General features: G+C 44.3%; 47 protein-coding genes and 2 tRNA genes (2 of these 49 only partly in view). 22 read left to right on the top strand and 27 right to left on the bottom strand.

All coding sequences use genetic code 11. The features are described 5' to 3' along the window. Positions 1–833: the 5' portion of a serine hydroxymethyltransferase gene (glyA, locus tag FN124_RS06975; protein WP_142684015.1), read on the bottom strand. Its footprint begins 445 nt before the window's first position; only the first 833 of its 1,278 coding nucleotides appear in the window; the start codon lies at positions 831–833; its stop codon lies off the left edge, out of view. 138 nt (positions 834–971) lie between these two features. On the opposite strand from glyA, the gene FN124_RS06970 reads away from it, so the two are divergent. Together FN124_RS06970 and FN124_RS06965 are read left to right on the top strand one after the other, a co-directional pair. After that, positions 972–1,964 (top strand): sugar phosphate nucleotidyltransferase, encoded by a 993-nt coding sequence (locus FN124_RS06970; RefSeq protein WP_142684014.1) that lies wholly within the window; start codon positions 972–974, stop codon positions 1,962–1,964. Between the two features lie 32 nt (positions 1,965–1,996). After that, positions 1,997–2,944, top strand: coding sequence for an NAD(P)H-dependent flavin oxidoreductase (locus FN124_RS06965; RefSeq protein ID WP_142684013.1), 948 nt, complete (start codon positions 1,997–1,999; stop codon positions 2,942–2,944). A gap of 42 nt (positions 2,945–2,986) precedes the next feature. Here the strand turns inward: FN124_RS06965 and FN124_RS06960 are convergent, their stop codons facing one another. The 4 genes from FN124_RS06960 to FN124_RS06945 all read right to left on the bottom strand — a co-directional run bounded on the left by FN124_RS06960 (position 2,987) and on the right by FN124_RS06945 (position 7,370). Next, positions 2,987–4,282, bottom strand: a complete 1,296-nt coding sequence (locus FN124_RS06960) for an ABC transporter permease (protein ID WP_142684012.1) — start codon at positions 4,280–4,282, stop codon at positions 2,987–2,989. 14 nt (positions 4,283–4,296) lie between these two features. After that, entirely contained in the window at positions 4,297–5,241 is a 945-nt protein-coding gene (locus FN124_RS06955; protein WP_142684011.1) for an ABC transporter ATP-binding protein, read from the bottom strand. Between the two features lie 45 nt (positions 5,242–5,286). Continuing rightward, positions 5,287–6,846, bottom strand: a complete 1,560-nt coding sequence (locus FN124_RS06950; protein ID WP_142684010.1) for an NAD(P)/FAD-dependent oxidoreductase — start codon at positions 6,844–6,846, stop codon at positions 5,287–5,289. Positions 6,847–6,983: 137 nt separating this feature from the next. Next, complete coding sequence (locus tag FN124_RS06945) at positions 6,984–7,370, bottom strand: DUF3127 domain-containing protein (protein ID WP_142684009.1); 387 nt, start codon at positions 7,368–7,370, stop codon at positions 6,984–6,986. 552 nt (positions 7,371–7,922) lie between these two features. On the opposite strand from FN124_RS06945, the gene dnaA reads away from it, so the two are divergent. From dnaA to FN124_RS06920, 5 genes are all read left to right on the top strand, one after another. Beyond that, positions 7,923–9,356, top strand: coding sequence for a chromosomal replication initiator protein DnaA (gene dnaA / locus FN124_RS06940; protein ID WP_079469646.1), 1,434 nt, complete (start codon positions 7,923–7,925; stop codon positions 9,354–9,356). A 194-nt stretch (positions 9,357–9,550) separates the two neighbouring features. Beyond that, positions 9,551–9,639: transfer RNA gene (locus FN124_RS06935), tRNA-Ser, on the top strand. Between the two features lie 365 nt (positions 9,640–10,004). Beyond that, entirely contained in the window at positions 10,005–10,838 is an 834-nt protein-coding gene (locus tag FN124_RS06930; RefSeq protein ID WP_142684008.1) for a helix-turn-helix domain-containing protein, read from the top strand. 80 nt (positions 10,839–10,918) lie between these two features. Beyond that, positions 10,919–12,133: an MFS transporter gene (locus FN124_RS06925; RefSeq protein ID WP_221887744.1), complete on the top strand. Its 1,215-nt coding sequence runs from the start codon at positions 10,919–10,921 to the stop codon at positions 12,131–12,133. 246 nt (positions 12,134–12,379) lie between these two features. Continuing rightward, complete coding sequence (locus FN124_RS06920) at positions 12,380–12,670, top strand: hypothetical protein (RefSeq protein ID WP_142684007.1); 291 nt, start codon at positions 12,380–12,382, stop codon at positions 12,668–12,670. Positions 12,671–12,727: 57 nt separating this feature from the next. Here FN124_RS06920 and FN124_RS06915 read toward each other — a convergent pair whose 3' ends face one another. After that, positions 12,728–13,648: an NAD(P)/FAD-dependent oxidoreductase gene (locus FN124_RS06915; RefSeq protein ID WP_221887743.1), complete on the bottom strand. Its 921-nt coding sequence runs from the start codon at positions 13,646–13,648 to the stop codon at positions 12,728–12,730. Positions 13,649–13,823: 175 nt separating this feature from the next. Between FN124_RS06915 and FN124_RS06910 the strand changes: the two genes are divergently transcribed. Continuing rightward, the gene (locus FN124_RS06910) at positions 13,824–14,207 is read left to right on the top strand and encodes a Fur family transcriptional regulator (RefSeq protein WP_142684005.1); all 384 of its coding nucleotides are present in this window, start codon (positions 13,824–13,826) and stop codon (positions 14,205–14,207) included. A gap of 454 nt (positions 14,208–14,661) precedes the next feature. Here FN124_RS06910 and chrA read toward each other — a convergent pair whose 3' ends face one another. From chrA to FN124_RS06895, 3 genes are all read right to left on the bottom strand, one after another. Then, on the bottom strand, positions 14,662–15,990 hold the full coding sequence (gene chrA, locus FN124_RS06905; protein WP_142684004.1) for a chromate efflux transporter: 1,329 nt from the start codon (positions 15,988–15,990) through the stop codon (positions 14,662–14,664). 393 nt (positions 15,991–16,383) lie between these two features. Then, positions 16,384–17,559: an RNA polymerase sigma factor gene (locus tag FN124_RS06900; protein ID WP_376765837.1), complete on the bottom strand. Its 1,176-nt coding sequence runs from the start codon at positions 17,557–17,559 to the stop codon at positions 16,384–16,386. Between the two features lie 77 nt (positions 17,560–17,636). Next, a complete protein-coding gene (locus FN124_RS06895) occupies positions 17,637–17,978 on the bottom strand; it encodes a YciI family protein (protein ID WP_142684002.1) in 342 nt (113 codons plus the stop codon). Between the two features lie 282 nt (positions 17,979–18,260). Between FN124_RS06895 and FN124_RS06890 the strand changes: the two genes are divergently transcribed. Both FN124_RS06890 and FN124_RS06885 read left to right on the top strand, forming a co-directional pair. After that, positions 18,261–20,657, top strand: a complete 2,397-nt coding sequence (locus FN124_RS06890; protein ID WP_142684001.1) for an ABC transporter permease — start codon at positions 18,261–18,263, stop codon at positions 20,655–20,657. Between the two features lie 248 nt (positions 20,658–20,905). After that, positions 20,906–20,979: transfer RNA gene (locus FN124_RS06885), tRNA-Pro, on the top strand. A 131-nt stretch (positions 20,980–21,110) separates the two neighbouring features. Here FN124_RS06885 and FN124_RS06880 read toward each other — a convergent pair. After that, on the bottom strand, positions 21,111–22,079 hold the full coding sequence (locus FN124_RS06880; RefSeq protein ID WP_142684000.1) for an ISAon1 family transposase: 969 nt from the start codon (positions 22,077–22,079) through the stop codon (positions 21,111–21,113). A gap of 7 nt (positions 22,080–22,086) precedes the next feature. Beyond that, complete coding sequence (locus tag FN124_RS06875) at positions 22,087–22,440, bottom strand: ISAon1 family transposase N-terminal region protein (protein ID WP_260607324.1); 354 nt, start codon at positions 22,438–22,440, stop codon at positions 22,087–22,089. A gap of 364 nt (positions 22,441–22,804) precedes the next feature. Between FN124_RS06875 and FN124_RS06870 the strand changes: the two genes are divergently transcribed. Then, positions 22,805–24,007 (top strand): site-specific integrase, encoded by a 1,203-nt coding sequence (locus FN124_RS06870; protein ID WP_376765844.1) that lies wholly within the window; start codon positions 22,805–22,807, stop codon positions 24,005–24,007. A 212-nt stretch (positions 24,008–24,219) separates the two neighbouring features. On the opposite strand, the gene FN124_RS06865 is transcribed toward FN124_RS06870, so the two are convergent. Together FN124_RS06865 and FN124_RS06860 are read right to left on the bottom strand one after the other, a co-directional pair. Beyond that, the gene (locus FN124_RS06865; protein ID WP_142683998.1) at positions 24,220–24,855 is read right to left on the bottom strand and encodes a hypothetical protein; all 636 of its coding nucleotides are present in this window, start codon (positions 24,853–24,855) and stop codon (positions 24,220–24,222) included. Next, positions 24,836–25,864: a hypothetical protein gene (locus FN124_RS06860; RefSeq protein WP_221887742.1), complete on the bottom strand. Its 1,029-nt coding sequence runs from the start codon at positions 25,862–25,864 to the stop codon at positions 24,836–24,838. Before FN124_RS06860 ends, FN124_RS06865 begins: the two co-directional genes overlap by 20 nt. Positions 25,865–26,588: 724 nt before the next feature. Here FN124_RS06860 and FN124_RS06855 point away from each other — a divergent pair. The 4 genes from FN124_RS06855 to FN124_RS06840 all read left to right on the top strand — a co-directional run bounded on the left by FN124_RS06855 (position 26,589) and on the right by FN124_RS06840 (position 29,578). After that, positions 26,589–27,056, top strand: coding sequence for a hypothetical protein (locus FN124_RS06855; protein WP_142683996.1), 468 nt, complete (start codon positions 26,589–26,591; stop codon positions 27,054–27,056). After that, complete coding sequence (locus tag FN124_RS06850) at positions 27,056–27,310, top strand: ester cyclase (protein WP_142683995.1); 255 nt, start codon at positions 27,056–27,058, stop codon at positions 27,308–27,310. Before FN124_RS06855 ends, FN124_RS06850 begins: the two co-directional genes overlap by 1 nt. A 625-nt stretch (positions 27,311–27,935) precedes the next feature. Beyond that, positions 27,936–28,646 (top strand): SDR family NAD(P)-dependent oxidoreductase, encoded by a 711-nt coding sequence (locus FN124_RS06845; protein WP_142683994.1) that lies wholly within the window; start codon positions 27,936–27,938, stop codon positions 28,644–28,646. Between the two features lie 17 nt (positions 28,647–28,663). After that, positions 28,664–29,578, top strand: coding sequence for a helix-turn-helix domain-containing protein (locus tag FN124_RS06840; protein ID WP_142683993.1), 915 nt, complete (start codon positions 28,664–28,666; stop codon positions 29,576–29,578). A gap of 158 nt (positions 29,579–29,736) precedes the next feature. Here FN124_RS06840 and FN124_RS06835 read toward each other — a convergent pair whose 3' ends face one another. From FN124_RS06835 to FN124_RS06825, 3 genes are all read right to left on the bottom strand, one after another. Further along, entirely contained in the window at positions 29,737–32,100 is a 2,364-nt protein-coding gene (locus FN124_RS06835) for an ABC transporter permease (protein WP_142683992.1), read from the bottom strand. Between the two features lie 451 nt (positions 32,101–32,551). Beyond that, positions 32,552–32,932, bottom strand: coding sequence for a nuclear transport factor 2 family protein (locus FN124_RS06830; RefSeq protein ID WP_142683991.1), 381 nt, complete (start codon positions 32,930–32,932; stop codon positions 32,552–32,554). A 101-nt stretch (positions 32,933–33,033) separates the two neighbouring features. Then, positions 33,034–33,606 carry a Crp/Fnr family transcriptional regulator gene (locus FN124_RS06825; RefSeq protein ID WP_142683990.1) on the bottom strand — a complete coding sequence of 191 codons (573 nt, stop codon included), beginning with the start codon at positions 33,604–33,606 and terminating at the stop codon, positions 33,034–33,036. A gap of 554 nt (positions 33,607–34,160) precedes the next feature. Here FN124_RS06825 and FN124_RS06820 point away from each other — a divergent pair. From FN124_RS06820 to FN124_RS06800, 5 genes are all read left to right on the top strand, one after another. Beyond that, on the top strand, positions 34,161–34,730 hold the full coding sequence (locus FN124_RS06820) for an RNA polymerase sigma factor (protein WP_142683989.1): 570 nt from the start codon (positions 34,161–34,163) through the stop codon (positions 34,728–34,730). A 66-nt stretch (positions 34,731–34,796) separates the two neighbouring features. Next, complete coding sequence (locus tag FN124_RS06815) at positions 34,797–35,804, top strand: FecR family protein (protein WP_142683988.1); 1,008 nt, start codon at positions 34,797–34,799, stop codon at positions 35,802–35,804. Between the two features lie 483 nt (positions 35,805–36,287). Then, positions 36,288–39,572: a SusC/RagA family TonB-linked outer membrane protein gene (locus tag FN124_RS06810; protein ID WP_260607352.1), complete on the top strand. Its 3,285-nt coding sequence runs from the start codon at positions 36,288–36,290 to the stop codon at positions 39,570–39,572. Between the two features lie 11 nt (positions 39,573–39,583). Continuing rightward, entirely contained in the window at positions 39,584–41,038 is a 1,455-nt protein-coding gene (locus FN124_RS06805; protein WP_142683986.1) for a SusD/RagB family nutrient-binding outer membrane lipoprotein, read from the top strand. 86 nt (positions 41,039–41,124) lie between these two features. Then, on the top strand, positions 41,125–42,375 hold the full coding sequence (locus tag FN124_RS06800; protein WP_142683985.1) for an alkaline phosphatase family protein: 1,251 nt from the start codon (positions 41,125–41,127) through the stop codon (positions 42,373–42,375). A 142-nt stretch (positions 42,376–42,517) separates the two neighbouring features. On the opposite strand, the gene FN124_RS06795 is transcribed toward FN124_RS06800, so the two are convergent. From FN124_RS06795 to FN124_RS06770, 6 genes are all read right to left on the bottom strand, one after another. Next, positions 42,518–44,086, bottom strand: coding sequence for an FAD-dependent monooxygenase (locus tag FN124_RS06795; protein ID WP_142683984.1), 1,569 nt, complete (start codon positions 44,084–44,086; stop codon positions 42,518–42,520). Between the two features lie 40 nt (positions 44,087–44,126). Beyond that, entirely contained in the window at positions 44,127–44,960 is an 834-nt protein-coding gene (locus tag FN124_RS06790) for an AraC family transcriptional regulator (protein WP_260607351.1), read from the bottom strand. A 271-nt stretch (positions 44,961–45,231) separates the two neighbouring features. After that, complete coding sequence (locus FN124_RS06785) at positions 45,232–45,642, bottom strand: VOC family protein (RefSeq protein WP_142683983.1); 411 nt, start codon at positions 45,640–45,642, stop codon at positions 45,232–45,234. A gap of 89 nt (positions 45,643–45,731) precedes the next feature. Next, a complete protein-coding gene (locus tag FN124_RS06780) occupies positions 45,732–46,229 on the bottom strand; it encodes a hypothetical protein (RefSeq protein ID WP_221887741.1) in 498 nt (165 codons plus the stop codon). 192 nt (positions 46,230–46,421) lie between these two features. Further along, positions 46,422–46,775: a hypothetical protein gene (locus FN124_RS06775; protein WP_142683982.1), complete on the bottom strand. Its 354-nt coding sequence runs from the start codon at positions 46,773–46,775 to the stop codon at positions 46,422–46,424. Beyond that, a complete protein-coding gene (locus FN124_RS06770; protein ID WP_142683981.1) occupies positions 46,772–47,359 on the bottom strand; it encodes an RNA polymerase sigma factor in 588 nt (195 codons plus the stop codon). Before FN124_RS06770 ends, FN124_RS06775 begins: the two co-directional genes overlap by 4 nt. Before the next feature lie 106 nt (positions 47,360–47,465). Here FN124_RS06770 and FN124_RS06765 point away from each other — a divergent pair, with 106 nt between their 5' ends. Together FN124_RS06765 and FN124_RS06760 are read left to right on the top strand one after the other, a co-directional pair. Continuing rightward, entirely contained in the window at positions 47,466–47,807 is a 342-nt protein-coding gene (locus FN124_RS06765) for a DUF6249 domain-containing protein (RefSeq protein WP_142683980.1), read from the top strand. 106 nt (positions 47,808–47,913) lie between these two features. Further along, complete coding sequence (locus tag FN124_RS06760; protein ID WP_142683979.1) at positions 47,914–49,542, top strand: serine hydrolase; 1,629 nt, start codon at positions 47,914–47,916, stop codon at positions 49,540–49,542. Positions 49,543–49,677: 135 nt separating this feature from the next. Here FN124_RS06760 and FN124_RS06755 read toward each other — a convergent pair whose 3' ends face one another. The 5 genes from FN124_RS06755 to FN124_RS06735 form a co-directional block, all read right to left on the bottom strand. Then, positions 49,678–50,334, bottom strand: a complete 657-nt coding sequence (locus FN124_RS06755) for a GIY-YIG nuclease family protein (RefSeq protein WP_142683978.1) — start codon at positions 50,332–50,334, stop codon at positions 49,678–49,680. Between the two features lie 888 nt (positions 50,335–51,222). Then, positions 51,223–52,893, bottom strand: a complete 1,671-nt coding sequence (locus tag FN124_RS06750) for an amidohydrolase family protein (RefSeq protein ID WP_142683977.1) — start codon at positions 52,891–52,893, stop codon at positions 51,223–51,225. Between the two features lie 9 nt (positions 52,894–52,902). After that, the gene (locus FN124_RS06745; protein ID WP_142683976.1) at positions 52,903–55,731 is read right to left on the bottom strand and encodes a S8 family serine peptidase; all 2,829 of its coding nucleotides are present in this window, start codon (positions 55,729–55,731) and stop codon (positions 52,903–52,905) included. Positions 55,732–55,878: 147 nt separating this feature from the next. Beyond that, entirely contained in the window at positions 55,879–56,631 is a 753-nt protein-coding gene (locus FN124_RS06740; protein ID WP_142683975.1) for a CHAP domain-containing protein, read from the bottom strand. 170 nt (positions 56,632–56,801) lie between these two features. Continuing rightward, positions 56,802–57,671 carry the 3' portion of a phosphatidylinositol-specific phospholipase C gene (locus FN124_RS06735; RefSeq protein ID WP_185937119.1) on the bottom strand. The gene runs 96 nt beyond the window's last position, so the window shows 870 of its 966 coding nt (coding positions 97–966); its start codon lies off the right edge, out of view — the gene reads right to left on this strand; the stop codon is at positions 56,802–56,804.

Here is a 57,671-nt window from a genome sequence, read left to right as displayed (position 1 = left end):
TTCGCAGCAATCACGTGCTCCAGCGGGCCGCCCTGGATGCCGGGGAATACAGCAGTGTCGATGAGAGAGCTCATCAGGCGGGTTTCGCCTTTTGGCGTTTTCAGACCGAATGGGTTCTCGAAATCAGCGCCCATCATGATCATACCGCCACGTGGGCCACGGAGTGTTTTGTGTGTGGTAGTGGTTACAAAATGGCAGTGAGCAAACGGAGAGTTCAGCAGTCCTTTGGCGATCAAACCTGCAGGGTGTGCTATATCAGCCAGTACAAAGGCGCCTACCTGGTCGGCTATCTCGCGGATACGTTTATAGTCCCAGTCGCGGCTGTAAGCGGATGCGCCGCAAACAATCAGTTTTGGTTTTTCGCGATTGGCTATTTCTTCCATTTTATCATATTCCACCAGGCCTGTTTCTTTGTTAACGCCATAGAAATGAGGTTGGTAGAGCTTTCCGGAATAGTTTACAGAAGAACCGTGGGTAAGGTGACCGCCCATGCTCAGATCCAGTCCGAGGATTTTATCGCCCGGCTGCAGGATAGCCAGCATAACAGCTGCATTGGCCTGTGCGCCGGAGTGAGGTTGTACGTTCACATAAGCGGCGCCAAATATTTGTTTTGCCCTGTCGATAGCCAGTTGTTCGCTCTGGTCCACAATTTCACAGCCTGCATAATATCTTCTGCCAGGATACCCTTCGGCATATTTATTCGTCATCACATGTCCCATCGCCTGCATTACCTGTAAGCTGGTAAAGTTTTCAGATGCGATCAACTCGATGCCATGGCGCTGACGCTCCAATTCCTGGCCGATTAAATCAAATATTTGCTGGTCTCTTTGCATGTTGCCTTAAATTTGGTGCAAAAATAAATGAAAGCCAGATCAATTGCAAGCTTAAAGCCTTGCGCTTTATGCTTTCCGCTTTTTATGTTAATTTCGCCGCATTCGAGCAGCAATAGCTAATCCTAACTACAACACTAAATGAAGGCAATAATACCAGTGGCAGGGGCAGGCACCAAGCTTCGTCCACATACATATACACAGCCTAAAGCATTAATACCTTTAGCCGGCAGGACCATTCTCAGTATCATTATTGATCAGCTGGTGGATGCGGGTATCACAGAATTCGTTTTTGTGGTAGGTTATCTTGGAGAAAAGATCCAGCATTACGTGGAAAAGAAATACCCCCGGCTTACCTGTCACTTTGTACAGCAGAACAGTCGTGAAGGCACGGGGCATGCATTGTCACTTACCCGCGATGTAGTAGGGAATGACGAAGTATTGATTGTACTGGGAGATACTATCTGTGAATGTGATTTCAAAGAAGTGATCGCTTCTCCTTTTTCCATGCTGGGCCTGAAGAAAGTAGATGACCCGCGTAACTTCGGCGTAGCAGAACTGGATGAACAGGGTAAGATTACCCGTGTAGTGGAAAAGCCACAGATCCCTAAGTCGAACCTCGCACTGGTAGGGCTGTACAAGATCAAGGAAACGCAGCAGCTGTACGAATGCCTGCAAAGCAATATCGACAACAGGATAAAATCGCACGACGAGTTCCAGCTTACAGATGCATTGGAATGTATGATTGAGCACGGCGTACAGTTTAACGGCTTTAAAGTATCCAACTGGTTCGATTGCGGCAGGAAAGACACCCTGCTGGAAACAAACGCGATCCTGCTGAAGAAGTACAAACTGGCCAGTAACCCGGTATTACCATATGAAAATACGATCATCATCCCACCGGTGAGCATAGGGGAAGGCTGTAATATCAAAAACGCTATTATAGGCCCTAATGTGGCTATTGGCGATAATACGGTGATCAATTATTCTATTGTGAAAGACTCTATCATCGGTTCTTTCAGCAACCTGTATGAAGTAGTATTGAAATCCTCGCTGATAGGCAGTGATGCCAATATCCGCGGATTGAGCCAGAGCCTGAACATAGGTGACAATACAGAAATAGACCTGGGATAATACCGGCGCATCAAGCTATAGTATATTCGCTTATGAACAACCGTATCACTTCCTTATTCAATATTCAATACCCTGTGATCCAGGCTGGTATGATCTGGGCAAGCGGATGGCGTTTAGCCAGTGCTGTTAGTAATGCCGGTGGACTGGGCCTTATTGGTGCGGGAAGCATGTACCCTGCAGTGCTGCGTGAACATATTCAGAAATGTAAACAGGCCACTGGTAAGCCTTTTGGCGTGAATGTGCCGCTGCTGTACCCTGATATCGACCAGCTGATAAATATTATACTGGAAGAAGGGGTACAGATTGTATTCACCTCTGCGGGGAATCCTAAAACATGGACACCGGTGTTGAAAGCAGCCGGCATCAAAGTAGTGCATGTTGTATCCAGTGCGGCTTTTGCATTAAAGAGCGAGGCGGCAGGTGTAGATGCAGTAGTAGCAGAAGGATTTGAAGCCGGTGGCCATAACGGCCGTGAGGAAACCACTACCATGGTACTGATCCCTTCTGTATGCGAACAGGTAAAGATACCTGTTATTGCCGCCGGCGGCATAGGCTCAGGAAAGGCAATGGCAGCCGCCTTTGCACTGGGAGCTTCCGGGGTACAGGTAGGCAGCCGTTTTGTAGCAACGCCCGAAGCATCTTCCCATATAAATTTTAAGCAGGCAGTGGTAAATGCCAAAGAAGGTGATACCATGTTAAGCCTGAAGAAACTGGCGCCGGTGCGGCTTATCAAGAATAACTTTTACCAGGCGGTACAACAGGCGGAAGATAACGGCGCAGACGCCAATGCGCTGAGAACCTTGCTGGGAAGGGCCCGCGCCAAATCTGGCATGTTTGAGGGCAACCTTGAAGAAGGGGAGCTGGAAATAGGACAGGTAAGCGCGCTGATACATGATATTAAACCTGCAGCAGTAGTACTGGAAGAAATATGGACAGAGTTCAGGGATACTATCCGCCGGTTAAATAGCCTGGAGAGCTGAATGGTTACCTGAACAAACGCCCCGGTAACCATCCACAAAAATTTATTGTTTTCTCACCACCCACTTCATCGCTTCTTTCAGCGTGATCTTCTTTCCATACATCAGGATACCTGTACGGTAGATCCGGCCGGCCATCCAGGTGGTCAGCAAAAAACCGCCGATCAGGCAAACAAACGATAATCCCAGTTGCCAGTAAGGCACGGTGCCCGGAACACCATAAGGCAGGCGGGCCATCATTACCATGGGGGAAGTAAAAGGGATAATGCTGCCCCATACAGCCAGCGAACTGCCGGGATCCTGTACTGCCTTCATCATGATCATAATACCAATGATAATGGGTACCGTTACGGGAATAGTGAGCTGCTGCACATCGGAGGCATCCTCATTTACCAGGCTGCCAATGGCGGCATAAAGGGCAGAATAAAAGAGATAACCTCCCAGGAAATACAATACAAAGCAAGGCACCAGCAGGGCCCAGTTGATACTGCCTACCACATCCCTCATTTTATGGATCATTTCGGCGGTTTGTGCGGGATTGCCCTGGGCAGCGGCAGCCTGCACACTTTCAGGCGAAAAGAACAGCGGTATCAGGGAATAGATAGCGGTAATAAGCACTCCCCATATAAAGAACTGCAAGAGGCCTACTGCCGCTATACCGGTAATTTTTCCCATCATCAGCTGGAAAGGCTTTACGCTGGAGATCATTACTTCTGCAATACGGCTCACCTTCTCTTCCATTACGCCTCTCATTACGGAAGTGCCAAACAGCAGGAGCACAAAATAGATGATGAACCCACTGGCATAGCCTACGCCATAGGCCACCCAGGAGCTGCCTTTCTTTTCATCCTTCCCGTTTTTAAAGGTCACTTCCACATCAGACCTGATCTCGTCCATCTTTGACTGGTCAATGCCCCGCAGCTCCATGCGTTTCTTTTCAATGATACTGTTGATATCCTTATTGATACTGTTCTCTATGGTGATGCTTGCCTGGCCGCTGCTGTAAAATTCAAATCCTGATGGTCTGCTGATATCGAAATCGGGGATATACAGAACCCCTTCGTATCCAAGTTCGCTGTAATGCAGCTTTAGACTGTCGATGGGCTGATCCTGCACATATTTGAAATAAACGCCTTTGGAGTCCGGGAATTTATTTTCAAACAGCCCGCTCTTGTCCACCACGGCAATGAGCTTATGCTCACTGGAGGAAGTAGACAGCAGGATGGGCACAATGATCATAGCGGCGAATGCCAGCGGCACCAGTAAGGTGGTAATAAGGAATGATTTTTTACGTACGCGGGTAAAAAATTCCCTTTTTATAATGAGCCAGATTTTTTCCATAAGTAGCAGGTTGATCAGGCCAGCGGCAGAGCAGCTACGGGTGTGTTGCTGTTTTCAGTTTGCTGTACCTGGGTGATGAATACTTCGTTGATAGAAGGCAGGATTTCCTCAAAATAGGTAACAGGAATGTCCTGGCGGATGAAATGCAGCAGGATATCGTTAGTACTGCTGTCTTCATTCATTTTCACGGTAAACGCTTTATCATGTGTTTGCACAATGTTAAAGTGATAGGTAGCCATTTGTGCAGGGTTAGGCATAGTGCCCAGTCCTATTTTGAAGAGCCCCTGTTTAAAGTCCTGCTGGATTTGTTTTACGCTGCCGTCCAGTATTTTATGGCCCTTGTTGATCAGCATGATATGATCGCAGATCTCTTCCACCTGTTCCATGCGGTGTGTGGAAAAGATGATGGTGGTGCCTTGCTGACTGAGGTTGAATATTTCCTGTTTGATGAGGTTGGAGTTGATGGGATCCAGGCCGGAGAAGGGCTCATCGAGGATCAGCAGTTTAGGCTGGTGCAGGATGGTGGAGATGAACTGTACCTTTTGCTGCATGCCTTTACTGAGTTCATCCACGCGTTTATTGTACCAGGAGTTGATGTCAAATTTATCGAACCAGTATTTGATCTTCTGCACGGCATCTTTCCGGCTAAGTCCTTTGAGCTGGGCGAGGTAGAGTGTTTGTTCGCCCACCATCATTTTTTTATAGAGCCCTCTTTCTTCCGGCATGTACCCGATGTGTTGCACATCGTTTTCGGGATCAAATTTTTGTCCGTTGAAAAGGATCTGGCCTTCATCGGGGTAGAAGATGCCTGTAATCATGCGGAGCAGGGTTGTTTTACCGGCGCCGTTGGGGCCCAGCAAGCCGAAGATGCTGCCCTGTTGTATCTCAAAACTGACATCATCCACTGCTATGTGGGTTTCATAATGTTTTTTCAGGTGTTTGACTTCCAGTAGGTTCATGATGAAAAATTAGTGATTAATCCCCAATAAATAATCATAATATTTCTATGATAATTTTGCGGCGATGATGGCAGCTACGCGTTCTCCGTCCATTGCAGCAGACACTATCCCGCCGGCATATCCTGCGCCTTCTGCACAGGGATAGAGGCCGGCTACCTGCGGATGTTCCAGCGTGTCGTTGTTGCGTGGAATGCGTACCGGTGAGGAGGTGCGGGACTCTGTGGCAACCAGCACTGCGTTTTCTGTATAATATCCTTTCATTTTGCGGCCAAATGCTTTGAAGGCGCCGGCAAGGCGCTGGTGCACCACCTGGGGTAATACGCTGCGCAGATCAGCGCTGTTGAGGCCGGGCACATAGGAGCATTCCGGGAGGGAAGCAGAAACTTTTTTATTGACGAAGTCGGTCATACGTTGGGCCGGCGCAACGAAGTTGCCGCCGCCGGCGTGATACGCCTGTTTTTCAACGGCCTGCTGGAAGTACATGGCTGCAAGCGGGCCGTGATGGGCAAATGGTGCGAAGTCGGATTCATCAACAGTGACCACCATGCCTGAGTTAGCGAAGGGGTTGTTCCTTTTGGAAGGCGACCAGCCGTTTACCACCAGTTCGCCCGGATCTGTAGCTGCGGGGGCAATTATGCCACCGGGGCACATACAGAAGGAGAATACGCCCCGGCCTTCCACCTGTTCCACGAGGCTGTAGCTGGCAGGCGGGAGATACTCGCCGCGCACGCTGCAATGGTATTGTGCGCTGTCGATCAGTTCCTGCGGATGTTCTACGCGTACGCCAAGTGCAAAAGGTTTGGCTTCCAGCAAAATGTTTTGCTGGTGGAGCATGATAAATATATCGCGGGCGGAATGGCCTGTGGCGAGAATGAGTTGTTTGCCTTCAAATACCTGTCCTGTAGCGGTTTGTACGCCGGTAACCGCGCCATTGCTGATCTGTATGGCACTTACTTTTTGTTCAAAGTGTACTTCCCCGCCGCTGTTGATGATCTGTTCACGCATAGCAGTGATGATATGCGGGAGTTTATTGGTACCGATATGAGGATGCGCATCGATCATGATTTTATCTTCTGCGCCGAAGTGGACGAATATATTGAGGATGCGGTTTATATCGCCGCGCTTATTGGAGCGGGTGTATAGTTTGCCATCAGAGTAAGTACCGGCGCCACCTTCACCGAAGCAGTAGTTGGAGTCGGGGTTTACAATACCTGTTTTATTAAGTGCGGCGAGGTCGCGGCGTCTTGCACGAACATCCTTGCCGCGTTCCAGTATAACGGGTTTTACGCCTGCTTCTATCAGTCGCAGTGCTGCGAAAAGCCCTGCGGGACCTGCCCCTGCAATGAGCACCTGTGGCGCATTAGCTGGCAGGGAGGGATATACCGGATGGGTATGTTGCCTTTCTTCAAATGGCTCATTGACAAACACCTGTATGGTAAGGACAAAGAACACCTGTTTGGAACGCGCGTCTATAGAGCGTTTCAGGAGGTTGAACCCTGTGATACTGGATGCTTTTACGCTGAGTGCCGTAGCGGCGTGCTGAATAATGTGGGTATGGGAAGCGGCATCGGCCGGCAGTAATTTGAGAGATATTTGCTGTATCATATTAACGGTTAGGTGTTTATCCTAAAACTGCAGCAAAGATAAGCAATACAGGGTTATGTATAAAAATGAGTAAAGCGAAGACACAAAGGGATTTTATCCGCTTATGTCTTCGCTTCGGTAGCTTGTATGCTTTCAGCCTAGAAAGGGAGGTCGTCGCCGCCATCTCCGCCGCTAGCCGGCATTTGAGGAGTATTGTAGTTAGGCATTGGATCTGCGCCCGGAGCAGGTGCAGCCATAACAGATTCCATACGCCATGCATCCAGGTTGGTGATATAATTCACTTTACCATCTTTTTCCCATCTGGTGCCTTTGATATTGAAATAAACTTTAACGTTTTCACCCTCATTGAACCGGTCTACAATACCAGTGCGGTCTTGCACCGACTGAAACTTTATATAGTTGTTGATAACACGGCCATTGATGTCGTCAGACTTCTCAATAACGAACTCTCTTGTTTTAAAAGTTTCGCTACGTTGCACCGTGTTGTACTTCACAATCAGCTTTCCGGTAATTTCAAAACTCATAGAAAAATTATTTTAAATTCAGAAGGGTCAAAGATAAGGTTTTCGACTTAGTGCGGACAAATATTTTTTATTAATCCGGTGCGCGCGGATATAAATAAATACTTTCATAATTACTATCCCTTAATTCATTTTTTTAAATGGAGATACTAACATAGTTTTGCACCCTCTCCCAAAAAAGTGTGAATATCTCAGGCTTATTCAGTGAACGTTTTTTGTTGAGAGAAAGGATACAATATTATTTTATCAATTATATATCCATATTTATGATAAAAAGGAGAATGGAAAAGATAAATGTGCTGTTAATCAATGGGGTTCATAGTAGTGAAAACCTTGTCACGTGTGGGCTGTAAAGCCACAGCAGTAGTGGAAAAAGGAGTTTTGGTACTCTGTAATCAGGAGAATATAAACAAGGGTAGATAAATTTTTTTTTTCAACATTTTCTACAGATATTCGTCGTCCTGTCTGAAAATTTTTCAACATCCTGCGTTGGGGAATTTCGAATTCGAGAACTAAGCATCCTTAATTAAGAAACAACTAATTTTTTTTATCTCAATGAATAAAACTTGCGAACAAGTTTGGGAAAAGTGTCTTAATATAATTAGGGATATAGTAGAATGGCAGCCGTTTAAGACATGGTTTGAACCTATTAAACCCATTAAACTTGAAAACAATGTTTTAACCATCCAGGTCCCCAGCCAATTCTTTTATGAATACCTTGAGGAGCACTATGTGGGATTGTTAGGAAAAACCATCAAGAGAGAATTAGGTAAAGAGGCCCGGTTGGAGTATCGCATTGTAGTAGAGAACGGTACGCCACATCAGCATCCCAGAACAGTAAACATGCCCACGCAGTTTACCAAACCTCAGAAAGACAATGAAGTAGATTTTCCTTTAACGATCCACAACCCGGTTAAGAACCCCTTTGTTATTCCGGGCATTAAAAGGGTACAAATTGACTCGCAGCTCAATCCAAATTATACGTTTGACGCGTATGTAGAGGGAGACAGTAACCGTGTGGCGAGACGCGCAGGTAAAACAGTGGCTGAAAAGCCCGGTGGTACCTCATTTAACCCATTGGTAATATATGGTGGCGTGGGCTTGGGTAAAACACATCTTGCGCAGGCAGTAGGCAATGATGTGAAACGTATACATCCTAATAAAGCGGTGTTATATGTAAGTGCAGAGAAATTCATCAACCAGTTTATTGATCATTCCAAAAATAATATCATCAACGACTTTATCCACTTTTACCAGTTGATAGATGTGTTGATTGTAGATGATATCCAGTTCTTTGCACGTGCAGAGAAAACACAGGATGCCTTCTTCGCTATCTTTAACCACCTGCACCAGTCGGGCAAGCAACTGATCTTAACATCAGATAAGGCTCCCAAAGACCTTGACGGAGTACAGGAAAGGCTGCTGAGCCGTTTCCGCTGGGGGCTCAGTGCAGATATCCAGATCCCCGACTTCGAAACCCGGATGGAAATCCTGGAGATGAAGATGAGGAACGATGGGCTGGAAATGCCGAAAGAAGTAGTGAAATATGTGGCCTATAATATCCAGACCAATGTACGTGAACTGGAAGGCGCGCTCATTTCCCTGCTGGCACAATCGTCGCTGAACCGTAAGGAAATAGACCTGGAACTGGCGAAGCGCGTATTGAAATCTTTCGTAAAAACATCTTCCAAAGAAATTACGATCGAGAGTATACAAAAAATGGTATGCGAATACTTTGATGTGCCTTATGACAAGCTGTTGCAGAAAACACGTAAACGTGAAATTGTACAGGCCCGGCAAATCACTATGTATCTTGCCAAATCATTTACTAAAAACTCCCTGAAAACAATCGGTGAACATTTCGGAGGACGGGATCATACCACCGTTATCCACAGCTGTCAGACTGTAAAAGACCTGATGGATACAGACAATAATTTCCGTGACAGTGTAATTGAACTACAACAGAAAGTACAACTGGCGGCTATGTAAGCCGGCCTTAGCCCCCTCGTAACCTATTTTAAAAGCCGTGCCGATACAGCACGGCTTTTTTATGCGAAATCCTTATCCGTACTGCTTTATAACGCTTATTTAGCTGTGGCAGGTAAGTTTTTTTGTAAAAAGATGATTTTGCTTTTGGAGAATATAAAACTTTTCCTATTTTTGCAACCCCTTCAGGGAAATACGGAGAGATGCCTGAGTGGCCGAAAGGAACGGTTTGCTAAACCGTCGTACGGGTTAAACTGTACCGAGGGTTCGAATCCCTCTCTCTCCGCAAAGGGACCTATCATACTTATAGTGATCGGTCCCTTTTTCTTTTGAACCCTTGTTGCCCGAAAAGCTTCCATAACGCAAATGTTTCATTTACTTTCGGAACACCTCACCCAGTGTTTTTGCAGTTCTTTTTCATATCTATATCACTGCATACTTTTCCCCTAACAATCCATGGCTGACGATAAAAGGCGCTTAAAAATTTTGGTAAGTTGTAGTTATTGTTTTGAAGACGATTTCCTGCTGATGACCGCCAATCACAAATGATGTAGGCAGCAGGGGAATATGCTATCTTTTAAAAGATGGTTATTGCTTGCAACATTCAGGATAAGTAATATTTGTATTTTTATAGCCATTTAACGAATAATAATGAGAAAGGCTAAAATTTTGCTGCACCAGAACGAGCTTAATGCTACCGGAGTTGATATGGTGCCGATAAAAGGATTAGCACAAAAAGTACAGCCGCCTCACCGAGACGACCATTATATGTTTATTATCCAGCAAAAAGGGCTGTCTGTTTGGGAACTGGATTTTAGCACCGTTACTTTGAATGGGGCTTCATTATGCTTTATAGCACCCGGGCAGGTGCATCGTTACTTAAGTGGTAAAAATAGCGAGGGCTGGTTGATCTTTGCAGCTACCGCATTAATAGCTAAACCATACCGGGAAATATTCGATACATTTTTGCATAGCCGCCAGGTTGTTCATATCCAGAAGAATGATGACATTTTTTTAATGACATCTGCGTTTAAAAAACTTTTGGGAAATGAAATTATGCCATTGAAAAAAGAGGTAATCAATTCGTTGCTGGATACCATTACCGGTATGATTGCCTCTGAAATTATAGCATTCCGGAATTCAATAGGGTTGATAAGTAGCCAGAAATATACAATTGCAACGAAGTTCAGGCAATTGATTAAAGAGCAATATAAAGATCGCAAACTGGTAAAAGACTACGCAGCCTTCCTCAATATTACGCCTTTGTACCTGAACGAGGTGATGAAGGAAATAAGTGGGTTTGCCGCGAGTTATTGGATACACCAGGAAATAGTGCTGGAAGCCCAACGCCTGCTTTATTATACAGGTCTGGATATAAAAGAAATCGCCTTTGAACTGGGCTATGAAGACCATGCTTATTTTTCCCGCTTCTTTAAGAAGAATACCGGTATGACCGCTTCTTCATTCAGGAATAAAAAACCATAATTTGTCCAATTATTGCCATTGAATGGCTACCCGCCGGCCCAGCTTCCCACGTTAATTTTGTAATCGTAAAATTTAATAAAATGAATACGATACAAATACAGGGCAAAACAAAAATTATGGAAGTAATTCCTCCGGAAAATAATAACAACACGTTTTATAAAATAGTTATTCCTATCATCCTATCTGTTTTTGCAGTATATCTTACCATTGGAATGTCTCTTGGTATTCTCCCAAATTTCATAAAGGACGAATTGAAGTCCGGCAGTGTTGTAGTAGGAGTAGTGATTGGCTTACAATCACTGGCCACATTATTAACAAGAGCTTATGCAGGCAGAGTTACAGATACAAAAGGTGCAAGAAAAAGTAGCAACCTGGGAATAATATTGGTGATCGTAACCGGAATATTTTATATGGCAACCACTGCTTTCTGCCATCATCCTCTTCCCGCACTGGCGCTGATAATGGTATCCAGGATCGTGCATGGCATATCGGAGAGTATGTTGGTAACCGGTGCATTAACCTGGGGCATTGGTTTGGCTGGTGCCGGCAAGTCCGGCAAAGTAATGACCTGGAATGGAATTGCCATGTATGCAGGGATTGCCATAGGTGCGCCGCTGGGGATCTGGTTACAGCATTCATTCGGTATACAAAGCGCTTTTGCAGCGATTATATTATTGTCGATAGTTGCATGGCTTAGTACCATCGGTCTTCCGGTGCTTGCGCCAGATCCGTCTCATATCAGGACACCCTTTTATAAGATAATCGGGAAAATCGCGGAACAGGGACTTGGTCTCGCATTTTCTTCCATCGGTTTTGCCTGTATCTCCTCTTTTATTGCTTTGCTTTTTATATCCGAAAACTGGGGAGATGCGTCTATTGCTTTTATGGCCTTTGGCTCGTGCTATGTACTTACAAGGATATGCTTCTCTTCATTCCCGGACCGGTTTGGTGGTTATCGTGTAGCATTGATTTCCCTGGTTATTGAAATAGCTGGTCAGCTTTTCATCGGGTTCGCTTCCTCCAGGGAAATGGCAATAACAGGATGTGCCCTTACCGGTGTAGGATTTTCTCTCATATTTCCTGCACTTGGCGTTTTAGCTATTAAGAAAGTAGATTCTCATATGCGGGGAACTGCCCTGGGAGCTTATGCCGCTTTTTTCGATCTCTCTTTGGGATTTGCTGCTCCGGTGGCAGGTATCATTGCCGGTTGGTATAATTACCAGGCGGTATATCTGTTCGGAGGCGTTAGCTGCCTGTTAGCGACCGTTATATTGTTTATAAAAAGAAAAAGATAATAATGGAAACAGCGCAAAAGAAAATTGTACGGTTTCTATTGACTGTTAAGAAAAAGGTTTTCCTTAGTCCGAATTATATACGGGTAATATTCGGTATGTCGGATGAACAGATAGATCAGTTCCGGAATGTGAGAAGAGGTGATCACAACAAGATATTTATTCCGGCCAGGGGTGTATCTAATATTAATGGGATATGGGACTCAGATTTATTTATTGCAAGAAGAACCCATACAACAAGGAATATTGATGTGGATCGATTTTGCCGCTCATGGTGATAAGGGGCTGGCATCATACCGGGCGCAACAGGCCACTAAGGGAGAGGTACTGGGCGTTGCAATGAAAGAAAGCAGCAGGCCTTTGTTTCCGCGAGCTGATAAATACTGGCTGGTGGATTTAAGGAATTATTTTAAGACAGAAAGGCATGGTTGCCCGGAGAATACGCTGCCACAGCCCATTGGCAAAGCGGATCTTCCGAAGATCAGTCATCCGCATTGCGCAGAATGGAGCGGAAGGGGTAACCTCCCGGAACCGGGTTGAAATAACAGCCATGTTTCAATCCGGTACGATCAAAGGCACTACCCCGGAATGTTCTCATCAATATCCGGCCTGCCATAACTCATCCGCCATTTCCTTATTTGCCATAGCGCCTGCAAGATTGCCAACAGCTACTGCATTAGCCACAGAGCGCATCATAGTCGTATTATCGCCGCATGCAAAAACTCCAGGCAGATTCGTTTTTTGAAATGCATCTACTTTTATGAAGCCCTGTTCAGTAAGCTCACAACCCAGTTTTTCCGGGATGTCTGAATGCTGTACGAAAGCTGGTTTGGCATAAAGTGCTTTTATAGGATGGGCGTCGCCGTTCCTGAAAACGATCTGCTCAATGCTGCCGTTGTGATGCCGCAGCTCCTCAATTTCTGCTTCAACAACGGGGATACACTGTTTCTTCAATTGAGCCATTTGTTCATCTGTGAATGCAGATACACCATTGGTGTAAATAGTTAGCTTTTTAGTGAGGTTATGTACTAATGGAGCAACGTGCATGGCTACTTCCCTGTTTGCGAGAATGCCTGTCACTTCATTCTTTACTTCATAGCCATGGCAATATGGACAATGTATCACCGAAATGCCCCAGCACTGCTCAAACCCTTTAATGGCGTGCATGATATCTTTGATACCTGTTGCAAAGATCAGCTTCTTTGCATGAAATTTTTCATCCAGCTTCGTGGTTATTTCAAAACCATTTTCCGTTTTCACCGCTGTTTCTGCAAGCCCGTTATGAAACTTAACACTGGTATACTTTTCCACCTGTTGTTTGGCAAGGGCTGAGATCTCAGCAGGAGTTTTACCGTCCTGTGTAATGAAATTATGTGAGTGCGGGGTTTGCCTGTTACAGGGAAGCCCGCTGTCGATGATCAATACATTCCGTAATGACCGGCCCAGCGCCATTGCTGCGGAAAGTCCTGCATAACTTCCTCCTACTATGATTACGTCAAAGTTTTTACTGTCTGCCATCTTATTTATTTTTGTGGGAGAAACCAATGAACCAGGGATCATTAATGCAGGAATAGCCATACTGCTGTGCTGTATAAACTTTCTGCGATGTAACATCCTGGTCATTATTCTTTACAAAAGTAGATAATAATTTCATTATTGCGACATGATCGCGATAATATTTTTACCTTTGCGTATGAACAAGCGGAATACAAAAACAAAACAGCTGATTTTAGAGACATTGAAAAATGCAGAGACTGCTGTAAGCCAGGATATTTTACAGGAAGAACTGGGAGATGCGGTGGACAGGGCAACTATTTACAGGGTGCTGAATAGTTTTTGTGATGATGGTATTGTTCATAAGATATTGGGAGATGATGGGAAATATTACTTTGCTTTCTGTGTAAACTGTACTGAAAAGAAGCATCATCACAATCATTTTCATTTCCGCTGCCTGGAATGCGGGAAAATAGAATGCCTGCCGAATGAAGTGGATATCAAACTTCCGAAAGGATACAGGTCTGTGAATTTCAATGGCTTTATTTCCGGTTACTGCGCGGCCTGTTCGCCGGGCGCATGAATGAGGGATTGAAGACGCCGGGAATTTTGAACCGGTATAGTAATGCTTTAAGTAAATGAAAGCCTTGTTTCATAAACACGACCCTTTATTTTTTGCTGCCGCCCCGCAGCTGGACCACACGCTTTGAGGCAAACTAAAAAGTAAAATGGAGGCTCTGAGAACCGCTTAAACGATAACAAACCTCCACCTGGCGCTGGAATAAGCCAGCGAATGTATCAAGAATAAATGAACGTACTGAACTTCGCCCAAACAGCGGCCGTCCACCATCTTTTATGCAAACTAAGAAGTAAAATGGAGGCTTTGAAAACCGCCTAAACGATAACAAGCCTCCACCTGAGCCTGAACAAACCAGCGAATGTATCAAATAAATGAACGCACTGAGCTTCGCTGAAACAGCAGCCGACTTCCATCATATACCTGAACGAATCAATGCAGCTGCCCCCAAGCGGTGTTCTCAGGGATTCAACAGATAATGTAACAACCCGTACAATACGCTTAACCCTATCAGGTAAAGAATATTCATCCTGAATTTCAGTATCAGCGCCAGTGAAACAATAATCCATATTATGGCCAGGATATCCGGTTTGCTGAATAAAACGCCACCGGGAAAAATCACATCTTTCCCCAGATATAACGTAAGATTCAATATCACTCCCACTACAGCGGCGGTAATTAATCCGAGAATACCTTCTATAATTTCAATGCCATGTGTTTTCTCAATAACCGGTGCGCCAGCAAAAATCATCAGGAAACAGGGCAAAAAGGTAAAATAAGTGGTGGCAAGTAGTCCGGCAGCCCCCATCCATAAAGAGCCGCCAAAATGGTTGTAACCGGCCATAAAACCCACAAATGATAATACAATGATCAGCGGGCCGGGAGTTGTTTCGGCGAGCGCAAAACCATCGATCATCTGCAGTTTGCTGAGCCAGTGCAGCTTTGTGACGCTGTATTGCGCCACATAGGGCAGTACGGTATAGGAACCGCCAATGGTCACAAATGCAGTCTGCGTAAAGAACAATCCCAGGTTTTTCCAGAAAATGAAATCGCTGAAGAACAGCAGGAACAGCCCAAAGGGGAGCAGCCAGAGAAGCACTGTTACACCCAGTAACCTGAGCAACCGGCCTGCCTTGAATTTCCCTCCGGGTGAAACGGTATGCCTGTTCAGCACATAGGTATGCTCTTCATCACCTGCTGCTGCCGTATTGGCTGACCGGTGCTGTAAAGCCGCGGGCCATATCATACGGGCAATAACTCCTGTAACAGTAGCGCCGCCAATGATGGCCAGCAGGGAAATATTGAAAAAGAAGATACATACAAACGCAGCAGCCGCTATCAGGTAGTGCAATGGCCCATGCAGGGCCTTCTGCCCGATCCTGAACATGGCAATAAAGATGAGGGCAATCACCGCCGGCTTTAACCCGCTGAACATGGCAGTAACCCAGGGGATATTGCCAAAAAGCACATAGATAATACTGAGTGCAAGTAAGATGAACATGGATGGTAAAACAAAGAGAATGCCTGCCGCCAGTCCCCCTTTTTTGCCATGCAGCAACCATCCGATATAGATAGCTAATTGCTGCGCCTCCGGTCCGGGCAATATCATACAGTGGTTCAGGGCATGCAGGAATTTGCTGTTGCTGATCCACTTTTTCCGGTCCACCAGGTTATCATGCATAATAGCGATATGGCCGGCAGTGCCTCCGAAACTTATCCATCCTAATTTAAACCAGAATTTAAGCGCTTCGTTAAACGCCGGCTTTTCTGTGAAAATCTGTTCTTCCATATGATCATTCATTTCGCCATCCGGGTTCCAAGCATATAGCTCCCTTGCAGTAACGACCTGCTACTGCTCATTTACAGGATATGAAAATAATTGAATACAACCGGGCTGCACAGCCGGGCGGACGACAAAAAGTAGTATTTACGATTAAAAAAAGGCTGTCTGATGGCTTCCGGTAAGCTGCACGAAGATACGGAAATGCCCCTGCTTATGCAAGGTTTCAGGGCATGTTTTACTTCAAAAAAGACTTGTTTCTTTAACCGGAAAAACAGCCGCTGATGAATGACTGAATTAGGTTCTGCCAGCCGGATGCAGGATATGCAACAGCATCACCGATAAAGCAAACCGGTCAAAAGCAAACCGGTATAAAGGAATATATACAGTTAACCACGGGAATCATCCGGACTGGATTTTATGAAGGTACTGAGAGATGATGTTTTTATCGGTAGATGTTTTGGCCAGCTGTAATGCAGTGGTAAAGTGGTGCAGTGCCATGGCGTTATCAATGCCGGTATACAGGTAGCCTAACAGTGAATGATATAAATGGTTGCCGGAGAGGTTAAGTTTCTCAGCCTCTTTGATGGCTGTTGTTTTGCCGCTTACTTTCGATAAGGCATAGGTGCGGTTTAGCGCGGTTACAGGGGAATAAGACAATTGCAGCAACTGGTTATATAATTGGAGGATATTGTCCCACTTGTTTTTTACAGTGGTTGGAGTGCAGTGCCAGTAAGCAATGGAAGCTTCGAGATGATATTTGGAAAGTGCCGTTCCGCGGGCGCTTTCAATGAGATAATAATTACCCCGGCTGATCAGTTCATCATTCCACAGGTTCCGGTCCTGTTCCTCGTATAAAATATATGCACCGGCATCGTTGGTCCTGGCCTCAAACCTTGAGGCATGAAAGCACATCAGTGACATCAGGGCATTTACGGCAGGAGTATTGGTAGCTGCATTTTCCAGCAGGAAATAGTTGAGCCGCATGGCTTCCAGGCATAGCTCCTTACGCATCACCTGGTGTTGGGTGGTGGAGTAATAGCCCTCATTGAACAGCAGGTAAATAGTGGTAAGCACATCATCCAGCCGCTGGGCAATGTCCGCTTCTCCAGGCAACGCAATCGTTATTTTTTCAGTTCTGAGTTTCTCTTTGGCACGGAACAACCGTTTATTGATTGTTTCCTTACTGGTTAAAAAGGTAGCTGCTATTTCTTCAATGCCGAAACCGCAGAGGATGCGGAGAGACAAGCCTATCCTGGCTTCAGGGGGAATGGCCGGATGGCAGATAGCAAACATCATTTTCAACTGGCTGTCCTGGATGTTGGCGGCGGAGAGATCAATATCAATTTCATCCGGTGGTGGTGGCTGCAACTTCAGCCCTGCGCTTACTTTTTCGCTGAATATTTTATCTCTTTTGAGATAATCTTTTGTTTTGTTTTTTGCAACTGTATAGAGCCAGGCTGCCGGGTTCTCCGGAACGCCTTTTAATCCCCATGTTTCTGCAGCCAGCAGGAAGGTGTCGTTGGTAATATCTTCTGCTGTTTCAATATGCGGCAGCCCAAATAATTTACAGAGCACAGCAATAATTTTGCTGTACTCTGTTTTAAATAACTGGGGAAGGAGATCGTTATTCACCGGTCCTCAACACTGGGTGGTTAATTCATTTTTATCATATCCCTTACCTCTACATGGCCTCCCACAAAAAGAATAGGGCAACCCTCTGCCAGTGTAAGCGCTTCTTCCAGCGAAGTAGCCTTCACTATAAGATATCCTCCTATAATCTCTTTCACTTCTGCATAAGGTCCATCGGTGATAACGTTGCCGGCCCGGAGGGTTTTGGCTTCTTGGCCCAGCTGAGCGGTGCTGAGGAATTTTCCCTGTGCGGCAATGCCACCGATCCAGTCCTGCCACTGCCGGATAGCTGCCTGCATTTGTTCCGGGCTTACTTCCCTGTTGGGATCCGGTGCATGTCTGAAGATCATCATGAATTCTTTCATTTTTTGCATTTTGAGATGGAATGATGTTGTTTACGACCTTATGACGACTGACATCCGCACAATTGGACAAATACCCGGGAAATTAAGTTAAGGATTTTGTACGGACTTACCGGATCACTTTTACCGGAATTTTTATCCCTGTTTACCGGGCGGTTAAAACCGGACAGGATTTGTTTTAAAACCGAACATATTATAAATAATTTAAAGTATACTTGGTTGGTATAAAGATGTGTCGTGTCTGGCATTCTGTTAGTATCCGTCACAAAGATCAATCTGGTCCATATGCTCAGAAGTTATCTGAAAACAGCTGTCAGGAATCTTTTCAGGAATAAATTATTTTCCAGTCTTAATATCTTCGGACTGGCTACAGGCATGGCCTGCAGTATCCTTATTTTCCTGTGGGTCCAGGATGAACTCAGTTACGACCGGTTTAATATCAATGCCGGGCATATTTACCGGCTCACAGCCCGGGTAGGAGATATTGAAGCTGCAGTGGTGCCTGTTCCGGCAGCGATGGCCATCCGGGATAATATCCCGATGGTAAAGAATGTTACGCGGCTGTCTGCCCTGCAAAGTATGGTAACAGTGGGCAACCAGAAGTATGAAGAAAAGAATATCTATTATGCCGATAGTAATTTTCTCCGCATCTTCAGTTATCCCCTGTTGCTGGGAGACGCAAGCCGGCTGCTGTCGGGGCCGGATGGTGTGATACTCACTGTGAGCGGTGCAAAGAAATATTTTGGCAGCCCGGAGAACGCTATGGGTAAAACCCTGCACATCGACAATGATTATAATGGCAATGATGTGGTAGTGGCGGGGATATTGAAAGATCCTCCCCATAATTCACACCTGCAGTTCAATATGTTGCTTCCTATCCAGCTCTATGAAAGAACCATAAACCTTGAGCAGGGCTGGGGTAATTTTGATGTATACACCTATCTCCGGATGGATGATCATTTTGATGCCACGCCAGCTGCTTTGGCATCGCTGGAACAGCGCATCATGACGCTTTACCGCCGCCTGGATATATCCAAAACCAACGGTTTCCTGTACCTGCAGCCGCTTACAGACGTGCACCTGCGCTCCCGCCTAATGTTGGATGTGCCGGGGCAGGGGGACTACCAGCAGGTGAAGATCTTTTCACTCATCGCCATTTTTATTTTACTGATTGCCGGGATCAATTTTATGAATCTTTCCACGGCTTTATCCGGGGAACGGGCAAAGGAAGTAGGTTTACGTAAAACAGTAGGCGCTTTGCGGTCTCAACTGGTGATACAGTTCTTAAGCGAATCGCTCCTCCTATCTTTTATATCCCTGCTTTTAGGCCTCGCTATAGCATGGGCGTTGATCCCGTTGTTCAACGAGCTGGCAGCAAAATCTATCTCCATTAACCTGCTGAGCATAAAATTTATTGCAGGTCTTTTAGGGATCGCAACAGGCGTGGGCCTGGTTGCGGGAAGCTACCCGGCGTTGTTCCTTTCATCTTTCAACCCGGTAAAAGTATTGAAAGGCGTAAAAATGCTCCACGGAAGGAAAACTTTTTTCAGGAACAGCCTGATTGTAGTACAGTTCTCCATTGCTGTTGTCCTGATAGTGGGCACCATTGTGGTGTACAGGCAACTGCAGTTTATCCGTACCATGGATATCGGGTACAATAAGGAAAACCTCCTGTATGTGCCTATTCCCCGCCTGGGTGATCTGCAGCGGAACCAGGTAGCTTTGAAAGCCGCCATCAGCCAGTATCCTGAGATAGATGATTATACTTTTATCAGCCATCTGCCTACTGATCTTCCAACCGGCACCCGTTCAGTGGAATGGGAAGGTAAAGATCCGCAGCTAAACCTGGTATTCCCGCAAATGTGGGTGGATGATCATTTTGTGAATACTTTCCGGATGCATATAAAATCCGGCAGATTTTTTTCCAAAGATTTCAAGGGAGATGAAAATAATTATGTGCTCAATGAAACAGCCATAAAAGCAATGAAGCTGAATATGGAAACTGCACTGGGAACCAGAATTACTATGGATAGCCGCACAGGCGTTATCATAGGAATAGTAAAGGATTTTAATTTCAAACCGGTACAACAGCCCATACAACCGCTGATTGTAAGAAACGGCAGTTCCGGCAATTTTAACGGGAATACGGGATATATTGTACAGCGCACCACTCCCGCCAACATGCAGCGGAACCTGGGAGTTATGAAAAAAGTATTTCAGCAGGTATATACAGATTTCCCTTTTTCTTTTGGTTTTGTGAATGAAGACTTATCGCGCTTATACCTGGCGGAGCAGCGTATGGGGAAGCTATTCAATATTTTTTCTGTGCTTTCCGTAATTGTTTCCTGTCTCGGCCTTTTCGGGCTTACCACTTTTGCCACGCAGAGAAGGATCAAGGAAATCGGCGTACGGAAAGTACTGGGCGCCAGTGTAGCGGGAATTGTAGGGATGTTGTCGAAAGATTTTATAAAACTGGTAATATTTGCATTGCTCATTGCTTTCCCTGTAGCCTGGTGGGTGATGAACAAATGGTTACAAAATTTTGCCTATCACATTAACATCCGCTGGTGGTTTTTTGTGCTGGCAGGTGTTATCGCCATTGTAATTTCCTTCATCACGGTCAGCTACCAGTCAATAAAAGCAGCCCGGTCCAATCCTGTAAAAAGCCTGCGTTCAGAATAAAACAGCAGCTTGCCGGCAATTATTGGTGACGCTCTTCTACTGAACACTGCCAACCTGTGTTATATCCTGGAAAAATGCAGTGCCATGTAATGCGCTGCTGTAGCGGTTTTTGGCATAATCCCATCTTTTTACTAAAAAAAATTTGTTTTTATGTTAAACATTTCCCTACATTTGCACTCCGCAATTGAAGCAAAGGTGTTGTCGCAAGGGCTGCCGTTTAAGCTAAGATGTGGACTAAGAAGGGATTTCGGGGCGTAGCGTAGCCCGGTATCGCGCCTGCTTTGGGAGCAGGAGGTCGCAGGTTCGAATCCTGCCGCCCCGACTTAGAAAAGAAGCCTTACAGTATAATAGCTGTAAGGCTTTTTTATTTTTGTACAATTCATGCGTAGAAAGTTGTGTATGGCGAAGTTCAGTACCGGATCAAGTTGAAAAGTTGGGGGATGGGCATAAATTTTAGGCATAAAGTTTAGTCAATCTATAAAGAAAGAATTCTACATCCCGCACCCCTCGTAGTGCATTTCTAAAGGACTTTACTTTTGCATTGAATGATTCTGCCGCCGCATTGGTGGCTCTGTTGTTGAAGAAGTTGAGGATACCCAGATAGTGAGTTCTGATAGTCCTGGCAACGGTCTTGAAGGATAAAATCCCCGCTTCCTCCACGTCATTATACCACAATGCCAGCTTCTTAAATGCTTCTTCTTTACACTTACAATGTCTGTAAACCTCGCCCAGACGCAGGGATAGCTGATAGGATTTATGAATAAGAGGATAATGACTAAATAAAAGCTCGGCTCTCTGCTGCTGCTCTCTGGTCCATAATCGGGGATGTTTAAATAGTAAATATCTGCTTCTGGCCAGCAGTTGCTTGGTTGTGTCCCCATTGGGAAGTCTGGCAGGCTCCCACCTTACTGCATTTCGTTTTGCCTGCTCATATTCCAGATTCTCCTGTTCCAGGGCCTCCCAACGATGTTTTATTCTGATCTCCTGTACCGCTTCAAAAGCCAGGTGCTGCACATGGAAGCGATCTATTACCCGATGGGCGTTAGGAAAACAGGCTTTAACAGCGCTATTGAGACTACCAGACATGTCAATGGTAACTTCTTGTACCATCCTACGCAGGCGTTTAGGGATTTTAAATAGTATTTCTTTCAGAAATTCAGACTGAGTGCCCTTGATCATAGCCACTATTGAGCCTTTGCGCCCTTTGGCCAGCTTATTAGTGACAATTGTATACAGTTCTCCACTGGAAAAGGCTGTCTCGTCTATACTTAAAGCGGCACCAATGTTTTGTTCAAAAAGCATCCATTCAGTAGCATGTTCTTTCTGCTCCCAACTGGAAAAATCACTTAAATGATGTTTGTATTGTTGCCCGAGTTGTTTACCGTCAACATTGTAAAGATGGCCAAGTTGAACGGGGCTGATGGGGTGATTATCTAAGTAGTCCTTTTAAAAAATAACCGAATTCCAATGTCATTCGCGTTCCTTTTTTCACTATTTCCCAATCTCTTGTTACTGTTTCTCCGGTGGCTACAACCTCCCACCGACGCCGCTTTACATATAAAGTAACCTTCTTTCTGCGGATAGGAAAATCCTGAACAGCAACGGGAGGAAGAAAGTCTTTGGCGTGAAGTTTTTTATGCTGATGCTCAGCTGGAACAATATTCTTTTCTTCTAAATAAATACTTATTTCAGTCTCACTTTGACAAGCATCAGTTATCTCGAAATAATATAAAATCCCTTCTGGTAGCAGGGCCTCGATCAGAAGGCTAAAATTCTTATCCACGGCTATTAATCTTAATTGGGTGCAAAAAAACTATTTTTTTACATATCCCCCAACTTTTCAACTTGATCCTATGGCGCCCCGTCTTCAACAGGAAATCCGTGAGTAAATTTTGATCTTAAATTTACTCACGAAACATCTCGCAAATAATTTAATACCAATAAGTTAGATCATTTTTTTTGAGGGCTTTTAGTATCGTTTAATGGCGGATTTCACTCCTAAAAAGGTGAACAGGAAGGAGAAAGAAAGCAAACGGTATTAAGTAACCTTAAAATGAATGATTTATGCAAGACCAACACCCTTGGCATCGACTTTATCGCAAGAAAAGATAAAGCAAATAAAAAAACTGGCCTCTCTTTTTGCCTGAATTACAGTAAATGGTGACGACACGGAGCTGTCCTTGAAAGAAAAAGTCCCTCACAAACACTGGAACTCCAAAGGGGAATATGTAGATGGAAAGCCCTCAGATGTAAAATCTATAAATGACTACATCGATACCACAAGAGAAAGGCTAAAAAAGGCTTTTAGGGAGCTAGAGGAGAAAATGATACCCTTTAATGCACTTGACGTTAAGGCGATGTTCTTAGGGGTTCACCACACTCAGCGAAATAAGAATTTCACTTTAATCAAGTTGATCAAAAAACATGAGCAGGAATGTGGCCCGCACCTGGCACTAGGTACAATGAAGAATTACAAAGCCACAGAAGAATATGCCGCTAATTTCATTATGCACAAATATGGTAAAGACGACATCCATGTAGCCTACTTGGATTTCACATTTATTACAGAGTTTGAAAATTATATACCAGCACATCCAATTAAGCTCCACGATCCTTGCACAGGAAACGGTACAGCCAAACATATCGAGCGGTTAAAGAAAATGGTCAGTTGGGGCGGGCTGCTTGGTTGGGTAAAGGAAGACCCGTTTAAGAAATTTCAGGTTCACAAGGAAAAGAATAAGAAAAAGAAGTTAAAACTTCATGAACTGGTGACAATTGAAACAAAAAATCTCGCTACAGAGGCTTTAATATACGCTAGAGATCTATTTGTTTTTGGTTGTTATACCGGACTGGCCTTTGTAGACGTTATGCAGCTCAGGCCCGAACATTTTACCATTAGTGCAGCTGGTCGTGTATGGTGTAGTGTATATCGTGCAAAGTCCAGTGAGCTTGCCTCTATCCCCATATTACCTGCAACTGCTGAAATTATCAAGAAGTATATGAATGTTCCAGCTGCAAAGGCGTCCGGATTTATCTTTCCTCGGATCACAAATCAACAGATCAACAGATTGCTCAAAATTATTCAGGAGATTTGTGAAATAACAATATCGCTAACCTTTCACGTTGCCAGGCACACTTTCGCAACAGTAATAGCAATCAAAAATGGGGTTCCTGTTAAGACGGCCCAAAAGATCATGGGTATTGTGAAAGCAAGTACTATGGATGTTTATACGGAGATTGATGAGGAACTCATAGAAGAGGAAATAGACAAGGCGGCTGCGAAGCTCAGTGAACGAAGAGGAATGTTAACGCCAATGGAAAGGATTGAAAATTATGACAAGGCGTGTTAAAAGCGTCAAAAATTAAACGACGGGTTGCAATTGCATCCCGTCGTTTAGTAGGAAAAGATGGGCTGCCAGCATGAAGAGTGAGCATGCTATTGAGTTTATAGACACCTGAAGTCGGAAAATTCCCGAGACGATATTCAACCCCGATATAATCAAAAGGCAAAACTCTTAATGATCGGAAAAGAGTTTTGCCTTGCTATTGATTTAAAGGTTTATCAAATTACACCATGAATATTTGTACTAAAAAAAACTTGAAATAAATCAAGGTTCCGGATAAAAATTCCGTTAACTACGATTTGAGGTATTTTATAATCAGCCAAAGAATTATTGAACAAAGAAAAATTTGGAAATTGTTCTTTTATAATGTCGATAATTTTAGGCAGAAGTTTCACCTGTTCTGAAATAATTGGAACATATGAGCATTTTTTTTCTATCCCTATCCACGTTTCAATTGGTTTAAATGGCGGCCTAGAAAGGTCTGAATCATTTTTCTCCCCATATCCTTCGCTAAAATAATAACCAATATGATTTCCAACAAAACTAACGAATACAATAATTCCAGCATGCTGATTTTCAATGTCATTTGTATTAATATCTAATACTGCCTTAAAACTGTGGGGTTCTGGATGTGACATGTCACGTACAGATCTAATTGAAGGATTCTGTCGAAATTCTTCCATTAGGTGCTCCCACTTCTCCATGTTTGATACTTTCTCAGCAGTAACATTTAAATAACCTTCTTTATAGTATTCCGCTGGTTTTTTTTCGCCCGGTGGTAAATGTTCAAAATAAAAATATTTGTTAACTAATTCTAAGTATCTATCAAGATCACTATTTGCAGTTTTTGTCATATACAGCATTTGAGTTAGTTGCACCATTTATTCTCGTCGGTGTTTCTGGACTTATGTTAGAACCAGGAATGAAAGTTTTTATTAGGGCATTAGCTATTCCATACCATGTCGATTCTGTTAATGGATTTGTTGGATTCGCAGCATCAGGAACTAAGTTTGCAGTTATTTGCCCAGCTAAGTTTGAAGCAAATGCACTAATTTCTTCAGCTGCTTTGGGTGTAAAATACCAAACTTTTCCACCTGGTGTATCTTTTGAATAAATATCAGTTCCAATCAAACCCGGAAAAAAATCTTGAAGATATTTAAAGGGTGTTTTATTTTGACCAAAATAATCAGCGCCGGAACGACTGTTGATAACACTATTGGTTGTACCATTAGCCAAATAAAAAAGTGTAGCAGGAAATGTATGAAAGTATGTCGAATTCTCTATTCGCATACCATTCATGTAAGTCGCATAAAAGGCATCAGTTTCCGATACATTCTTATAATAAAAAGAGTATTTACATAGTCTATCTCCAGGAGCAAGGACAGGCGGGTAGATAGTTGTCGTACTGGTACTTCCGCCACCGCCAATTGGTATCGGGTTATTTGGTGTCACTGGCCCTCCAGGAGCGGGCCTTACTGGCTCTGTCGGAAACGGGATATTAGTACCAGGTGTCGTCGGAGTACTTGGAGCGGGTGCAGTGACTTCCACCGTTGGGAGGGTAATTTCGAAGCCTGGACCATCATCTTCGCCACCGTCATCAAGACCTCCTGGTTTTTTCTTTGGATCCACCGGACCAGTCGGGTCACCCACCATCAATGCTTGTAATCGGTACCTCAGTTCACCAGTCAATAGGCCGTCTTTGAAACGTCTGCCTCTAAGGGGGAGATTATTAAACGGATCAAAAATTATTATGTCACCTGTGAAGTCTTCGTTACTCACAAATTGCCTCATGTTCTCGCCTTCATTACGGCCTTTCGCCAGCAGGTAGTTATTCTCTGGCCTTATTTCCTGTATAGCTCCCAATACCACACCATTGGAATCCTTCTGAAAAAGAAGGTCCCCTATAGCCTATTGGAAGTTTGTAGTCAGTTAATGGCACTTTTAAGACACTGGATTTATCCGGGAACTCTATTACTGTGGCATTGTCCCAATTTGGGATTCCGGGATCGCGGTGTTGGCTAAACACTGTTTGCAAACCGGAAGCCCCTACGGATAACCAATTTTTTGCTTCCTCAACTGATATTACAGGTGACTTAATTGTTGGCTGTTCCGTTGTTTGTTTTTGACAGCTCGATATAGCCAAAAAAGAATAAGAATTGCGGCAATTGCCGGCTTAAAGTTGGGCATTACAAACTTTAACATAGTTCAGGGTTTGGGGTTTTGAATAAGTATTACATTAACAATAACCTAATAATGACAGGTGAGGATGAAAAAAGGGTGATCTAAAGCAACTGAATTTCTATTGGTTTTTCAGTTATATCGGATAATCAATAATTCCGGGTTAATCTCCTTTACCTATTCAGCTTAGAGTCGTGGCGTTTCGCTTCCTCCATCAGTAGATCACTTTTTGGGGTAAATGATTAAACTTATCTTGTGCGGTTTTTCCCTATGTCAAGGCCCAGGGAGTAGCCATATTTGGAAATCTAATTTCATCCGGCTAAAACGGAGTTTTGTGTGTTAAAAATGACCAGTTCAGCCAATTTTAGAATTAATAATAGAAGGTTACCTTACTTTTCCTAAAAAGAATATGGAAGTGTTCACCATTGATCATCCATTTCCCGATGAGCGGTTCAGAAATTATGAAGGGCCAATCCTCAGATTTAACAAAACTGGATTCGATGTTATCATGTTCCTAAATCGAGTTACCGATAAGGGAAAAGCATCATTTGTAAAACAACCAATTAAATATGGACTTTGTATTACCATGAACGTTCCTTTTTTTGTTGGACTGTTTGGAGGGACCGAATATTTGGACAGCTCATTTAATATAAAAGGGCTGCCAGTTGATGAAGCTGAAGAATGGCTGAGGCTTAAATCAATCTTTTTTAATTTCTATGTGGTGGACAGTGAAGACTATCATTTAAAGGTTATAAAAAGAATTGAATTTGATCCATCTTTTGAACGCGAATTAATGTCCACATTAAAACAACAAAAGCTACATTATCTAAATGCCAGCGAAGTAGACATAGAAATTTCAGATGTCCAAAAAGTGTAATGATCCAATTCATTACTGGTTTTCATAGGGCATTTTCAAATATTTCCGTGCAAATTCACGAAGTAATAGGCGAAGCAAATAAAGTATCACTAAGAAAAACAATTACTGCAACACATACCGGAGCCTTTATGGGAAAGGCTCCCACAGGAAAGAAAGTGGAAATGAATGTAATTGAAATAGATGTTTTAAAGGACGGAAGGATAACCGATCACTGGAGCCGGAATGATTTTATGCAGGTAGTTCAAACTCTTTAGAGGCTGATCGATTATAAGAACGTTAAATAGTCAATAGATGCCTAGTTTCTGTCATTTGCTGAATATTGCTTTTGTACATGTTGACTGTGATTCATTCAAAATGCATCAATTTTGACAAGATCATCCACTAAAAAGTTCGATAAGTGTCCAGTCGCCGCGACTTTAAAAAAGCCTTCAAATTTCTGAAATTTGAAGGCTTTTTTATTTGATACCTGATCAAGGTTCGAACTATTGCACAAAGTTGTATTTATATGAAAGGATAAACTACGATATAGAATGAGAGATCACGTTCGGGGAAAATGGAGATCACGCATAGATATTATTAGTACCAAATTTTCGGACACAAGCGTCGAAGTATCAAGGTAATATTAGCGCTATACAAAGTCACAGTATCATTAGAATAGAATGATCGTGATAAAAGGGCTGCGCATTGGAATTGCCCCTGGAGACGCAGGTGATGAACCATGTTTTCATCTTGTTTAGTTTTTGACTACTTAAAATTGACACAAATTGAGTTGGTTGGTTATACTAATAACACAGGAGATTTTACCAAAATCAAAGATTTGGATACAAAGTAGAGGGATTAAGCTACAAGGAAGTAGGTTAAGTTGTGGAGATTTGCAGTATGAAAACGATTTTAATCACAGGTGCCAACAAGGGTGTTGGATTTGAGACAGCCAGGCAACTGGCACAGCTAGGTAATTTTATATACCTGGGCAGCAGAGATATTAAAAAAGGACAGCGGGCTGTTGAACAATTGAAGGCAGAGGGGATTGATAATGTAACGGCTATCCAAATTGATGTAACGGATGTTGTTTCAATTGAGCGGGCAAAAACTGAACTGGAGAAACTGGACGTATTGATTAACAATGCGGGTGTTTCGGGAGGGATGCAGCAGCGGATGTGTGACAGTAGTATGGCTAGTATCCGGGCTTTGTTTGACACCAATTTCTTTGGGGCGATACAGACTACACAGGTAATGCTACCGTTGTTGCGTAAATCGGCGGCACCAGCTATTGTCAATATATCCAGTGAGGTAGGGTCATTGAGCATGCATATGAGTCCGGGTAAGAGTCCTCACTGGGATAGTATTTCGACTTATGGTGCAACGAAGACAGCATTGAATGCGTTTACTGTGATGTTGGCAAATGAACTGCGAGGGGAAAATATATTGGTGAATAGTGTGACACCGGGGGCAACACAGACGGATCTGAATTATTTTAAGGTGGGCAAGACAGTTGCAGAGGGTGTGCGGCCAATTGTGGCCCTGGTGATGCAGTCGGATAGAGGGGTGACGGGCAGGTTCTTTAAAGATGGCGGGGAAGTTCCGTGGTAAATTGTAATTTCATATTTATGAAAAGCAATCATGTCTGTCGCGTAAAGTCGATCAGTGAGTTTTACAAGGTGCGGAATCTGGGGGCGCCTGATCATCCATTGATAAGTTTGGTGGATTATAGTTTGAGCAGGCATTCAAAGGAGATGAACAGCATTAGCTGGATGCCTGATTTTTATTGTATTGCGTTGAAGCGGGGTTTGGATGCCAGGATTATTTACGGTCAGCAGGAGTATGATTTTGATAAAGGAGCGATGTTTTTTATAGCACCCGGGCAGGTGTTTAAGGTAGAGGTGAATACGGATGCCCCGGGGAAGTCGGGATGGATGTTGCTGGTGCATCCTGATTTATTCTGGAATCTGCCATTGGCCCAAAGTATCAGGAAGTATAAATACTTTGGGTATTCTGTGCGGGAGGCGTTGTTTCTTTTGGAGAAGGAAGAGGATATTCTTAATGGAATTGTGCAAACGATCCGGCAGGAATACCTATCTGTTATTGATAAATTCAGTCCGAAGATTATTGCTTCGCAGATTGAGGTATTATTGAATTATGCGGAGCGGTTTTACAACCGGCAGTTTCTGACACGGGAGGTAAGTAATCACCGGGTATTAGAAAGATTGGAGGCGCTATTGAATGAATATTTTGAGCAGCCGATTTTACAAAATGGGTTGCCTACGGTTCATCATCTGGCGGAGCAGTTAAATCTTTCTCCGGATTATCTGACTACCTTATTAAAGGTAACAACGGGTCTTAGTACGCAGCAACATATTCATGAGATGCTGATAAAGAAGGCGAAGGAGAAGTTGACGGGGACGCAATTGTCGGTGACAGAGATTGCTTATGCGTTGGGGTTTGAGCATTCACAGTCATTTAATAAATTGTTCAAGGCGAAGACGAGTTTGACGCCATCGGCGTTCAGGCAGGCGAACTGTTGAGGATTTCTTTTTCAATGCTGACCAAGCCATCGGATATCACAAGAGATCGACAGCGCTTGGTCAAAAATCAGGAAATAAAAAAGTATGATAACCGATTGTATGTTGTTGAATAATAGCGAGCAAAAAATTACAATAGCCTTCGGCTTGAATAACGAGGATCATTCTGCTCTTAAACTTTTTACAGGATTAACAATTGCTGCTTTTATAGATTCATAACTAACAGTTAGCCAGGCAATGCCCAAAGCTGCCACGGATGCCGTGAAATATACTAACCAACCAACATTTATATGGTATGCGAAACCAACCAACCAACTATTAACTGCATAATATGAAAGTGGTATTGATATAACTATGGCAACCAGGATCAACCTGGTGAAATCGGAGGATAATAAATAGACGAGGTTTAATACTGAGGCCCCCAACACCTTCCGCACGCCAATTTCTTTGGTACGTTGTTCGGCCATAAAGGCGGATAAGCCATATAAACCGAGGCAAGAGATAAAAATACCCATAAGAGTAAAAATGTTAAAAATGTTACCCATCTGTTGTTCGCCTCTATAGAGATTGGCCATATCCTGGTCGAGGAAATCAAATTTGAAGGGGTAGGTCGGGTTGAGCTGCTGGCTTATCTTTGACAGCGCCTGTATGGTTGCGTCAGTTTTGCCTGGCAATGTTCTCACCACTACAAAACCGCCGTCTTTATTATAGCGCAAGATCAGCGGCTCTATAGCCTGTTGCACCGGTTTAAAATTAAAGTCCTTTACAACACCAATGATCGTACCCTTAATTCCCGTAAATGAAAACGCCTTACCAACTGCTGTGGCTGCATTTAAGCCCATAATGCTCAACATTTTTTCGTTGACCATGAAATTATTTGAGTCTGCCGGAAATGATCTCGAAAAGCTTCTGCCATTTACTAGCTTCAGCTTAAATACATCTATAAAATCCTCATTAACATCCATCAATTGATAAACTACTTGTAAGTTAGGATCTTTGCCTTCCCAGTTTGCACTTCCATTTCCGGAAAGCAGATTGGTGGGCAGGTCAGAAGTGATGGCGAAATCTCTGGTAAGTGGATTTTGTTTTAACTCATTTTTTAAGGCATGCTGTTTATTCCAGAGTTCCCCTTTGGTGGGCATATACAAAAGGTTGGCCTTTTCAAAGCCAGGGTTACGGTCTTTTACGAATTTAAGCTGGTTATAAATAACCACAGTGCCTACCAACAATATGATAGATGTTGTGAATTGGATGACGACCAGGGCATTACGAAACAGCAAACTGCCACCCATTGATCTTACGTTTCCTTTGAGTGCTTTAACTGGGTTAAAGCCGGAGAGAAATAAGGCCGGATAGCTGCCCGAAACCAATCCGGCTAACAGCGTTATACCCAAGAGGCTTAACCAAAAACTGGCATCTGAAAAAGGAATAGCCAATTTTCTATCGGCTATTTCATTAAATGCCGGCAAAAATAACCAGACAACCGCAAGCGTAAGAAATAGCGAAAGAAATGAAATAAAAACAGCCTCGCTTAAAAACTGGAGGACCAGTTGCCTGCGTATGGCTCCTGCGACTTTACGCAAGCCAATTTCTTTCGCCCTCCGGGCCGAGCGTGCCGTAGCCAGGTTCATAAAATTGATACAAGCCACTACAAGTATCAAAATAGCGACGATAAAAAAGATATTTACATATTGCGCATTCCCGTGGCCCGGAAAATCCCCCAGTCTTGCAGGTGCAAGATGGATTTTGGTTAGAGGCTGCAATTGGAATACAACCTGCATTGAACTATGATTTTGAAATAGCTGCGTCATTTGCTTTACCAACCTGGATAAATTGGCAGCAGAAGGGTCAAAACTTTGAGCTAGTTGAATATAGGTGTAAAAATTAAAGCTCTCCCATTTATTACCTTTCGGATATTTATCCGCTTTTTGTAAGATCGCCATTGGCATGATAAAATCAAACTGCAGGTCTGAATTTGCCGGAATGTTGGCCAAAACGCCTGTTACCACCACATATTCACGATTGTCTTTTCGTAAGATCTTACCGATCGGGTTTTGGTTCCCAAAGTATTTTGCAGCCATTTCCTGCGTTATTAAAACGCCATTCTCTTGTTTTAACGCCGTAGCACGATCACCCTGTACAAGTGGAAAAGAAAATACATCCATGAAACTCGGGTCAGTGTAGAACACGCGTCTTTCTTCAAATTTCTTGTTGCCTGCTTCAAGCAGAACTGTTGAGATCATGCTTAACCTGACGGTATTTTTAACAACCGGTATTTCTGCTTTTAACCCGGCGGCCATAGCTTCCGCGTTTACCGCGGCTTTATAATCACCAAAATCGCCGGTGATACGATATATCTGGCCGGCATTTTTATGTAACTTGTCATAACTCAATTCATTTTGTACCCAAAGTAAGATCAGTATACTCGATGCCAGGCCTATTGTTAAACCTGATATATTAATAATCGAATAAGCTTTATCCCTGATGATATTCCTGTAGGCGAGTTTGAAATAAGTTCTAAACATGCACGTATGATATTTTTGAATTGATACTATACCGACTATCAATCGACTAAAATACATGCCAGTTACCTAACATATTGACAATAAGTATTTCATGCATTTTGAGATCCGGTGTATCGTTCGATAACGTACAGCAGGTGTGCGATTTTGTCGAAATTGTATTGTCCTGATATCGCTGTGCTCAGATGAGATTTGTAAGATTAAATTGTAGCATCCATTTAACCAATGAAAGATCAAATTCAGTCTTTTACAATTTAGTAGCGTGTATTTATCCACACTCATACCGCCGCTGATAATTAGTTTGCCGCCAAAGTTAATGCACCTGATCAATTCTCCGGTAACGGGTCCGCCTACATTATCAATAATACCATTTCCGCCTTCATTTCCGCAATCTCCATGATGCGTTGTGCGATATTACCCTGTTCTGCGGAAAGGTTTATTACCACGGTGGTGCCTATTGGCTGACGCCACTCATGATCTTATTAACGATGAGCCAGGTGCCATTGACATGGTGCAATGACAGGAAATCATGATAGAGTACATCATACGCTTTTACATATACTTCGGCAATGGCGATAGAATTTACCACTTTAATATTCAGGATATCTCCTTTGAATGGTTTGCCGGAATCCTTTGGACTTTGCCGATTCGCTACTACATCCAGCCATTCATCCAATGTTTTGGCATAAGGTTGTCCTTTTACATCGCCATACAACCGGGTGCCAGGGTGAAAGATGCGTTTCAGCTTACTCAGATCACCCTCATAACTACCTCCAAAATAGTATTCTTCCAATGCCTGCGCAATGGCCGTTTCATCTGTTTGCTGTGTTGTCATTTGCTTCAAGTGTTCAGTGCAAGGTATGACGGATGCAAAAGCAAATTGTGTGATGTAGATCACATTTTTTCAGATGGCGTGATGTAGGTCCTGATCACATCTCAGGGGTTATGCAGGCGGCTGAGCGTTTCTCTCGAAACACCCATATAAGCAGCTATTAATCGTTTAGGTACCATATTATACAACTCAGGGAATAGCGTTATCAGTTCTTCATACCGGTATTTCACATTGTTGTTCATCGTACTCAGTAATCTTTTCTGTGAAGCCACATATTCCCCTGTCATACGGGCGCGGAAAAAATGTTCCACCTGGGGGATTCTTTTACATGCTTCTTCACGGGCGTTGTTCGACAGGCACAGCACTTCTGCATCTGTGATACAACCAACACCGATGGTAGCTTTTTCCCTGTTGTATAAAGCGTTGTAATCAGAAGCCCAGCATGCAGGCATAGCAAACTGCAGAACAAACATTTTCAGGTTATCATTTATATAGAAGGTTTTTATACAACCACTCAGTACAAAATATTCACAGTCTACCCTATCGCCTGCAGTAATAATGTATTCTCCTTTTTTATAAGATTTAGGGGTGAAGTAATTAAAGAAGTCATCGTGCTCATTATCCGAAAGCTTAGCGGTTTTCGCTATATGCTCTTTTAGTAGTTGCTTTGGATCCATACCTGATAAGGGTTTAAACAAATTGAATTTTGGTACTGTAAAATCTTAAAGTTACAAAGTGAGATAGCTACATCCCTGCTCCCGCGCTCTGCTGAGCAACGACTTTAAAGTTTTAGAACGTGTTCCGGCAAGTCACCTTTTTCATAAATATTTCACTGAACCTTACAAGAGACTCAGCGATTTAGAATGTAACTTATAGAATAAATGCTATTTCATAAGATAACTTTTTCATTGCGTAGGTTTCCGGGTCTGCAAAGTGGCTTACAAATAATTGAATATCATATGCCTGTGTTTACCGGACCAATCCATTAAGAATAAGTTCAAATGCTGTACAGGTAGGTCAACCAGCCTTAAAACGAATGTAATAGTATGTTTAAAGTTTTTTTTATTTTTTACCGGTCAGGTAAGTTAACCTACTGTATGCCACCAGGCCCGTGAATGCCTGATTTCAAGAGAACGTTTTCATTTTCATACAAATAAATTTTGGATTATTGAAATTTATTACATTTACACTTAACATGTAATTAATAAACCGATGTTACTTTTGGGCGCACATGACTGCTAATCATACTGATGATCTTCAACTGCTTGCCCGCATTAAAGCCGGGGAATCGAGGGCGTTTGATCAGTTGTTCCTGAAGTATTATCCTAATTTATTGCATTTTTGCAGGTCGCTGTTACCTTATCCCAGCGATGAGGGCGAGGATGTTGTGCTGGAAGTGTTTCAGCAGGTTTGGCGGCATCGCGAAAAGATGAGTATTCATTCTTCATTGTCGGCATTTCTATATGCCTCGGTGAAGAACCGGGTATACGATTATCGCCGCAAACAACATCCGGGGAGAACAAATATGCCGTTGGAGGAAATTCCCGGTGAGTTGATTGCCAACCGGGAATGCCCTGACCAGGTATTAACCTATAAAGAACTCTCTGAAAATCTGGAAAAACTTATAAAACTGCTGCCGGAGCGTATGCAGCTGATCTTTCGGATGAACAGGGAAGACCAGCTAACCTATCAGGAAATTGCCGATCTCCTGGAAATCTCTGTAAACTCGGTCAAAACGCAGATGTACCGGGCCATCAAATTCCTGAAAGAGTCCTATCAGTTCGATAATTCAGCAGGTTAAAAAAAAATTGTCCTTCTTGTCACGATATTTTTTATGCTTTACGTCTTATAGTAAAAGGACATAAAATTGAAAGAAGAAGAACTTTATCTGCTGATCACACGGTACCTGTCCCAACAGACCAGCGCGGAAGAAAATGAGCAGCTGATGGATTGGATAGCCGCGGATAAGAAGAACGGGCGGGCTTTTGAAGAAGTGAAGCAGATCTGGCTGGGGCCTCAAAGAACCACGGGCCCCGGTAGTATTCATGCGCTGTCAAAGCTGCGGTCGAGGATCGCGGCTGAAGACGATACCTATGTTCAAACAAAATCAAGGCGTATACAGCTTTATCGTTTAGCTGTGGCGGCGGCCGTACTGGTGGTAGCAATCGCTACCTGGCGCATCTTTTCTTTCAAACAGCCGTCTCATCAGATATCCTACCTGAAAGAAACAACCCTTTCAGGGCAGAAGAAGAAAATAACCCTTGCAGATGGAACAAAGATAATCCTGGGGCCGGAAAGCTCGCTTTCCTACCCGGAATCATTCAGTAAAGACAGCAGAACGGTAGCTGTTGAAGGAGAAGTCTATTTTGAAGTGAGTAAAGCTCCTCATCTTCCCTTTATTGTGCAAACCTCCGTTTTGACCGTACAGGTATTAGGCACTCACTTCAACGTAAATGACCGCAGTAACCAGCTATTAAGCAGCGTGGCGTTGCTGGAAGGTGCTGTTAAGGTGAAATTGAAAGAGAAGATAAATGAGGAATACCTGCTCAAACCCGGCCAGGAATTGTCTGTCAACCACCATACACACGAAGTATACCAACACACGCTTGATTCCACAGCCGTACTGGGATGGCAGAACAATATATTAATATTCAAAAATGAACAATTTAGCAGCGCCGCATACAGGATCGAGAAAATGTACGGTGTAAAGATCATCTTCAAAGACCAGGCTGCTGCAAACACACGTCTTTATGCCACATTCAGGGATCAACCGCTTTCCGACGTGATGGAAATGATCTGTACTTCCGGAGTACTGGCTTATCACCAGGAAGGCGACACCATTTATGTAAATCTGAAAACCGGAAAAACAAAATAAAATGAAAGTTATGTAAGCCTTGCCAGACATGGATTTAGAAAGACCGGCATCTGGGAAATGTCGGTAGTATCGCTATCAAATTGTTGGAATCTATTAATGAACATTCAGAGCTATGAAAAAAAACTACACTCTTTCGCCGACGAAACGATCAGGGCTTCACGCGTGCCGGTTAGCAGCGGGAAGAAAGTTCAATCTATCTAAATGTAAATTCTAAAAAAACAAATGAAGTGAAAATTATGTAAGCCTTGCCATGCAGGAGCTTAAAAAAACCGGCATCTGGGAAATGCCGGTAGCATCGCTATTAAATTGTTGGAATCTAATTAACGAATTTGCTAATTTATGAAAAAAAACAGTTACCCTGTATCTCTAAATTCACGTCTTCACAGACTATTAACAGTTATTGTGCTTTTTTTATGCACTCAACAGGTTGAGGCAGCGCATAGAAATGAGCACAGGCAGGATCTCTCAAAAATTAAATGCTCATTGGCGGCCAGGAATATGCCATTGAGCGATGTGTTTGACGTTCTTCAGAAACAAACAGAGTTCACCTTTATTTGTATTGACAACAACCAGCTACTGACCAGGAAAGTTAATCTTATTGATCATGATAAGAGTCTTTCTGCAATCCTGGATGCAATAGGGCGGGCCCTGAATTTTACTTACCGGCAGGCGGGACAGCAGATCATTATCCGGCCTTCAGCAGCGCCTGTGAGCCAGGCTGCGGTGCCACGGCTGATCAAAGGGCATGTGTCGGATGCCGAGAAGAGGAATCTGCCCGGCGTATCTGTTTTGATCAAGGGAACCAACAACGGCACTGTAACCAGCCAGGATGGCGATTTTTCGATCAAAGCCAATACCGGCGATGTACTGGTTTTTACTTTTATTGGTTACCAGACAAAGGAGGTGCCGGTAAGAGATGACGACAGATATACCATTGTATTGGAAGAAAGCTCCAAAGGATTGTCTGAAGTAGTGGTAACCGCTTTGGGTGTAAAGAAAGAAAAAGCCAAACTTGGTTATGCCGTACAGGAAGTGCAGGGCGAAAGTCTTGTTAAAGCACGGGAACCTAACCTGGTCAACTCACTGACAGGCAGGGTCGCCGGTTTAAATATCCAGAACTCAACCGATCTGTTCCAGGACCCGGGTATTTCATTGCGCGGTCGTAAGCCACTGATCGTTATTGATGGAGTTCCGGATCAAACCGCCGACTTTTACAAAGTGAATGCCGATGACGTAGAAAGCATGACCGTCCTGAAAGGTGCGAGTGCATCTGCATTATACGGATCCATTGGCCAGAATGGCGCGATCATGATCACCACCAAACGTGGTAAAGGGAAAACATTAAGTGTAGAAGTAAATTCCTCTACCCAGCTGCAGCCCAGCTTTATCCGTATCCCTAACGTGCAAACCGAGTATGGCGCCGGTTTCAAAGGGAAATATACTTATGTGGATGGTTCAGGCGGCGGGCCGGAAGGCTCCGGCTGGATTTGGGGACCGAAACTGGATCAGCGGGATCCAACTACTCCCAGCGGCTATTTTGAGACGCCACAGTTCAACAGTCCGATCGATCCTTCAACAGGTAAGCGCATCCCTTTACCATTTATTTCAAGAGGTAAGAACAATGTAAAGGATTTCTTTAATACCGGTATAGTCGCAAGCAATAATATCAGTATCATGCAAAGCTCTGATAAAGGTTCTTTCCGCGCTTCCGCATCGCATATTTACCAGAAAGGCATCGTACCCAATACGGATCTGAACAACAGTTCATTTACTGTGGCAGGCAACTACAAATTATCCGATGCACTTACCATGGATGCACGGCTAACCTACAACAAGCAGTATACAGATAATTTCCCCGAAACCGGCTATGGTCCTACCAACTATCTCTATAACCTCGTTTTATGGACGGGTGCAGATGTTAGTGTAAAAGATCTGCGGAACTATTGGATGCCAGGTAAAGAGGGCATACAGCAACGCAACTATAATAATTCTTATTATAACAATCCCTATTTCCAGGCGTATGAATATTTGCGTAGTTACAATAAGGATAATACCTTCGGCTCGCTGAACCTGACGTATAAGATCAGCCCGGAGTTTTCGCTGCAATTCAGGAACGGGATCAACGCTTTTGGCCTTAACCGTACGTATAAAGAACCCAAAAGCTATATTGGGTACGGCAACAAGTCGAGAGGTCAGTTTACAGTGGCTACACAAAACTATTTCGACATTGCCTCCGACCTCATTGGTGACTATAACCATACTTTTACAGAAAGGTTTAAGATCCATGCACAGCTTGGCGGATCGAATTATTACCGCAACTACAAGTATGGTTCTTCTAACACAGACGGTCTTACTATTCCCGGGTTTTATAACCTGAGTAATTCTGCCAGCCCGGTACAGTCCAACAATTTTTTAGAAGAAAGAAGAACGAGCAGTGTGTACGGCGTTATTGACCTGGAGTTCCTGAACGCCATTTACCTGTCTGCTACCGGAAGGAACGATATTATATCTACTTTGCCAACCGAGAATAACAGCTTCTTTTATCCTTCCGTGACAGCCTCGGTGATCATCTCCCAACTGGCAAAGATGCCTCAGTTTGTGTCTTACCTGAAAACGAGGGCATCCTGGTCAAGGGTATCCAGCGGCACCTTGAAGGATGATGATTATACTTACAGTTATTTGCCATCTTTTAACAAGGGTACTATCTGGAACAATGTACCAGCATTAATTTCTGGTGATACTTTATTGAACAATAATCTCCATCCCCAGACCTCCGACAGCTGGGAGGCCGGTGTGGATATTAAATTTTTTAATAACCGCATAGGAGTGGAAGCCACCTATTATCAGACCCGCGATTACAACAATATCCTTTCTGTACCGACGTCTATCGCCAGCGCATATGGTAGCCAACTAGCTAATGGTAATGTTTACCAGCGGAAGGGAGTGGAACTGGTACTTACCGGTTCACCGGTGCGTAGTAAGGCATTTAACTGGGATGTTGTGATCAATCTTAGTAAGTACCGCCGTTACCTGAAGGAAATATATGGTAATGCCGAGACCTTTAATTTTTTAAGGGTGGGCGACCGTACCGACAAGATATTTGCCGGGGTGTACCAGCAAGATCCTAATGGTAATATAATTTATGGCAGCAACGGTTTTCCGTTGAATGATGTGTTCTCTCGTTTTATTGGTAACCGCGATCCGGACTGGACCTATGGCGTGGAAAATATTTTCAGCTATAAGAATTTCTCTTTCAGATTCCTGGTGGATGGCCGTATTGGCGGTATGATGTATTCCACCACCAATCAGAAAATGTGGTGGGGTGGAACAAATACAGGTACGGTGAACCAGTACAGGGATGATGCCAATGAAGGAAAGGCAACCTATGTTGGCAAGGGCGTTGTTATAACAGGCGGAGAAGTGATTTATGATGCGAATGGTAACATCACCAAGGATACACGCACCTTTGCTCCCAACACCAAAGCGGTTAACTACATTGATTACATGACCAATACCAGCAATGGTGCAAATAATAACTATAATTATTTTTCACAGACCTTCCTGAAACTTCGCGAGGTAACGCTAACCTGGCAGCTTCCGGGGCAATGGCTGAACAGGTCATTTATCAAAGGAGCCAATGTTTCCTTTGTAGGTCGCAACTTACTGTTGTTTTCCAAAATGCCGAATGTGGATCCTGATCCGGCTACTGATAATCTTCAGACGCCCTCTACACGTTCTATGGGTATAAATTTTAACATTAAGTTCTAATCCGCTGATCAATGAGAAAAGTTGTTTTTATATTATTGAGTATCCTTGTTATACAATCAGGGTGTAAAAAATTCAGTGAATTCCAGACGGATCCTAATAAATCCACTATCTCCACACCTGATCTGTTATTGAATGCCGTGGCACAAAGCGCTTTTCAGTCTACCGATATCGGTGCTGCATTGGCTTGCCGCCAGATGGTGTACACAGATGCATCAAGTCTGCAACAGTATTACGGATGGGCCAGGGCCAGTTTTGGTACTTATGGTAACCTGCGCCAGGTGCTGAAAATGGAGCAGGCAGCAACAACCCAGGGTAAACCGGAGTATTTACCACTGGCAAAATTTTTCCGTGCCTGGTATTTCCTCCAGCTTACGCAAACATTTGGCGATATTCCGTACAGCGATGCGCTGAAAGGTGATGATGGTGTGAACGCGCCGGCATATGATAATCAGCAGGATATTTATTTCAACATTCTTGAAGACCTGAAAGCTGCTAATGGGCTCATCACTTCTGGTACTGCGCAGGTGCAGGGTGATATTATTTATGGCGGTAACATGCAGCAGTGGAAACGGGCTATAAATTCTTTATCCCTGCGCGTGTTAATGAGCCTGTCACTGAAAGTAAATGACACAAAGATAGATGTCAGGAAACGTTTCGCAGAGATCGTGAACAACCCAACGGAATACCCGGTTTTTACCGGTAACAGTGATAATGCGGCATTGAAATTTTATGACCTGCAGGACAACCGCTACCCGTATTTCAACAACAATGACCTGCAGACAGCTGATTACATGGAGGAGAGTTTCGTGAATCTTTTGAAATCATTAAAAGATGTGAGATTATTCAGTTTTGCCGATAAGGCTCCTAAGTTTGCTGCTTTGCCCGCCGATGATTTTAACGCCTATGGAGGCGCAAAAGGCAGTGCGCCGGTTAGCGACAACAATGCCCGTACCGTTGCCGGGGAGATCTCCAAGATCAATCCGAGATTTTATAATAACCCGGTAAATGAGCCAAGTATCGCACTGGGCTACCCGGAATTGCAATTTATCCTGGCTGAAGCCGTATTGAAAGGATGGATTACCGGCAGTGCCAGCGACTACTATGAAAAAGGGATCAGGGCGTCCATGTCTTTTTATCATATTGATCAAACAGTGGTAGATGCTTACCTGGCCCAGAACAGCGTGAAACTTTCCAATGCCACCGCATTGCAGCAGATTATTACGCAGAAGTATATCGCCTCCTTTTTCAACAGTGGCTGGCAACCCTTTTATGAGCAACGCAGAACAGGGTTCCCTGCATTTGATGTTTCCGGTGCAGGTATGCTCAATAATAATAAAATACCTAAAAGATGGATGTACCCGGAAAGTGAGCTGCGATTGAACGAACAACATATTACTGAAGCCATAAGACGGCAATATCCTGAAGGGGATAATATTAATGGTGTTATGTGGCTGATCAGGCCCTGATGAGTTTTCAACCTGTCCGGCTAACACAGCCGGGCAGGTTGAAACAATTATGAAACAATTTATCTTGCAAATTCAAACGGAAATACATGAATAAACTGACGAAACTATCTGTATTGCTATTGTTTTCTTTTCAGCCAGCTTTGTATGCCCAGCATATTAAAAAGACTGTTTTTGTAATTGCTGATGGAATCCCTGCCGATGTGATCGAGCGTTTGGATCTTCCCAACATTAAAAAGATCATAAACAAAGGTAGTTATACCCGCATGCATGTTGGCGGTGATAAAGGTACCTATAACGAAACGCCCACCATTTCGGCTGTTGGGTATAATAGCCTGCTCACAGGTACCTGGGTGAATAAACATAATGTGCCGGATAACGATATTAAAGCGCCTAACTACAACTATCAGAATATATTCCGTTTGTTCAAGGCACAGTATCCCGATAAAAAAACAGCCATTTTCTCGAGCTGGCAGGATAACCGCACAAAGCTGCTGGGACATGAACTGCCGGCAGCCGGCAATCTGAAAGTTGACTGGTATTACGATGGATACGAGCTGGATACCATTAACTATAAACATGACAGGGAGCGCCAGTATATGCATAAGATAGATGAGAAAGTGATAGATGAAGCTTCTGCAACAATCAGGAAGAATGCACCTGATCTGTCATGGGTCTATCTGGAATATACCGACGATATGGGGCACATGCATGGTGATAGCCCCGAACTTGAAAGGGCGGTTAAAATGCTGGATGACCAGATAGGCCGGCTGAATGCTGCGATTGAATACCGGGAAAATAAGTTTAAGGAAGACTGGTTGCTGGTTATCACCACTGATCATGGAAGGGATGAAAAGTCCGGAAAGGGGCATGGGGGCCAGTCGTTAAGACAGCGTACCACATGGATGGTAACCAATTACAAACCGCTGAATGCCTACTCAAAACGTTATTACCCGGCCATTGTTGACATCATGCCGATGATCAGCCGGTTCATGGATATAAAGATTCCCCTGGAAGTTCAGCGGGAGCTGGACGGAACGCCTTTGATCGGTAATGTATCCATTGCCCAGGCTGTAGTTAACTATGTGCAGGGGCACCTTGATGTCACCTGGAAAGCGCTGGAACCAACCGGTAAGGTTAAAATATGGCTGGCTACTACCAATGATTTTAAAGCGGGAACTGCAGACAAATATCAATTGGTGGGAGATGTACCGGTAGCAGATCAGCATGCTTGGATCGATATTAAAGGATATCCTTCCAATTTTTACAAGGTAGTACTGGAGGCGCCTGACAATATGCTTAATCAATGGCTAATGCCGGAGGATAAAGCGAAGCACTAAAGCATCATCATGCTGTGTGAACTGTTTAAAGAGGCTGTATCATAACTAACTTAATGGGTGTGAGAATCGCATATACGAAAATTTTCTCCACCCGGTACCCGAGTAAAATCGGGTAAAAGTTATTTATGATACAGCCTCTTTTTTACTTGTAATAGCTGGGCTGTCCTTCTGCTTTTTTAATAACTGAATTACGGGTAAACCAGCGGTCGGCGGCTTTTTGCAGCTCGTTATAATCTGTGTTGTTGCCGGAAGCCCAGGCGATAATACCATCAGGGCGTATTAATGCAGCACTCACGCCTGACTGGTCTTTTGCAGGGCCTGGAACATACATGATTTGGTCGCCATATTCACCAGCCAGGGTTTTAAGTGAATCATTCCCGTCAAAATCAAGTAGTATGCCCTGGCCATCGTGCATCCATTCACCGATTGTTGTGCCGTCCGGGAATTCAAAATTGGGAACGCTGTGGCCTGTCAGAGGATGTTCGCCACCGAGGTTGTAATGTGTGAAAATACCCCATACCCTTGCAGCCATATAAGTAGCGCCATCGCGTGTATTTATCAGGTCGCGGAAAATGGCATACAGTGCCTGGGCAGATGGATCCGGTTTCATGATGGCCACCTGGGCGCGGGACCAGTCCAACACCTGTGCGCCAACCGGATGGCGCTCGGTATAATAGCTGTCCAGCAGTCCTTCCGGGGCTTTCTCCCGGATGGTTGCAGCGAGTTTCCAGCCGAGGTTCATGGCATCGCCTAATCCAAGGTTAAGGCCCTGACCTCCCAGGGGAGAATGAATATGTGCGGCGTCTCCGGCCAGGAGTACCCGCCCGTTACGATAGGAGGAAGCCTGCCGCGCACGGTCGGTCCAGGTGGTAGCTATATGCAGGGCGCTAAGTGTAACATCGGTACCGGATATCCGGCGTAATACTTCCTGCACATGTTCCAGTGTGATGGGCTGGTCTGAGCCATGAAATGCCCCACCATCAAAATCCTGTATTGCCAGGTAGCCTGGCTGGGATTGGAGGTACATACCTCTGGAAGTGACGTTTCTTCCCGGCTTAAGTTTCCCGGGATCTATAATATCGACCTGGACAGAGTAGCCGGTAAATTCCGGCTCCGTACCGGCAAATTCAAAACCTGCTGTTTTGCGGACAACACTGCGGGCTCCATCACAACCCACCAGCCATTTACTTTTAAAAGACCGGTCGCCCGACTGTACAGTTACCTCATCAGCTGTCTGATAAAAGCCGGTAATGGCAAGCCCACGCTTGATTTCAACTCCAAGCGCTGCTGCGCGGCGGGTCAGTATGGATTCGATTTCTCCCATTTCAGAAATTAAACTCGGGTCTGTAGAGCTGGGCAGGCGATATATCCATTGCGAGGTGTCAATATTGCCTTCAAGAAATGGAATGCCGGCGAAGTGCCCTGCCTGGCGGCCCGGCCCTTGCACGGCGTTTTGGTGGGGATTTTTAAGACGCTTATGTACTTCAAGCTCGTCTAGCAACCCACGACGGTAAAGTGCTTCAATAGTAGGAGCTGAAAGGCCCCGTATTCCGAAAGGAAATTGTTTTAATGGTGATTGGGGATTATCCGCTTTTTCCAGTATCAGGACCGAACATCCGGCCAGGGCCAGTTCACAGGCGAGGAACAGGCCTACAGGGCCTGCACCGGAAATGATTACATCGTAAATAGTATGACTTTGTGTTACTTTCATATTTGATGATTGAAACACAAAATTCCGCCATACTTGCTCGTCAGGCTTGTATAAACGCGACAAAATCGCTGGTTACAGCCTGTTTGCCTTTTTTTGCTTTTCGTGCAAATGCTGCTGGCGTAGCGCCGCTATAGCGTTTGAATTCCCTGCTTAAATGAGCTTGATCTGTATAGCCCAGTTCAAGCGCTAAGCCGGCAAGATTGGAGTCCGGGGAATGCCATAATTTGTTTCGTACCTGCTCAAAGCGCATCAGGCCAGACACGTCTTTAACGGTGTAGCCGGAAGATTGCTTGAATTTTCTTTCCAGGGTACGAACGGTTGCATGAGCCGCTGCAGCCACCTGGCTTACCGGGATGGTGCCATTCGTTTTTCTCATTGCAACTCCCGCTTTGAACAGCATACTGTCAATGGCAATTCGCGACCGTGTATCCAGGAAACACTGTTTTACCAGGGCTACCGCTTCTTCTATTTTACCCGCCTCAATCAACTTAGACAACGGGGATTGAAGCTTGGCAATAGGATGCTCAAATATGTGCACGCTATCCTTGCCGGATGGCAGTCCGAGTAAATCAAATACTGTCCAGGGAAAGCACCTGACAGCAATAATCTCCAGGCGCTTTTCCGTGTAAAAAACAACCGGCTGATTGAGCAATCCCATCATAAACGGTGATGGCAATGGCTGTAAATCTCCATTGGGGGAGATACTGCTGAGGCTTCCGAAGTAAAAAATAATTTCAGCATAACCATCAGGTATTACCTCAAAATCCGATTGCAGTTCCCCGACTTCTCTCCGGTTATACCAGAAGCACTTTATGGTGTCCTGTAACTCTTCAGGGGGATCAAATTCCCGGTGCAGCATTTCGAAAGGCAACATATCGGAGGTGTATTGGGTACAAGTATTTAGTTTTATAAAAATACAAAAATAAAAGCGTGTACACCAGGGATATAAGCCGCTATATCTGTAAATGGACCTGCATCTGTTAAAGGTAAGTTTGAAATCTGTAAGCGATGAAATAAAAAAACTCTTCAACGTATGCCTCCAAAAAGTGCCCGTACTTTTTGGTGCATTACATTGAAGAGGGCTTTGGGTGGGGTAGCCCTGCAGTGACTAAAACACCCAAATATGTTTAGCAGAGATGCTTTTACTATATTTTTGTTCCGTTCCTTTCCCTGGCCTCCTGTGTTATAGGAGTAAAGAAGTTAACCAGGTTACCATCTGTGTCCCTGAATAACAGCGAACGATTGCCCCATGGCATAGTAGTTGGTTGTTGCACTACCTCTTCACCAAGTATGCCGGTGAGCTGCTGATATCTGGTATCAACGTCATCAACCTGGAATTCAATAATAACCGACCTGTTGCTGGCAGCATTTGCTATTTCGTCGCCGCCAAACAAAGCTAAGGTGCGTGTACTGCCTATAGCCAGTGTGCCGAGAGGCGTTCGCAGTTCTGCAAAATCATCAGTATACCATTTAAATGTTGTTCCGGTGACATTCTCATAGAAGGAAACCAGCTGTTTAATATTAGCTGTGATAATCCGGATAGAAGAAAAAGTCATATCGATTGTGTTTTGTTTAGAATAACGCAAAGCTATTCTGCCCAAGTGACAACCCTATGTCAGCAGTAAAACCAGTAGTATGTTTTTTGTTAATGCCCGATTACCTGGTGGCGCCAAACTGCAATTACATTTGTATCCGCGTGTTCTTCGTAGGGATTGTTCTGGTAAAGTTTTTCCTTTATTTCATAGGCTTTTTTGTAATCCTCAATAAGGCCAAGGTTATTCAGATCGGCCGGCAAAAAAGTTTCATCAAAACCTCCACAGTTTGCCAAAGCACTGGTACAGTAATATTGATCAAGAAGGTCATAACCAATAAAATTGAAGTTATCCAGGTTGATAAATGCGCAGTCATGCTCCGGTTCAACGGCCACAGCCAGTAAATTCAATCTTACTTTCTCTTTTGTTCTTTTCAATACATAGTCCAGCGTTGAAAAGAAGCCCGTTTCAAGGTAACCATCAAGAATGATATGGTTCCAGTCATCTTCATTGTTACGGTCGGGCTCAACTAAAACTTCATTCAGGCCGATGTCAAGTGAACCAGTTCTGTTAAATGGGTTAGCCGGCTCCACTCGATATATTCGTCTCACCCCATTTGATCTCCATTACTCTGTTTGTCATACTTTGCCCGTGCGGTATACAGAAAAGTTATTTGACGACTATTCATATTGCAAGTCGGTTATGATCCTTTCGCTAAGTTACGGATGATCCAGGGCATTTACTTCAATCGCCGGATTCCCGCAATTTAAATGCGCCCTGATAGGTCAGTACAAAAGTATAACTCAATCACCATGCTCTCCAACCGGGGGCGCCCCGGTTCCAATAGGAGTAATTTTTCTGATCAGTAAAATTACTCCCCATGTGCCTGCAATAAGCGCAACGATGGAGAAGAATAATATTGGTTGTTCCCTTAAAGTATTCAAACGGTAAAGGAACAAAAGATGCAGAAGGACAAGCAGGCCCAGGATAAATTTGCCCAGCCATGTTTCAACTTTAAAGGCCTTAGCTGCCTTGTTCCTTTGTTGCTGAACGACCGCGTGTACCAGTCGGTTGGAAAAAAAGTCTGTTGGCTTTATTATTCCTTCTTTTTTTAGAATCTCCCTGAGTTTATCTTCCGGCTCTTTATTGTGTTTCATAGTAAATTCCTTGTTTCCTTGTTTAACAATAGCGCTAATTCCGTTTCCAGTTGTTTCCGTCCTCTTAACAGGCGCATTTTGATAGCAGATTTCCCGGCGCCGAGTATTTCACCTATCTCGGTAATATTCTTTTCTTCAATATAGTGGAGTGTGAGCACCAGCCGGTCCTCTGCCGATAATCTTCCCAGCGCCAGGGCTATATATTTTTTCCTTTCTGTATCTTTCAATAAGTCCCATCCCTGATTTTCGGTGGTTGCATCCTCTTCTGCCACCGGCGATTGATCCATACTAATGGTAGGCATTCTCCTGCTTTTAAGCTTAGTTAAAGCGGTGTTATAAACGATGCGGTATAACCAGGTGGAGAATTTGGAAGCCTGCCTGAATTTATCCAGTGAAGCAAATGCTTTCAGGAAAGCGTCCTGTACCACTTCTTCGGCATCCTCGTTATTTGCAACAACCGACATGGCAATAGTAAAGGAGAAGTCCTTATAAGTATTAACCAGTTGGGCAATACTGTTTATATCGCCACGTATGGCTTTGCTCCATAAATCCTGTGCCTGTTTATTTTCTCTCTGGGTTGCCATGTAATGATTTAGACTACATGTGAGTGAAAGTGGTCACATTCCGGTGACCACTTTCACTTTTTGGGAGTCTTATTATAGGAACTCAAAAATATTTAAAAAAGTAATCATGGAAATAACGTCCGCCTCCTTGTTCATTGCCATAGCACTTGTTGTTTTTGGAATAAGTTATTACTATTTCACAACAAGATATAAAGAACGAATGACCATTATTGAAAAAGGGCTGCCTCCCGATTTCTTTAGAGGAAGTACCAATTACCTTTTATTTATTCTGTTGCTTGGTATTGTGAGCATCGGGATCGCGGTGGGAGTAGTAGCAGGCACCTTTTTGAGATCGTTGGAGATCAGGGGGATAAGGGATTTTATATTACCCGCTTCCATACTCCTTTTTCTGGGCCTCAGTCTATTAATCTCCTATTTTGTTCTCAGAAGCATCGTGAGGAAAAAGTAGATCTCCTATAGGGCTTTCTCCTGGTTTAATGCAACCGCATAAATTAACGGGTTTAAACCCGTTAAGGGAACCTTTATGCCCATAGTTGCCAATAAATTTAAATGTCATGAAAAAAATATTGATAGCAATCTTGTTTTCCATACTGACCGGCATTTGCTTTGGGCAAAGCCTGGAAAAAGAACTGGACGCTGTATTAATCCGCAGATTTCCCGCCCAGGGACCCGGGGCAGCTGTGCTGGTGGCTAAGGCAAACAGGGTTCTTTATAAAAAGGCGTTTGGCAAGGCTAATCTCGAGTTGAACGTAGCTTTAAAGCCCGGTTATATATTCCGGATTGGTTCTATCACCAAGCAATTTACTGCCTGCGCTATTCTGAAGCTTGCGGAGGAAGGAAAATTATCACTGCAGAGTGAGGTAACTGAATTTATCAGGGATTATCCCATACATGGTATTACTATTGAACATTTACTTACACATACCTCGGGAATCAACACGGGGGCTGGAGCATGGACGCCGGAAACAAGAAAGAAAGATTTTACACCACAGGCATTGATAGATTCTTTTAAGCTCCGTCCGCCGGACTTTTTACCCGGCGCCAGCTTCCGTTATAATAACAACGGGTATGTACTATTGGGCTATATTGTTGAGCTGGTTTCCGGTATGCCCTATGAAGAATATATCAGCAGGCATTTCTTTAGGCCCCTGGGGATGAAGAATTCAGGTTACGACAATAGCTCTTTGGTGATCCCCGGCCGTGTCAGCGGATATCAGCGGGATAATGAGCTATACACGAATGCCGACTATTTAAGTATGACCCAGCCCTATTCAGCAGGCTCCCTTTTTTCTACTGTTGAAGATCTTTATACCTGGAATGAGGCGCTAACAGCCGGAAAAGTTATTAACAAAGAAAGTCTCCGCAAAGCCCAAACCTCGTTTAAACTGGATAACGGTAAGCTTACCGGTTACGGATACGGCTGGTGGCTGGGAAATATCCAGGGAAGCCCATGTATAAAACACGACGGTCTGATTAACGGGTTCTCCACATTTGCTCTCTATCTTCCGCAGGAAAAAATTTTTGTGGCCGTTTTCACAAATTGTGAAAATAACAACCCTGAGGTCATCGGGTCTGAAATTGCAGGAATAGCCATTGGTAAACCCTATCACACAAATGAGATCGGGTTACCTATGGAACAGTTGAAATCGTATGCAGCTGTTTATGAATCAGCAACAGAGGGACAAAGAACGGTATCTTATGAGGACGGACGGCTCCTGTATTTTGTAAAGGGCGGCTCCAAAGCCCGCCTGATCCCTTTTGAAACGGACAGGTTCTATTTTGAAAACAGCCTGGATATCATAGAGTTTTTAAGAAAGAAAAATGGCAGGATAACCGGGATGACTTTAGAAACAGCCGGAAAAATAAATACATTTATCCGTACAGGTATTAAGCCGGATAACCTGTACGCAATAAATATTTCAACGCAGCTGCTTGAAAAATATGTTGGAAAATACCAATTCCCGGATAATTTTATCCTGATAATTACCAGGGACGGAAACCGGCTGTATGGAAAAGGAACGGGACCGCGGCAAATAAGGCAGGAAATAGTACCCTACGATACGTGCAGTTTTTTTGCCAGGAATTTGGATGCCCGGTTGATGTTTCACCTGGATGAAAAACATACTGTTACAGGATTAACAAAAATTCAGAATGGTGAATCTGTGGCGAAGAAAATTGAATGACCTGGATGATGTGTAGGATATTGTAATACCGGTTGTAACACTGTGCTATTAGTTGTAATCATGCTACTGGCTGTAACTGGCTGCCAGTTGTAATATCACGCTACTGGTTGTAACATGGTGCAAATAGCCGCGGCATCAATATAATTGGTTGCGCAATATCCTTTTGATCATTTGTATAGTGGAACGGCTGATCTGCCCTTTATACTTCTGAAGGATAGTACTTTCACTAACGCCATCGCTTAACTCATTCACCACCCGCAACCATTTGCCGAGGAATTCGGAATTGGGAGTACGGTAGCGCATCAGTCTCCTGACGGTTTCAATAACAGATTTGCTAACGGTGCCTTCATGCAGTTCAAAAACCTCGTCGTTGTTAAGTCCCAGTTTGATATCATCTGCAATCCTGGAATAATCCTGCAGATATTTTTCATTAGCCTCCATTACCTGTAACAGGGGATTGTCGCTAAAAGCAATATCTGAATTTTTCCGGTGCTGCTTTTGTAAGGCATGCAGGGCATAGTTCCGGGCAATATTGTCGCAAATAATAAGATCGTCTTTGTTAAGCTCAAACCATTCGCCTTTCACCCGCTTGTGCTGGAATACGATATGCAGGCTTTCTTCCAGGGCAGTCATATTCATCGCTTCATATTGCCTGATAACACGGAACATTACGGGCAGGTGAGTATGGTAAGCCGCCAGACGCTTATGCAGGTCCTGCGTTTTACCGATCTTATACAGGTTTTTACCCGTGTTCAGAATGTACACACACTTTCCAATTTGTACTTGCTCCATGAGGGTGTTTTCGCGCTTGCTGGTGATAATTAAGTTATCAATTTACGACTATGATTTTTATATACAAAATGGAATAATCAGGCTGAAGGGTAATATGAGGAGAAAGAGCAGCATACGGGCGGTTATCAGGCCGCGGTGACGGGTCCGTTAAGCTTTTACGCTGATGGTTATGGGTAGCCCTAAATTGTTTAATCGGGGGAGAAACAATTTCCAGATGCTATTATTCCCTTATCTGATACCTTTGTATTACTTCCCGGATGCTTCTCGGATACTTAGGAGTGGTCTATATGTCGTATCTCCTATACAATCCTCATACAGTCCTCATACAGTCCTCATACAGTCCTCATACACTCTTCATACGGTAAGCAGGCACTACTGATGCACTTTCAATGCTAAGTGCATGCACTTAGCCTGATTTGTCTCGTCCTGAAATAAGGATTACATATGTGTCGTTTTTCGGCATAATTCTACAAATTCCGGCAGAATCGGCGGGTTTGTTTTTCTGCGCATCTGGCAGTGAATAACTTTGGGTTGTATTTCGAAGTACAACCCTGTCTGATCAGACGGAAAGCTTAACAGGTATGGCTATAGAAACTGCCTGGTCTTTCAGAAAAAACACTTTAATATGAGTAAACAAGATGGCTTGCTACAATTTAATGGCACTATCGTTTTATAAAACAAAACGTGGCTTTCCCAGAAGATTGGACAAGGATCATGAGAAGCCACCCGGATCCTCTGTTGCATTCATTCAATTAGCGTTTTACTAAAATGAGCGCCATGAATTTTTAAACAGGCTCTAAGCAGGGAAGCCATTTCTTTGGAATGGATTTGAAGGAATAATTTTCGTCTGCCGGTCTTATCTTAATCTATAATAAAGCGGCCCTGCCGCTATTCTGTCCAATTGCTCAGGTACCTTGCGGTAAAATTTAACCCGTTCGTATACATGAACTTTCCGATCACTTCGTTCAGATAATCCATATCAAGCGATCCGTCTGCATTATTGTAGCGGAGTGAGCGTGCGTTATTATCATCTCCCGTATTCAGATATTTATCAGCAACAGGTAAATATTTCTTTAATCCTGCTGCCAGGTCAGATAACTTCAGGACATTATCCATCCGGTTAATAGGATTGATAAGACCATCGAAATCAGAGCCAATGCAGATATGATCCCATGGCGAAGTGCCCGGTTCCCAGCCTATGCCGGCGTTTCCCACCCTTACGGCATAAATTATATGAAGGCACAGCAGCATCAGGTGCCGCTCCGCCCTCGATGGAATACTCAGGAAGTCGAATAATTTTTCTGCGCCCGGCAACTGCCCGTCCCTGAAAAGCTTTTCCCATTCTTCTTTGGCTATATATTCAGGATCGAAGTATTCAGGCCGGCTGCTATCTATCATTTTTTCTGCACCCAGGATACGTTGATCAAGACTGATCCCTATCATCCCGCGGGAGCTCATGATCTCTATAATTTCTTCATCAAATAAATTGATAGTCCACGGATTGCCATATAAACCACTGTTGATACTGTCGTTTGTTTTACCGATCTTCCGGTTGTCAGGTTCCACGATACATACAAATGCACCATCCTGTTGGCCAGTGGTGGACCTGAATTGTTTTTTAGTAAGATAATTATTCAGTGATGTAAACGTGAAGCCGGTATGCGACGTGATAATGGGCAGCCTGCTTACTGCGGGGGCTTCATTGATCAGCGATTCACGGTAACGGTAATAATGAAACCGCGTATATACGCTCATATGTTTCAGGTCAATGAGCACTGGCCGCTTTTCATGCAGCAATGCCTGCCTCACTACTTTCTTGCCCAGCTGGGTGAGGCCCAGACCGGCTTTAGGCATAAAGTCCTCGCTGCTGAAGGCGATCTGCGCCTGTTTGTTAAGCCCCTGCGCAAACCCGCCCAGCGGTTGTTCGGGAATATAACTCAGGTGACATAAGTTGATACTGATAAAATCCATTTCGCTGTTATCCTGGATATCTTTCAGGTTCAGCTCAGGCGTCCGGGATAACGCACTGCCCCGGATAGGAACGTCCGATAAATTGTGCCCTCCTTCTATGGAAAAGATCAGGTAACGTTGCTGGTTATCATTTCTGAGCGTGTCTGCGATTTGCTGCGGGGTTTGGCCTTCCCAGTCCTTTCTCCCGGTATATTTAATATGATAAGGCGCCTGCTCCAGCGTGGCCCTGCTATCCAGGTACATTTTAACCTGTTGCCGGAACTCGGCGTAGTAGCTTGTTTTTCCATCCTTTGTTTTATTTACAATGTCTTTGTTTAAAGGTAATATATGGGAGAAGTCGATGCCGAGAACATGTAATATCCTGCGGGCAAAAGCATGTTCCAGGCTAATGATGGATGCTACTCCCAGATAGAGCTGACTGTCCTTCACCTGGTCCGGCGACGACTGGCTGTTAAACGGCCCACCAAAGAGATCATTCAGTAAACTGGCGAGGCCGGTTGTCTTAACCTGTTCTGTTATCGGGGTACCATTGCTGAGATAGTGTTTGAACAGCAGATGGAAATGGAAATCGAATATTTTGTTTGTCATGGGGTCACGTTATTTAGCGGCATTTTCTAAAATGGACTGAACGGTATTAAACCGTTGGAGCAGGTCGGGATAGGTAGCAGGAGCAGCGCTTTCATAGGCGATTCCGGCTTTCCCGAAGGTGGCGCTTTCCAGCATCCGCGCGGTGTCCGACAATGGCGCGGCTACAGCAGTCAGCGATTCCTGGTTCCCTCTCCTGGTGCCAAAGATGGCGTTATGAAGTTTATTCCAGTATGTTTTTACTATTTCAGCATAGCCTTGTAATGAATTAAGGAATGCGCTTTCATTCCAGCCGTTGTATTGGTTATTCAGTTTATTGGCTGCCTTAGGTGGTGTGTTTAATAATTTTTCGGCGTTAAGAATACCGCTGCCAAAACCCTTAGTCGGTAACTGGTCGCTTTTCCGGGCCGAATCTCTCAAGGCCTGCCGGAAGGCCTCTACCCTTTTCCAGCCTGCATATTCAGGAGCCCTCAGTTGGTCCTGGTATTTTGCCAGCCAGTATGCTGCAGCTGCCGCCACATGGGGAGTAGCATAGCTGGTGCCATCGCCGTAGGCAAACCCCTCTTTGTGATCGCCTTCCGCCTGCCAGATAGGTACCAGCACATCTTCTCCCGGCGCGGTAATATCCACGGCATCTCCCCTGGAAGATCCTGTCCATTCCCTGTCGAGGGGATTGGAAGCTGCTACCGCAATGGTGCCCGGGAACACAGCCGGCGCTACTACGGCCTGTACGCTGTTACCTGCTGCACAACACCATATCACGCCGCTTTCATAAGCTTTCTTTGCAAGGCGGGCAGTGGTAAGTGTAGGCGGAATACCCATGCTCATGGTAATAACATCAAAGCCTTGCGCAATGGCAGCGTCCAATGCTGCAGCAAGTTGTTGCTGCCTGTTGATGATAACAACGGTTTCGGCTATACGGAAAGGAACCAGCTTGTAGTTATCGGGCGCCAGCAGGCCGCAGTTGCCGTTACCTGCTGCCGGTGAGTAGTCGTGGCCAATTAACAGGCTGCCCGTACGTGTGCCGTGGCCAGGCTGCTTTCCCAGGGCTACGGTGCGCATATCAAGGGCGTCGTTGGTATTATCAAGGAAGTTAAAATCGTTGTCGGTATCAAATGCGCCGGCTACTTTGGAATGATCGGTATAACCGGTATCAAACTGCACAACGCGGATTCCTTTTTCATGTGGTGATGCAGGTGTGATTTGTGTTAGCAGTATTTTATCAAACCCCGTGGCATACCAGTTCCAGCGCCGGTATTCTTCCGTTTTCCTGCCGGAAACAAATTTACTGACTGCAGTGACAGTATAATTTTTTAGGAAGATGTCTTCGTTGGGGGTACCATATCCATCATCAAACAGGAAGGCAGATTCCATAGGCCCGCCACCTTTCCCGATAACATTGGCGGTATCGGCATTCAGGTATAATGGGAGGTCTGCTTCTGCATAAAAGATCCCTGGTACCTGTGTAAGTTTTGTTGCTTCCTCATGCGGGTTGCCACTGAAGCCGGTGGTGAAAGCAAATAGTTCTTCTTTGCCTACAGTTGCAGTAGCGGGCGTGAGCAGCGACAATTTTACTCCCGGCGGATATTTTACAGATAGTACCGCTTCTATCTGTGATACCGTTTCAGGTTTATTCAGCGCGGATATAATGAACGTTGTGGGGGTGCTGATATTGGGAGATGATGGAGCGTCCATAGTATTTTCTTTGGGAGATGAAGTAATATGGGGAACATTGGAAGAAGTATTACTATTATCGGCCGCGGCAGCCATTACTACATTATCCACGCCGCTCCGGATGCTGTCCTGGTCGGGCAGGGCCTGTTTCAGTTGTGGTGCAATGCTGTCGGTATCTTTAAGCAGCGCACGCCTGCCCTTTTCCATATCCGGGCTTAATGTGGCTTCACGCACGGCGCTTACAATTACGCTTACTTTAATTCCTTCATTGCCGATCCAGTCGATTTCATCATCAGGAGTTTCGGGAGTGGCCAGCTGTCCGCTCCGGGTAAGTACCCTGTTCTGATCGTCTGTTCGGGAAAGACCGCTATGATGCAGCGCAATGATTTCACAGGTGCCCAGCCCAAACACCGGAGAGCCGCTGCTGCCGGGCAGTGTGTCTGATTCGTATATAAGCCGGGTTCCCGTTTCTGAAAAGAACCGTATATCTTTCAACACTACTTTTTTCGGTAATCCATTTGGATGCTGCACAATTACACAGGATTCTCCCTTGATGATCTTGCCGATATTTCCATCAAGCCGTATCGGTGGAAATTGTGACAGGAGCTCGCCAAAAGTACCGGTAATACTTACTCCTATAAGTGTAAAGTCGAGCCCGCTGTTAAGAGTGATTTTGCTTACTTCCAGGCTGGAGGTCAGGAAAAATTTGCGGGCATCCAGTTTAAAGGAAGCGCTTCTTTTCAATGCTTTGGTAGTAGCATCTACTTCATAGTTAAACTCCGCAATCATATCTGCTGCGTCTGCAGCTGATTCAATCACATGGTGATTGGTAAGCAGGATATCTTCCGTTACAAGAAAACCGGTGCCGATGGGAGAGCCGCCTTTCAGGATACGGCATACAGCCTTCGACATTTCAGACAGGCGGTCAAGCACGTATTTATCCTGGAAGTCGGTAGTGCCGGTAATACGCTCCAGCGCTGTTTCCACGAGGGGGGTATTTTCGCGGGCCACGCGATATTGTACGCGGGTAGGGTTATCTTCCAGTTGTACCAAAGGCAGATTGGCCTGCCGTAATGCATATAGCTTTCTTTCAGCGGCTTCAAACTGGGGCTGGCGGTCACCGAAGCGATTGGCTACTTCCTGGATAACTTTCCAATGAGGTATCATTTTTTGAGGGTGTTTTTGGGGGCTGGTATGCTTGACTTTACTCAATGAATTTAATCAAAAAAGAAAAAAGAGAAGATTAACTTTTTATAGTAAGATGAATAATGAGCAGTTCCCGTATAACAGGACGAAGCTATCCGGGAGGATGCGTTATCCATAAATAATAAATCCTTTCTCAATAGAATTTATTTTACTGAACGTTATCCGGAATACCCCGATGCCATTGCTGCTGCCGTTGGGATTGCTGTTGCCTTCAATGGTTTCGATGAAGCCGCCGTTGACGGCGGTAACAATGCCGGTATGACCAAACCCGCCGCCATGGCTTTTAATGAAGATGCTGCCCGGAACCACCAGTGAGGGATTATTGACAGCCTTTGCGGTAGTGATTTTTACTGCGTTGGTCCGGTTCCAGTGGTCAAGGCAGCCTGCTGTTTTTACAACGGGGTTAGGGATGCCCAGTTCTGCAGCAGCTTTTTTAAAGCACCAGTATACAAATGCGGCGCACCAGTAGTTGCCCGGAGGAGTATTGGTACTGGCAAGATAGGCTTCTACCTGTGGCCCGCGGTTGCTGCCAGGTGGCACCTCCATTACGCCAATCTGGCTTTTGGCAACTTCAATGGCTTTTGCAAGTAAGGGGGCAGGCGCTTCATGTTGCTCGGGCACGCCATCGTCAAACAGTACTTCCCAGGTGATGGCGCCTACTTCACCATCCACAATAAGGGGATTGCCAAACCGGTCGCGGTGCATGGCCTGGAACTGCTTTACGGCCGACACGGTTTTAGGGCCAAACGTACCTGTGCCCTGCAGGGCGCCGATACCCAGCTCAATAAGTCGCTGCTGAATAGCTTTTACGATCTGGCTGTTTTTTTCTCCAGCCTTAATTACTTTGTTGGGGTAGTTCATAACAATTGATTTTTAAAAAGTTGGGGTAAGAAAGAATTATATACAATGGTTTAAAAATATTATTGGTATAACAGGGTTATCTAAAGATAACAATTTCCCGGCATTTTAAAGATTAAAGAGGGTGCTTCATTCCGGATGAAGCGCCCTCTTGTTTGTTTATGGAAGCGGTTTTAGAAGTTGGTATTAACAATCAGCGTATTCCTGTCGGATGCCGCAAAATCCATGGGGATAATACCGTACCTGCCATGTGTATTATTGGTGAAGTAGGTATTGATCTGTGGATTAATGGCATTGGATACCGTGGTAATGCTTGGAATACCGAAGATGAGCGATTTGTAACCGCTGGTGAAATTGATATACAGCACGGATTGGCTGCCATTTTTTGCTTCCGTGAAAAGATTGGTGATACTGGTCCATTTCCCGTTATTATCGGGCACTACGTACTGGTCCTGCACACGGAGGGAGGAATTGGCGTTATTAATGGAAAAAGTGGTGTTATCGGCCCAATTGGTGGCCTCAATACCTTTGGGGGTACCTGAGGCTCCAAATCGTCTCAGCAGCACAATTTTGCCCCTTACCTGGCCGAGATTGGGCACAGCATCGCCCAGGTACCATCTGGATGGCTGCAGTTGGGTGTAGCTGTCGAAAGTTTGTTCGAAGGAACGGGTGTTGTTGGTAGGGTCATACTCTTCCTTTACGCACATAATGATGGTTTCTGTAGGATTTGCCGCCAGGAAATCGTAACAGGCGGTAGTTACGTCCGTAAAGTTCAGGTTCTGGTAAATAGAGCCATGATGAATTGCGAAGGCATCCCCGATATGCCGGCACCGGATATCCAGGAAGCGGGTACCTGCATCCAGCTGCTCGCGGATGCTGAGGTTCTGGCATTTGGCAGTACCGCCAACAGGTTCCACCCGGGCGCCGCTATCGTGCGTACCTGGAATGGAAAGGCTGGTAAGACTGGTATTGTCTGCAATAGCGCCCATCCATTCTGTAAGGGTTACGTTTAGGGTGTTGGTAAGAGCGGTGTTGTTCGTTGT

This window comes from Chitinophaga polysaccharea (assembly GCF_902150045.1).
Taxonomy (GTDB): Bacteria; Bacteroidota; Bacteroidia; order Chitinophagales; family Chitinophagaceae; genus Chitinophaga; species Chitinophaga polysaccharea_A.
This window is presented reverse-complemented; position numbering and strand designations above follow the sequence as displayed.

Bases quoted from the DNA above. Each gene is read 5' to 3' on its own strand.
- FN124_RS06970 (WP_142684014.1), top strand. From the start codon at position 972: ATGAAGGCAATAATACCAGTGGCAGGGGCAGGCACCAAGCTTCGTCCA.
- FN124_RS06965 (WP_142684013.1), top strand. From the start codon at position 1,997: ATGAACAACCGTATCACTTCCTTATTCAATATTCAATACCCTGTGATC.
- FN124_RS06960 (WP_142684012.1), bottom strand. From the start codon at position 4,282: ATGGAAAAAATCTGGCTCATTATAAAAAGGGAATTTTTTACCCGCGTA.
- FN124_RS06955 (WP_142684011.1), bottom strand. From the start codon at position 5,241: ATGAACCTACTGGAAGTCAAACACCTGAAAAAACATTATGAAACCCAC.
- FN124_RS06950 (WP_142684010.1), bottom strand. From the start codon at position 6,846: ATGATACAGCAAATATCTCTCAAATTACTGCCGGCCGATGCCGCTTCC.
- FN124_RS06945 (WP_142684009.1), bottom strand. From the start codon at position 7,370: ATGAGTTTTGAAATTACCGGAAAGCTGATTGTGAAGTACAACACGGTG.
- dnaA (WP_079469646.1), top strand. From the start codon at position 7,923: ATGAATAAAACTTGCGAACAAGTTTGGGAAAAGTGTCTTAATATAATT.
- FN124_RS06930 (WP_142684008.1), top strand. From the start codon at position 10,005: ATGAGAAAGGCTAAAATTTTGCTGCACCAGAACGAGCTTAATGCTACC.
- FN124_RS06925 (WP_221887744.1), top strand. From the start codon at position 10,919: ATGAATACGATACAAATACAGGGCAAAACAAAAATTATGGAAGTAATT.
- FN124_RS06920 (WP_142684007.1), top strand. From the start codon at position 12,380: ATGTGGATCGATTTTGCCGCTCATGGTGATAAGGGGCTGGCATCATAC.
- FN124_RS06915 (WP_221887743.1), bottom strand. From the start codon at position 13,648: ATGGCAGACAGTAAAAACTTTGACGTAATCATAGTAGGAGGAAGTTAT.
- FN124_RS06910 (WP_142684005.1), top strand. From the start codon at position 13,824: ATGAACAAGCGGAATACAAAAACAAAACAGCTGATTTTAGAGACATTG.
- chrA (WP_142684004.1), bottom strand. From the start codon at position 15,990: ATGGAAGAACAGATTTTCACAGAAAAGCCGGCGTTTAACGAAGCGCTT.
- FN124_RS06895 (WP_142684002.1), bottom strand. From the start codon at position 17,978: ATGAAAGAATTCATGATGATCTTCAGACATGCACCGGATCCCAACAGG.
- FN124_RS06890 (WP_142684001.1), top strand. From the start codon at position 18,261: ATGCTCAGAAGTTATCTGAAAACAGCTGTCAGGAATCTTTTCAGGAAT.
- FN124_RS06865 (WP_142683998.1), bottom strand. From the start codon at position 24,855: ATGACAAAAACTGCAAATAGTGATCTTGATAGATACTTAGAATTAGTT.
- FN124_RS06855 (WP_142683996.1), top strand. From the start codon at position 26,589: ATGGAAGTGTTCACCATTGATCATCCATTTCCCGATGAGCGGTTCAGA.
- FN124_RS06850 (WP_142683995.1), top strand. From the start codon at position 27,056: ATGATCCAATTCATTACTGGTTTTCATAGGGCATTTTCAAATATTTCC.
- FN124_RS06845 (WP_142683994.1), top strand. From the start codon at position 27,936: ATGAAAACGATTTTAATCACAGGTGCCAACAAGGGTGTTGGATTTGAG.
- FN124_RS06840 (WP_142683993.1), top strand. From the start codon at position 28,664: ATGAAAAGCAATCATGTCTGTCGCGTAAAGTCGATCAGTGAGTTTTAC.
- FN124_RS06835 (WP_142683992.1), bottom strand. From the start codon at position 32,100: ATGTTTAGAACTTATTTCAAACTCGCCTACAGGAATATCATCAGGGAT.
- FN124_RS06830 (WP_142683991.1), bottom strand. From the start codon at position 32,932: ATGACAACACAGCAAACAGATGAAACGGCCATTGCGCAGGCATTGGAA.
- FN124_RS06825 (WP_142683990.1), bottom strand. From the start codon at position 33,606: ATGGATCCAAAGCAACTACTAAAAGAGCATATAGCGAAAACCGCTAAG.
- FN124_RS06820 (WP_142683989.1), top strand. From the start codon at position 34,161: ATGACTGCTAATCATACTGATGATCTTCAACTGCTTGCCCGCATTAAA.
- FN124_RS06805 (WP_142683986.1), top strand. From the start codon at position 39,584: ATGAGAAAAGTTGTTTTTATATTATTGAGTATCCTTGTTATACAATCA.
- FN124_RS06800 (WP_142683985.1), top strand. From the start codon at position 41,125: ATGAATAAACTGACGAAACTATCTGTATTGCTATTGTTTTCTTTTCAG.
- FN124_RS06795 (WP_142683984.1), bottom strand. From the start codon at position 44,086: ATGAAAGTAACACAAAGTCATACTATTTACGATGTAATCATTTCCGGT.
- FN124_RS06790 (WP_260607351.1), bottom strand. From the start codon at position 44,960: ATGTTGCCTTTCGAAATGCTGCACCGGGAATTTGATCCCCCTGAAGAG.
- FN124_RS06785 (WP_142683983.1), bottom strand. From the start codon at position 45,642: ATGACTTTTTCTTCTATCCGGATTATCACAGCTAATATTAAACAGCTG.
- FN124_RS06775 (WP_142683982.1), bottom strand. From the start codon at position 46,775: ATGAAACACAATAAAGAGCCGGAAGATAAACTCAGGGAGATTCTAAAA.
- FN124_RS06770 (WP_142683981.1), bottom strand. From the start codon at position 47,359: ATGGCAACCCAGAGAGAAAATAAACAGGCACAGGATTTATGGAGCAAA.
- FN124_RS06765 (WP_142683980.1), top strand. From the start codon at position 47,466: ATGGAAATAACGTCCGCCTCCTTGTTCATTGCCATAGCACTTGTTGTT.
- FN124_RS06760 (WP_142683979.1), top strand. From the start codon at position 47,914: ATGAAAAAAATATTGATAGCAATCTTGTTTTCCATACTGACCGGCATT.
- FN124_RS06755 (WP_142683978.1), bottom strand. From the start codon at position 50,334: ATGGAGCAAGTACAAATTGGAAAGTGTGTGTACATTCTGAACACGGGT.
- FN124_RS06750 (WP_142683977.1), bottom strand. From the start codon at position 52,893: ATGACAAACAAAATATTCGATTTCCATTTCCATCTGCTGTTCAAACAC.
- FN124_RS06745 (WP_142683976.1), bottom strand. From the start codon at position 55,731: ATGATACCTCATTGGAAAGTTATCCAGGAAGTAGCCAATCGCTTCGGT.
- FN124_RS06740 (WP_142683975.1), bottom strand. From the start codon at position 56,631: ATGAACTACCCCAACAAAGTAATTAAGGCTGGAGAAAAAAACAGCCAG.